This is a genomic window from Rheinheimera sp. 4Y26, from assembly GCF_025245835.1.
In the GTDB taxonomy this organism is placed as follows: Bacteria; Pseudomonadota; Gammaproteobacteria; order Enterobacterales; family Alteromonadaceae; genus Pararheinheimera.
Window position 1 is genome coordinate 170,574 of record NZ_JAOBWS010000001.1, and the last position, 57,454, is coordinate 228,027.

Genomic DNA, 57,454 nt, shown 5'->3' on the forward strand with positions numbered 1-57,454 from the left:
TACGCTGGTCGCCGCCCGCACATAACAAACCATCTTTCACCACGGCCTTCACCGCCGTCATACTAAAATAATCAGGCACATTGCTAGAGTATTCATGGTGTTGTGTTAAAGCATAACCACCGGATTTTTGAAAAGCAGCACGGCAAGCCAGATTGGCAATGGCCGAGCCGTCGGCTGGCCACCAATAACCGCCATCGTCTTTACAGACTTGTTGCCTGGCTTTTGGGTAATCGACATAACCATGGGCTAACACCAGCTGGCTAACTACCAGGCAGGCAACACTCAGGCTGCCTGTGGAGATTGTTAATAATTTCATCAGATTGTTCCTGCAAAATGCCCGGCATGAACAATCGCCGGGCGGATTTATCTAAGATGCTGGCCCTGTTATGGAGTTGGTGCAGTGCAGACAAACAACCAGCTGCTGTCTGAGCCCGGAATTGCAGTAGTCCACCATTTGGCTTGGTAAATTTTGCCCTGATAACTCATATGGTCACCGCCAGCGGCATAAGTACCACGTGGCCAGTTGGGGTAAGCTGGCACATTGGCAGGGACACCGGTACAAGAGCCGGTATCGCCGCCATCATTACCACCGCTGATAGTGCCCGCCGGTAACTGCGGCTGCTCTTGTTTTAGGGCAAAAGTCTGATTACCAACGCTCACCCGCCAGTTCGACGGGATTGGAATGGGCAGGTAATAGTTCAGCGTTAAGTCCACAGTGGCGTTAGGGGCGAGCGGGCTGTGGCTGGGTAAGGTCAACTCCACACGATGGAAGTCGTGTTGCAGACCGCCGATATTGTTGCCTGTGCTGTTGCTGCCACTTTGGATCACTTTGGTGCCATAGCCACTTTGGTCCGTGAAGTTATCGCCGGTGGCTGTTGGCACATCAAAACTAATTCTGCTGCCGCCCGGAATGGTCTGGCCGGATTTATTGCTGAGTGTCAGCTTGGGGTTAATAGGGTAATTGGCATCACCCAGTTTAAAACCACTGAGGCTGACCTGCAGGTCTAAGCTACTGGCTGGTAGGGTTTTATTGTCGCGTTTATTGCCATAAGGCGCGGCCGATTTAAAGCTGTTGTAAAAAATGCTGGTTAAGTCGTCACCGATAAAATATTCACCTTTGCTGCTGTCATAGCTGTAATCACCGGCCAGTTCCCAGAACATCACTCCACCAATATGGCGGCTGGCAATGTAATTGGCTTTTTGGCGGATACTTTCTTCATCTTCAATCGACAAAAACACTTTTTTGCTGGCATTCCAAAGCCATGGCGCCACTAAAGTGCTGCTGTAGTTGTGCTGATACACACCACTCAGTTGATCCAGCGGGTCGTTGACCGGATCCAGACCATAAGCGCTTAAATAGCTGCCCAGCTTGCCTGCCTGTAAGTTTTTGGTATGCCATAACGGGTTAGAGCCTGCCGGAACTTCTTCACCCGATTTGCCAAGGTCATGCCACAGATTGTCGATGCCAACAGCGCCGGCGCCACAACGGTTTTGTGGTGAACCACCTGTGCCTGGCGGGCAGCTATTTTGGTCGGCCTGCGCCGCCTTACCCCATAAACCATTGCTGCCGCCGGTGACATTACGCCAGCCGCGGCTGTAATAAGGCACACCAATATTAATGCGGCCGGCCTGCATGGCGCCGCGGAAATAATGATAGGCCCAGTCGGTATTGAGATAACCAATGCGCTGATACTGCGTGCTGTTGTAATAGTTCCAGGCAATCAGCTCGCTGTCCTGACCGTCGTCAAACAAAGCAGCATTTGGCCCGACATGGTCGTTCCAGGCACCGTGCAGGTCGTAACTCATAATGTTGACGTAATCCAGGTATTGCGTAACAGGGAAGGCTTCCATGCCCCGCAGCAAATAACCAGAGGAAGGGGAGGCTATGGTCAGTAAATAATGTTTACCGTCGGCAACAGAAGCTGTGTCCAGTTTTTCCCGCAGCGTTTTCATCAGCACCTGATAAGACGCCATTAAACCGGCACGTCTTGGGTTGGAAATAGCAAAATCGTCCGGATTGCCGGAGTCTTTCATGCTGGCTGGGTATTCGTAGTCGATATCGGCCCCATCAAAACCATAAGTGCGCAGGAAGGTCACCACTGAATCGGCAAAGGTATTAATACCCTGCACGTTGACGCTGTTGTCGCTGTTGGTGGTCATACTGTAAAAACCGCCACTGGCCACCCGATTACCGTTGTTATCAAAATAACCACCGGTTTCTGCCCAGCCGCCAATGGAAATCAGCGTTTTTACGTGTGGATATTGTTTTTTGTATTTATTCAGCAGGTTAAAGTGACCTTTGTAGGCATAAGCCGGGTCCATTTCTGCGCCAGCTATGTTTGGCCATTCCATACCAGTTGCGGCATTGCCCGCATCTGCTGGGTTACCAATCGACACTTTGTTGCTGGCGTCCACATGGGCAAAAGCGTAGTTAATATGGCTGATTTTTTGCCATGGAATTTGATTGACCAGATAAGCCGGCATGCCATTTTTGCCATGACGCCAGCTGGTAAAATAACCAATGATGCGTCGTGGATGATCAGACCCCATTTTTTCGCGGCCATCGGCATCATAAATAGTGCAATAAGGCACCTGCAGGCCGGCGCTTTGGTATAAACCATCAGGACGACAAGCGTTATGACCGGTTTGCTCACTTTGCGCGCTGAAGTTCACGCTGCTTTCGCTGCTGGCGCCCTGGTTATCAATGGCTTTGACTTGCAGGCTGTGGTTGCCTGCTGTGGCTGTCCAGCTGGTGCTAAAAGGCGCAGCGGTTTTTTCGCTAATTAGCACTCCATCCAGATAAAACTGCACTTTGGCAACTGTGCCGTCTGGGTCTGTCGCGCTGGCGCTGAATAATACTGTTTCACCAACCCGGTATTGGCCGCCATTGGCCGGGGCGCTGATAGCGACAACAGGTGCCTGATTTGAGCTTTGGGCATTTACTTTAAAGCTGACCACCGGGGTTTGGGAGTTGGCATTTTTATCATCATAAGCAATAACATACAGCTGTTGATTGCCAGCAACGGCTGTCCAGCTAGCCTGATAAGGTGCGCTGTTATCTGTGTGATGCAAACTGCCGTTTAAATAAAACTCCACTTTGCTGATGCTGCCGTCCACATCTGTCGCATTGGCGGCAAAAGCCACTGTTGTGCCCAGCACAAATTCAGCATTGGCGGTTGGTGCCGTGATACTGGCCGTTGGTGGCTGATTGGGCTGCACGCCGTCGCAATCGCCCAGCTTGCTCCATTCCTGATAAGGGTTGGAAAATTGCAGCGGGCTGCGGTTTTGATTCCACCAGTTGGCTTTAAAGGCTTGTTGTTCCAGCTGAACCTGTTGGCCAGCTGTGTAAGCTGTGTTGTTGTTCCAGTTGGCGATAGTGCTGCAGTTGATGGCCTGGCTGCTAAAGCTGGTTAGAGCAAAACCGCAGAGCGCAACCATATAAATCTGATTGATCGTTTTCATTGTTGTTTCTCATAAGCTGGGTGCTGCTGCCGTTGGCGATCCGGCAGCAGCTGTACACAAAGTGGTTGGTTATTGTTTTGGATGGCCTAAACCTTCATGCATGGCGTTCAGAATATGGCCGTTATCACCGTCCAGCTCCCAGGCAAAAATGCCGCCTAAGTCGTATTGCCGGATAAACTGGCCTTTGGCCTGCACTGAAGCTTTAGTGTCAAAACTCACCAGGGTTTTAGTGGCCGGATTCCAGACAAAACTGGCTTTACCGGTGTCATCCCAATACAACGCAAAGCCATTAGCACCAGTGCCGTTCACGCCACCGATCATCTGGCTTTCGATTTTTTTGTAGTCTTCAATGCCTTTTTCCCAGCTGCCGTTGATACCTTCACCACCAGTGCCGCTGAAGGGATTGTTATTGCTAACGTTACTGACGTTTTTCCAGCCGCGGCCATACATAGCCGCGCCTATGGTGATTTTGCCGGCCGGCACCTGACGGGCTAACAAATGATCAACCGCTTCTTTGGCGCTAAAACCAGGCAGCGGAGAATTTGGATTGGGGTATAACGTGGCCATATGACCCAGAGTGCCGTTCCAGGCGCCGTAGTAGTCGTAGGTCATCAGGTTGATATAGTCCATATATTGATGGGCGCTTTCCCAGTCCACCTGACTGAGTTTGGGCACGCCACCACTCATGGCGGCTGTTAATTGATAACTGCGGCCGGTTTGTTGGCTGAGTTCATTCAGCGCCAGCCGTAAATCGCGCATCAACAGCACAAAACCAGCGCCATCCTGCGCTGAACCTAAAGCCGGATTAGCACCACCGCCACCCGGGAATTCCCAATCGATATCCACACCGTCAAAAAAGTCATAGGTCTGGATAAAACTCACTATAGATTTAACAAAAGTGGCGCGGTGTGTGGCATTGGTGCCAATGTTGTACAGCGGATCGGACAGCGTCCAGCCGCCGACTGATGGCAAAATTTTTAAATGAGGATTGGTTTTTTTCAGCCGGTACATTTCGGCAAAAATACCGCGGATGGGCTGGTCCCATTTGTCGTTCGGGTAACTTTTTTCCAGCGCGGCAAACTTGTCGTGCACCACCACAGTGTAATCAGCTTTGCCCTGACACTGCGCCTGCAACGCGCTGTAACCTTCCGGATTGGCCTGTTGCAATGACGTATTAGGACCACAAACCGGAATAAAACCATAAAACAAATGGGTCAGGTTTTTTGCCGGAATATCATAAGCATGGTAATTACGGCCATAAATGCCCCATTCAACAAAATAACCGCCCACCATTTTGTTGCTGCTGTTCTGGTAAGGCACATTTTGTTGTTGCATGGCTTTGGGCCAGCCACTGAAATTTAAGTCTTTCCACGGATCAAAACTTCCAGGCGTGCCACTGCTGCCTTCTACTTTGATACTGCGGGTATCGCTGTGGCTGCAGCTGCGTTCAGTGCCTGCCACCTGGCATAAACTGACAACAAAATCATAATTGCCGGCAGTGTTGACTGCCACAGTGGTGCTGCCACTTTGGGCATTCTGGCCATTGGGGCTGAGGCTGGCGCTGTGCACAACAACACCGTTTTGACTTAGTTGCCACTGATTGCCGTTGTTGCCCCACCACATATTCCAGTTGATGGGGATATTGACGTTGCCGTTATTCAGTTTGACGGTGGTCTCTTGCCAGCTAAGGCTAGGTTTGGCTGGCATTACAACTGCCGCCAGCAGCTCTGTATGAAAACTCAGGCAGCTGATGGCAAGCCATAGGCTGGCCGCGCCATTTTTTGATAATCGAAAGTTCATGGTCTTTTTTCCTGCTGTGTTGTGATGGGCTCCACCGCCGACATCCAACAGTCCATTGTTTCAGCTTGTGTGGTTGCACTACCATGAAACAAATGACAGCGTTGTCAAAATCAAAAAGACGCAATTTTGATGATATTTTTTTGATGTTTTTTTGATGTCTGGCCAAGTGCCGGATTTTGCAGGGAAATAAATCCGGTGTTTTTGCCGTGCAGTGCAGGGTTGTATAAAGCATCAACCTCTGTGGCAAAGTGGGATGATATTCAGGGTGGGTCAGTCAGAAAACAAAGGGCAGTCTTAAACTGCCCTGAGTTATCCCGCTGATGTTGCAGCCATCAGTGGGTTTGTCACGCTGTATTCGGATCAGTCGAGAATAATATGGGGTAAAAAACGCGAGCTATCCTTGGTAATCAATGAGTTATCCTCGCGAATACCAATGCCGGCTGCACTGTCACCCACCAGCCAGGAGCCAATTAAAGTGTAACTCTGGTCAAACTTAGGCAGCGGATAAAACTCCTGCCGGATAAAACCAGCGTCGGTATAAGGGCCGTCCACCGTCAGTTTGTTACCTCGTGGGTCTATCAGCTCAATATTGGCGCCTTCGCGCGAATATAAAGGCTTGCGCACCCAACCAGAACGTAACGGGGCTTCACCCGGGCTTTCAAAAAAGCTTGGCAGCAGGTTTGGGTGATTCGGGAACTTTTGCCACAACAGTGGCAATATGCCTTTGTTGGATAACAACATTTTCCAGGCAGGTTCCAGCCACTGGGTGTCTGAGGTTAATAAATGCTGGCCAAATTCTTCCCGCAGCATAAACTCCCACGGATACAGCTTAAACATGGCTTGCACCGGAAAATCATCCGCATCCACCAGCTGGCCGTTAATTTCACCCAGCTGTTCCAGTGCTAAAAAGCGCCCGTCTATGCCTGCCTGAGTGGCAATATCCAGCAGATAATTCACCGTGCCTTTGTCTTCGATATTGTCGCCAATACAGCTGAAATAGCAGGGCTGACGCAAAGGCATGGTGGCAAAAGCCTGCTCCAGTTTGTCCTGTAGCGAATTAAACTGGTCGGCACCCTGCGGCAGCTGGCCTCGCATCATTTGATCTTCCAGCCAAACCCATTGGAAAAAGCCGGTTTCAAATAACGAGGTGGGGGTGTCGTAGTTCAGCTCCAGCAATTTAGCCGGGCCTTTGCCATGATAAGCCAAATCCAGCCGGCCATATAAATGCGGCTGCGCTGTGCGCCAGGTCTGTGCCAGCCAGTCCCAGTATGGCTCCGGTACTTCCAGCAGCCTTAACTTTTGCTCGTCGGCCAGAATATCCGGCACCAGCGACAAAGCCATCTGGTGCAGTTCTTCAGTCGGCGCTTCAATATCCTGTTCAATTTGCTGCAGGCTGAACTGGTAATAAGCGCTTTCGTCCCAATAAGCTTCACCGTCAAAAGTGTGAAAATCAAAACCGACACTTTCAGCATATTGGCGCCAACCCGGCCTTTCGTGAATCGCAACTTTTTTCATTCGCGCTTAACCACCGCTGCTGGTTGTTTGACGCTGCTGTGCCTGAGCACCAAAACCACCACGACGCACCATAGAACCCGGCTGCGGCTGCATTTTTGACGGCAACACAGACACAGGACCGGACTGGCGTGCCACTGGCTGGTTGCCGGCAGTGCGGTAAGTGCTCATATCATCACGGGATTTATACAAAGGCTGGGTTGGCACTGATTGTTTTGGTGCACCCTGCCCACTGCGGTTCAGCATCTGGCCCGCTAAAAAGCCCATCATCATCGGCATAAAAAAGCCTGAGCTGGCCTGTTGTTGCTGGGCCGGTGCTGTTGGATCTGTTGCTGCGCCTGTGCTGTTTTGTGCCAGAGTGGTGGCCGGTGCTTCACATTGGCCCACGCCAAAATCAGCTTCACATTCGGCCTGAGACTGATACTTAGGCGCGACCTGGGCATGCAGTTGCTGCGCTTTGGCAAATTCAGCCTGACATTCGGCTGGCGGATTGTAATAAGCAGCACATTCGTCAGCGTTCTGATACACGGCGGTTTCCACCGGTTCTTCAGTGCTGCAGCCTGCCAGCAACAAGGTTGCTGTTGGCACCATCAAAATCAGCGCGGCTTTTTTACTGCGTTTAAAAGATTTAGACATAATCACTCCTAAAACGTCATGCTGGCGGCGTTGATCATGCCCACAGCCACAGAGCAGCAGGCGGAGAACACACCGGCGGCCACTTCACCATTGGTGATCCGTTGTGGCAACTGACGCAAGGTAAAACGTACCACCACAAAAGTCAGGCTTTGCACTACCAGCGCAATGGCACCCCAGATAGCACAATCTGCCAGCGAAATTGAATGGGTAATGGCACTGGACAAAGGCAGGGCAAAACCAACTAAAGCACCACCAAAAGCGATGGCCGCCGCAGTATTGTTGGATTTAATCAAAGCGATTTCGTCATGGGGCGTCAGCCAGCTGTAAAAACGGGCAAATAAAGCCATTAATAAAATAGCGAGGAAAAAGAAACTTAAAAACTCAGGCAAACCGGCAATTGAAGCAAGCAGCGTATCAGACATCAGATCTTCCTTTGATTTAACGGGTGGGTCTGGCGCTATCATCCTGAATTTAGCAGTAAAAGGCAATTGTCTCGCCGTTTTGCGCTGTGTTGGCGGCAACCAGGCCAAAGCACTGCATAGTGAAAAGAGCGGACAACAGTGGCTGCTTGTACTAGGCTCAAAGAGATGAACGGACTCACGGAAATTGCTGCGGTGATAACCAGATTGAGGTGAGTTTATGTTAAATCAAATCAAAGTCCGCACCCGCTTGATCGGGTTGGCGGCCATTCCGTTACTACTGCTGATCCTGGTCAGTCTGATTGCTGTTTATAACATGGGATTGTTAGCCACAGGCGTGGACAGCTTGTATCAGGACAGAATCAAACCCCTGCAACAAATTAAAATTGTTTCTGACGCTTATGCCGTCACCATAGTGGATACGATGCACAAACACAGAGCCGGTTTGCTGAATGTGCAGGAAGCCAGCAGCCAGATCCGTCAGGCCGCTGACACGGCTCAAAACGCCTGGCAGGCCTATCGCCAAACCAGAATGACCGCTGAGGAGCAGCGTTTGGTGGATGCGGCCAATCCCTGGATTGATAAGTGGCAGTTGCAGTTACAGGAATATCTGCAGGACATTGCCGATGGCTCAGTGCTGAACCAGCCCAATGCTGATTTTCAGCAGCAGATGTATGGTGTGGCCGATCCGCTCAGCACTGCGCTGGCGAACCTGATCCAGCTGCAGCTGGATGAATCACAGCTGTTTACCGGCGAAGCAGCAGAGCGCCACAGCAGTACTTTGCAGTTATTTATTGTGCTGATGGTGCTGACCATTGCCGGTTTGTCGTTATTGGCGTTATTGGTGTACCGCTCTATCCAGCGGCCGCTGCGTGATTTACGTCAGGTGATTAACAATGTCGGGCAAGATTCCGACCTGCGGTTGCGGGTAAAAATTACCGGTAATGATGAAATAGCCGAAGCAGCCGAATCTTTTAATCAGACTATCAGCAGAGTGCAGGCCTTTTTTGTTGAGCTGGGTGGTGCAGTGCATATGCTGGCGTCGGCTTCAGAGCAAATGAGTAGTATCAGCGCTCAGGTCAGCGACACCGCTTTTGCCCAGGAACAACAGGCTAATCTGATTGCCACCGCTATTAACCAGATGTCGGCGGCCATTCAGGAAGTGGCCGCCAGTGCGCAGGCCACTTCGGTGCAGGCAGCTGATGCCGATAACAAAACCAGGCAAGGGCATAGCAAAGTATCGCAAAATGTCAGTGCTATCAGGCAGTTATCCGATGCTATTGGCAACGCCAGTGTGGTCATCAACAGTTTAAACGATGAAACCGATAAAATTAGCCAGGTGCTGCTGGTGATCCAGAATATTGCCGCCCAGACCAACTTACTGGCGCTCAATGCTGCCATTGAAGCCGCCAGAGCCGGGGAGGCAGGTCGTGGTTTTGCTGTGGTTGCAGATGAGGTTCGCACTCTGGCAACGAATACACAAAAGGCAACCGAATCTATCCGTAATATGATCGATACCTTACAGGGTGCTGCCAAAGAAGCAGTCAACGCTATGACCCAATCACAACAATATGCCGGTGACAGCGTGCAGAATGCGCAGCAAGCCGGTGATGTGCTGGAGGAAATCCGCAGTTCGGTCGGTACCATAGTGGATATGAATGTGCAGATTTCAGCGGCCACTGAACAACAAACCGTTGTGGCCGAAGATATTAATAAAAACATCACTGAATTTAGTGGCAGTATCAGTGAAGTCAGCCACAGCGCCCGTCACAGTGCCGAGGCCAGCGGGGCTTTAGCTGAGCTGGCTGCGAAATTAAGGTTACAGGCGGCGCAGTATCAGGTGTAACTGCCCCTCTGGTGTCAGGTTGCGCTTTGCACCTTTGCAGAGCGCAGCAGTTTTCCTGCTTTTTTCCACGAATCGTTCATAAATTCAGCCTTTTATCGCAGCTGTTGCCCCTTATATCCGCCGCTGCTGGACATTCAGATCGGATTCACTACACTCGGGCCTTAATCAGCATCAAGATGTTATGCAGGAAATCCCGATGAAACAAAAATCTTTATTAGCCTTAAGTATCGCTTTGGCTTTTGGTCTGGCCGGCTGTGAACAAGCCAGCAAAACTGAAGCGCCACAAGCACAGGCACAAGCCCCGGTTGCGGCGTTAAAAAGTGGTATTGAACTGGGTAATCTCGATACCCAAACCAAACCCCAACAAGACTTTTTCCGTTATGTAAACGGCAACTGGCTGGCAAAAACCGAAATCCCGGCGGATAAGTCGGTGTGGGGCAGTTTTCATGAATTGCGTAAGGGTGCTGACGAGCATGTGTTAACGCTGATTAAAGCTGCTGCAGCCAAACCGGCGGAAGCGGGCTCTGATCAGCAAAAAATCGGTGATTTGTTCCGCGCTTATCTGGACACCGCCAAAATTGACAGCCTGGGCTTAACCCCACTGCAGGACGAGCTGGCTGCCATTGATAAACTGACACAACCTGCTGAGCTGGCGGCTTTTTTAGGCCAGATGCAACAAGACAGATACGGCTCGCCAGTGGCGCTTTATGTGGGTCAGGATCAAAAAGATTCCACCAAATATATTGTCAGCGCCAGCCAGTCAGGCCTGGGTTTACCAGACCGTGACTACTACCTGAAAACCGACGAAAAATCTGAACAAATCAAAAAACAATACCAGTGGATGATTGCCAGGTTCTGGGAACTGGCCGGCTGGGCCGAGGGCGGCAAAGCGGCAGAGCAAATTTTTGCATTGGAAAGCAAACTGGCCGAAGCACAGTGGAGCCGGGTACAAAACCGGGACCGCAACGCCACTTATAACAAAATGACTCCGGCTGAACTCAGCACACTGGCACCGGGTTTTGACTGGGCCGCCTTTATTAAAGCGGCACAGCTTAATAGCGAAGATGCATTGGTGGTGCGTCAGCCAACATATTTTACGGCTTTTGCTAAATTGCAGCAGGAAGTGACGCTGGACCAGTGGAAAACTTATCTGAAGTTTCATTTGATCCGCAGCAATGCGTCGTTACTCAGTGCCAATTTTGATCAGGCCAGTTTTGATTTTTACGGCCGGGTGTTAAGTGGCTTGCAGGAGCAAAAACCGCGTGAAGAACGTGCTGTAGAAGCCATTAACAGCGCGCTGGGTTTTATGGTTGGCAAAATGTATGTGGAAAAATACTTTAAGCCAGAAGCCAAAGAGCGCATGGATCAGCTGATTAAAAACCTGCGGGTTGCTTTTGAGCAGTCGATTAACGAGCTGGACTGGATGAGCGCCGAAACTAAACTGGCGGCTCAGGAAAAACTGAAAAAATTTAATACCAAAATTGGTTATCCGGATGTATGGCGTGACTACAACTGCCTGAGCATCAGCGCCGATGATCTGATTGGCAATATGCAGCGCAGCAGCCAGTGTGAATATCAACGTATGATTGGCAAGCTGGGTAAGCCGGTTGATCGCACTGAGTGGGGCATGACACCACAAACAGTCAACGCTTATTACAGCTCAACCATGAACGAAATTGTGTTCCCTGCCGCCATTTTGCAACCACCGTTTTTTAATGTGGAAGCAGACGATGCTGTGAACTATGGCGCCATTGGTGGTGTGATTGGTCACGAAATTACCCATGGTTTTGATGATCAGGGCAGCCGCTCTGACGGTGACGGCAATCTGCGTGACTGGTGGAGCCCGGCCGATGCTGAGCAGTTCCGTCAGCGCACTCAGCTGATGGTTGAACAATACAGTGCCTTTAACCCTATTGATGATTTAAAACTGCAGGGTGCTTTAGGTTTAGGTGAAAACATTGCCGATTTAGGTGGTTTAACCGTGGCTTACCGCGCTTATCAGAACTCGCTGGGTGGCAAGCCGGCTCCGGTGATCGATGGTTTTACCGGCGAAAAACGCTTTTTTATCGGCTGGGCGCAGGTGTGGCGTACTAAGTTCCGTGACGAAGCTTTACGTCAGCAAGTGATCACAGGCCCACATTCACCGGGTATGTACCGGGTGTTAGGTGTGTTGTCGAATATGCCGGAGTTTTATCAGGCCTATGACGTAAAACCAGGTGATGGCATGTACCGTCCTGACGATCAGCGGGTGAAAATCTGGTAACAGCGATTGTCGCACTGCCTAAAAACGGAGCCTGTTGGCTCCGTTTTTATATCACTAAAAAGTGCAAAGTACGGTTGGCATCAGCAAAGGCGCAAATAAGCACAGGGGTTGAACGCGGTTGGCGCTCTGGCCGCAAGTCCGTATAATCGCCGCCAAAGTTGGCATCTACTACAAGGATTGACGGTTGAGAACTCTTACATTCCCGCAACGTCTGGCATTTGGTTTATCGGCCCTGACCCTGAGTTTACAGGCGCAGGCTGGCTGGTGGATTGAAGCGGACGATTTGGCGCTGCGTTCAGATATTCAGTTATTGGCGGATATCGGTATTATCAAACAACCTGTCACGACTTTCCCTTTGATGTGGCAGGCCGTGATCAGCGATGTGCAGGCCGCCGATCCACAACAATTAAGCCCACAACAAGCCGAAGTGCTGCGCCGGGTAGTGGCGGCTTATATGCGCGACAAACGCCCAAGCCAGGCCCGTATCAGTCTTGCCGGTGAAACCGAACAGCCGCAGTTTGTCCGTTTTGGCGACACTTTGCGTGATGAAGCCCAGCTGGGGCTGCAATACAGTTATCACAACGACAACCTCAGTGGCCGGCTGCAGGTGAGCAGAGTGCATGCGCCTGTGGACGGCCAGCGCACCCGGCTCGATGGCAGTTATGTTGCTGTCAAAGCCTGGAATTGGGTGGTCAGTGTTGGAGCTATAGAAAAATACTGGGGCCCAAGCTGGGACGCCAGCACTATTGTCAGCACCAATGCCCGGCCTGTCGCCGGTATTAGTTTTAGCCGTCACTCCAGCGCCGCTAAAGCGGATGACTGGTTACCGGCCTGGACTTTTAGCACCAGTTTTGGCCAGCTGAGCGAAAGAGCTGCTGTGCCTTCAGCTAAGTTATGGCAGGCCAGGTTAGGCACTAAACCGCTGGATTCGCTGGAACTCGGTTTTAGCTGGGTGATGCAATACGGCGGTGATGGTTATGGCAATGGTTTAAACGACTGGTTTAATGCCTTGTTTGACGGTGGCACCCTGGAAGGCACCGAAAATATGCTGGCTGGTTATGATGCCCGTTGGTCCGGCGCTGTGCTGGATAAACCTTTGGGTGTTTACTTCAGCGCCACTGCCGAAGACTTTAACAGTAAAAAACTGGCGCTGTATAAAGTGGTGTATCAGCTGGGCGCCGATGTGTTCTTGTCGTCCATCGACAGCCGCATTTATGCAGAGTTTGTGGATACCACTATAGATTGCAGTGACGATCGCGACTGGAACTGTATGTATGAACACAGTGTGCATCAGGACGGTTATCGCCGTTATGGCCGTAACTTTGGCTCACCATACGACAATGACAGCCGGGCTTTTAACTTGGGTATTTTGACCCAGCTTGATATCAATACCCACTGGCACAATAAAATTGCCGCTTTGCGGCTGAATATCGACGGCGGCCGGGTAGATTTGCCATCCCAATGGACCCAAACCCAGCTGCCGGCGCGAAATGTATTGTTGTGGCGCACTGAGCAGCAATGGCGTGAAGAGTCGGATCAGGTCAAATGGGGGCTGGAGTTCAGCCGCACCACTTACAAAGCCAGCAACAGCAGCGACTGGCAGACCGAACTTTTCCTGCAGTGGCAAAGGTTGTTCTGATAACACCAGTTGTAAAAACAAAAGGGCCACGCAAGTGGCCTTTTTTAGTTGCAGAATCAGGCTGCAGCGACAAGACAGCAACAGTGGTTGCTGATGGTTTGAGGGGCCCGCTGTTTGCCGGCAAAGCTGCTGCCCGCCGAAGCAGCGCCGGCTCCCTGCCGTTATTCCCGGCACACAAGCCGTGCTGCCGCGTTATGAACCCTGATTAAATTGCATACGTATGCAATTTAATCAGCTGTTATTCATCTGGTCGCAAAAGTTTCAGGACAGAGCCTGAGCCGCAGCGGATTGCACCAGCCTGGTGCTTTGTACTGATGACAAAGCACCGGTCGTTGTTGATGTTGCAGACTTGTAGCCAAAACCTTGCAGTTTGCCGCGCTGGCTGCGGGCTTTTTTACCGGCCAAACGGCAATTTTCTGAACTAAAGCTATGCTGAACAAGCAGATGCATTTCATTGCTTGCACCCGCCTTGGGCAAAGGCCAGACGAGGCGCACTAAAGTCGTGCGTTTGCGCCGGTATGAATACGTATTCATGTTGTGTAGTTCAGGTAATCCACATAGAAATAGCAAGGTTGTCATACTTCATACCGGTTGGTGTGGAGCGAACAACCTAAAAATCAGAAACACCACACCGGGGATGAAGGGCATGAAACACTATAAATTAAATTTACTGACGCTCGCGCTGGCGACTGCGGGCTTCAGTACAGTCAGTTATGCTGACCAACAGGCAACTACCGAAAGCAAAGCCAAAGCAGAAGAAAATATTGAGGTGATCCAGGTGTCTGGTATCCGCCGCAGTCTGCAAATGGCACAAGCATTAAAAATGGAATCAACCTCAGTGGTTGAAGCCGTTTCAGCAGAAGATATCGGCAAATTACCGGACATGAGTATTGCCGAATCTATCGCCCGCTTACCTGGCCTTGCCGCACAGCGTTTGGACGGTCGTGCCAACGTGGTGTCAGTGCGTGGTCTGGCTCCGGATTTTACCACTGCCACATTAAATGGTCGTGAGCAGGTCACTGTGGGTGACAACCGCAGTGTGGAGTTTGACCAATATCCATCTGAAATGATGAACAACGTTGTGGTGTACAAAACGCCAGACGCCGGTGTAATGGCACAGGCCATTGGCGGTACTATCGATATGCAGACAGTACGTCCGTTATCGCATGGTGAACAGGCCTTGGTCTTTAACTTACGTGGTGAACGTAACGATTTAGGTGCGCTAAACGCCGGTTCAACCGCCAACGGTTACCGTGGCAGTTTCTCTTATATTGACCAGTTTGCCGATGACACAGTAGGTGTGGCTTTTGGTTATGCCAAAATGACATCACCAAACCAGGAAGAGCGTTGGCAATCATGGGGTTATGCCGATGGTCCAAATGGCTCAAAAGTAATTGGTGGTGCCAAGCCTTATGTGCGTTCCAGTGAATTGGAGCGTGATGGCTGGTTAGGTATTGTTGAATTTAAACCAAACGACAAATCCAGTACTGTGATTGATGCTTATTATTCTGAGTTCCAGGATGAGCAACAATTACGGGGTATCGAGCTGCCATTATTGTGGGGTGGTGCGCCACTGAGCAATGCGGTGATTCAGGATGGTTTAGTGACCAGTGGTACTTACACCGGCGTAAAATCTCTGGTGCGCAACGATGTGAACCTGCGTGATGCCGATACGCTGGCGCTGGGTCTGAACCACGAATACAAAATGAACGATCAGTGGAGCCTGGAAGCTGACTTAAGTTATTCCAAAGCCAACCGTAAAGATTTTAACCTGGAAAGTTATGCAGGTACTGCCCGTGGTGATGCCAACGGTGCCAAAGATAACCTGGATTTCAGCTTTACCCCGGGTGGAATTGTTACCTTTAACCCTACGCTGGATTATTCAGATGCAAATCTGATCAAACTGGGTGCAGCCCGCAGCTGGGCAAACGGCATCACACTGCCATCTGACGCTCAGGATGGTTTTGTCAACACACCAGATATTGAAGATGAATTACAAGCTATCCGTTTAAGTGCCAAACGTATGTTTGCTGACGGTGCTGTCAGTGCTGTTGAATTTGGTGTGAACTACAGTGAACGTGATAAAGCCAAGGTGGATACAGGTAACTATCTGACGTTAAAAACTTACCCGGTTTCATCACCAGTGCCGGCCCAGTTCCTGTTAGCGCCTACTTCGCTGGACTTTATCGGCATGGGTAACATGCTGAGCTATGACTCAATGGCGCTGTACAACAGCGGTGCTTATAACGAAGTTTCTGAGTCTTTAACAGACGCAGCCCGTTACAACAACACCTGGACTGTCAGCGAAGATGTCACCACTTTCTTTGTGAAGTCTGATATCGAATCACAAGTTGGCCGTTTCCCGGTCAAGGGTAACGTTGGTTTACAGGCGGTGCACACTGACCAGATGGCCACAGGTTTTGCTACCACCAAAAACTCAAGTGGTCTGGTTGTTGCCACTCCGGTTGAAGGCGGCGACAAATACTGGGAACTGTTACCAAGCTTTAACTTAGGTTTTGATGTTGCTGAGCAACAAATGGTGCGTGTAGCTGCTGCCCGTACTCTGGCGCGTGGCCGGATGGACAAAATGAATGCCAGCACTGGTTTCTCTTACAACGCGGCCAACCAATCCAGCAACGACATTAACCGCTCACCCTGGTCTGCTCAGGGTGCAAACCCGGCGCTGCGTCCATGGATGGCCCGTCAGTATGATGTCAGTTATGAGAACTATTTTGATGACGCAGGCTACTTTGCTGCTTCGGTGTTCTACAAAGACTTAGAAAACTATGTTTTTGACCAGGACCAGCTGTTTGACTTTACCGGTTATGCCTATACAGGCCCGGCGCCAGTGTTAAATCAGGGTTATATCAAAACCCCAACCAACGGTAATGGCGGTTATATCAACGGTATCGAGCTGTCGTTGTCACTGACAGGTCAGATGTTAACGCCAGCACTGGAAGGTTTTGGTGTGTTATTGAGCGGTTCTTACACTGACAGCGAAGTGAAAGAAAAATCTGACTCTAAGCCAATGTCGTTGCCAGGTTTGTCAGAGAAAGTTGTGAACGCCACTGTGTATTATGAAAAACATGGCTGGCAGCTGCGTACCAGTGCCCGTTACCGTTCAGAGTTCTTAGGTGAAGTCAGCGGTACCAGTCTGACCCGTGTGTATGACATGGTGTTAGGCGAAACAGTTGTGGACGCACAAATTGGCTATGATTTCAGCCAGTCTGGTTTTGCTGACCTGCACGGTTTGTCAGTATTGTTCCAGGTCAGCAACCTGACCAACGAACCATTTGTGACTTATCGTGATGGCGATACCCGCAAGATCCGCGATTATCAGAACTATGGCCGTAACTTTATGTTTGGTATCAGCTATAAACTGTAATAGCGCGTGACTTTGTAAGCTTGTCAGAAAACCCCTGCTGCACATCTGTAACAGGGGTTTTTTTATCGCGTTGAAGCGGAGACTTTGTATGCAACAAGTGGTGATTGCCGGTGGCGGATCTGCCGGTTGGATGGCGGCGGCAATGCTGGCCAAGGTACTGGGACACAGTGTGAAGATCACGCTGGTTGAGTCTGACGAGATTGGTATTGTTGGGGTGGGGGAAGCAACTATCCCGCCTATTTTGTTTTTTAACAAAGCCTTGGGAATTGACGAGGCTGAGTTTATCCGCGCAACTCAGGGCACTTTTAAACTGGGCATTCAGTTTGAAAACTGGGCACGCCAGGGCGACAGTTATATGCATGCTTTTGGTGAAATTGGTAGCCCTATTGGCTTGTCGGCTTTTCATCATTTGTGGCTGCGGGCTAAAGCTGCAGGCCATAACAGTGATTTTTGGGATTTTTCACCCACTTTTCAGGCAGCCAAAGCCGGTAAATTTTCTTCCACAGTGCAGTTAGCTGGTACCCCATTTAATCAGTTTTCTTATGCTTATCATTTTGACGCCAGTCTTTATGCCAAATTACTCAGACAAAAAGCTGAGCAAAACGGTGTGCGGCGCATCGAAGGCAAAATTAGCCTGGTAGAACAGGCGGTGAATGGGGATATTGCTGCACTGGTGATGGAAAATGGCGAGCGTATTACCGGTGATTTGTTTATTGATTGCACCGGCTTTCGGGCTTTGCTGATAGAACAAACTCTTAACGCCGGTTATGAAAACTGGAGTCACTGGTTGCCGTGCGACAGAGCCATGGCGGTGCCAAGTGCCAACATCAGCGCGCCTGTGCCTTATACCAGAGCCATTGCCCATCAGGCAGGCTGGCAGTGGCGTATTCCGCTGCAACACCGTACCGGTAATGGCCTGGTGTATTGCAGTGCGTTTTTACCGGACGAACAGGCAAAAAGCCAGCTGCTGGCTAACCTTGAAGGCGAAGCTTTGGCAGAGCCCAGACCCATTCGTTTTACTACAGGGCGGCGCAAACAGCAGTGGTCGCATAATTGCATTTCGCTTGGGCTTGCCAGTGGTTTTTTAGAACCGCTGGAATCCACCAGCCTGCATTTGATCCAAAGTGGCATTATCCGGCTGGCTAAGCTTTTTCCGGCTGGTGGCGATATGGCGCTGCTGCGCAACGAATACAACCGCCAGTCGCAGCTGGAATTTGAGCAAATCCGCGACTTTATTATTTTGCATTATCACCAGACCGAACGCAGTGACAGCGAGTTCTGGAACTATTGCCGCACTATGACGGTGCCGGACAGCTTAAGCCGTAAAATCGAACTGTTTCGCCACAGTGGGGTGCTGCAGCGGGAGCAAGATGATTTGTTTACTGAGCTGGCCTGGCAACAGGTATTGTTGGGGCAAAGAGTGTTACCCCAGCATTATCAGCCGCTGGCCGACAAGTTGAGCCAGGCTCAATTGAGTGAGTTATTGGAAAATCTGCGGCTGATAGTGCAGGGCATTGTCAAACCTATGCCAACACATGCCGAAACGCTTGCTCGAATTGTGCAAAGGAGTTAATGGATGAACTGGCAACAGGCGATAGTTTTTGCCATCAGCTGTAGCTGGTTCTGCAGCAGCGCTGCTGCTTCTGCAGTTCCAGCCGACTTACAGCGCCCTTCACCCGACTGGCGTGATCAGGTGATTTATTTTGTGTTAACCGACCGGTTTGCCGATGGCAATCCGGCCAATAATGATCAGGGGGCCGGTGAATTTAATCCGGCAAGCTCTGCCCATTACAGTGGCGGCGATTTGGCTGGCATCCAACAAAAACTGGATTATATTCAGAATCTTGGCGCAACATCACTCTGGTTAACCCCGCCTGTGGCCAATCAGTGGTGGAGCCAGAAAGTACAATACGGCGGTTATCACGGCTATTGGGCCACCGACTTTATGGCGGTGGATGCCCATTACGGCACTTTGGCCGACTATCAGCAGTTATCAAAGGCTTTACACCAAAAAGGCATGTATCTGATCCAGGATATAGTGGTGAACCATACCGGCAATTTTTTTGGTTACGACGGCCCTTATGATGCTAACAACACCGCAAAAAACTTTGTGTTGTATGAACAAGGCAGGCAAGCCGCACCCAGCCAGGCGCCTTTTCATCTGGTGAACAGGCTGGACCAGGCAGCGGCCAAGGCCAATATTTATCACTGGACGCCGCCTATTCAGGACCCCACTGTGCCAGGGCAGGAATTTCGTTATCAGCTGGCGAATCTGGCCGATTTAAATACCAGCAATCCACAGGTGCGCAAGGCGCTAAAACAAAGTTACCGCTTTTGGCTGGAGCAGGTGGGTGTGGATGCTTTTCGCATCGACACCGCCAAATATGTGGAACACGACTTCTGGTTTGATTTTTTGCATGCACCCGATGGCATCAAGGCCAAAGCGCGTGAACTGGGCAAGCAACAATTTTTCACTTTTGGCGAAGTGTTTGAAGCGTCCAAACCCTTTCACAACGACGGTGAGCAAAAGCTGAAAGCTTTTTTAGGCAGCAAGCAAAAACCTGAACTTGATTCAGTCATTGCCTTTCCGCTGTATTTTGATATCAATGCTGTACTGGCTGAAGGCAGACCACCGGCTTTATTGGGATACCGGCTCGGTGAACATACTCAGTTTGCCACACCGCATTTATTACCCACATTTTTAAATAATCATGACACCAAAAGGTTTTTAGCGGCCGGCAGTGTGGATGCTTTTATTCAGGCGTATGCGCTGCTTTTTACCATTCCTGGTATTCCGGTGATTTATCAGGGCGATGAACAGCTGTTAGAGCAGAGTCGCCAGGCGATGTTTGCCGGTGGTTTTGGCTCGGCACAGGATCAGTTCCTGCCCGACAGCCCGATGTACCGCACTATTCAGAGTCTGGCCAAACTGCGTTTTGAGCATAAAACGCTCAGCCGCGGCAACTGGCAGTTATTGCAGGCCGACAGCGCAGCGCCTGGCGTGCTGGCCTATCAGATGACATTGCCTCTGGCTGAAAAACAGCAACTCACTGCGTCCGGCAGCGCATCCTCAACACCGCCAATAACAGAGCAAATTGTGGTGCTGATGAATACCGCAGACCGGCCAGTGCTGCTGGCAAATCTGCCACTTACTGCAAAGCAGCAAATTAAAACAACAGCGGCAAAACCAACCCGCTGGCAGCTGTTATGGCAGTATCAGTACAATGACGGTTTTGTTGACACTGACACCAGTGGCCGGCTGAGCTTGTTGTTACCAGCCCGCGCCGTGCTGGTGCTGACGCCTGAACAGCAGGCCGACACTGTAGCCGCTGCCGCCTCAGTAAAAGCTGCAGCGCCTTCGCTGCTATTTCAGTTACAACCTTTGCCTTGCCGGCAAAGTTGCACTCAGGACTTTCGTTTAACAGGCAAAGTCAGCCAGCCCGGTGTTTTACTGCAGCTGGTAAAAAACGGCGGAGTATTGCCGCAAATTCAGCACAGCGACGCTCAAGGCAACTTCAGTTTTATGGTGCAGGTGCAGGATTTAGGGCAACAACAAAATCAGTTGGCGGTGTATGCGCCAGAACTGCATCAGGTGAGTGACAGCTTGCAGTATCAAAGCAGTGTCACCACAGCAAAGTGGCAGGCGAACAAACAGGATGCGCTGCATGACGATAAAGGGCCTACCGGCAAATATCAGCAGCCGCAGCAAGAACATTCGCAAAATCAGATGGATATTCAGGCTGTAAGCGCCAAAGCCTCAGGTGCCAATCTGAAGTTGACGCTGAAGATGACACAGATCAGTCAGTTCTGGGCGCCGGCCAATGGTTTTGACAATGTGCATTTTTCGATTTTTTTCTCTCTGCCACAGAGTAAATTAGCCGGTGCGCGGGCGCTGCCTGGCCTGCAAACCAGTATGCCACATGGCAAAAACTGGCAGCTTGGCCACTTTATGTTTGGTTGGGGCAACTCGGTGTTTAATGCCAACAAGGCAACAGAGTATAAAACCGGTGACAAACTGGGCGCTGCGCCAAAGCTGGAGGTTGATGCCAAAGCCGGTGTCATTATTGTGTCTTATCAGGGGCAGGCGCTTGGTATTGATAGCTGGGATGGAGCCGGCATTTATATCTCAACCTGGGATAAAACCGGTGAAGGTATGTTGCGTTCGATTCAGCCTGAGCCTTCGCCCTGGAATTTTGCCGGCGCAAGCGCTGATGCGCCTAAAGTGCTGGATGATATCTGGCTGGAATTAACGCCGGTCAGTGCAGACTAAGCCGGATTGTCGGCGAAAAGATGCGGTTTTTAGCGGCAGGATCCGGCTGATCAGCGCGGATCCTGTCATCACATTAAGGCTGGTCATGCTGGATTTTTATGCGCTAAACGCCTGAAGTTTTTAAAAATTCACCGCACACTGTTGAATTTCACTGTCTCGCTGCTTTTTTTTCGGGCAAATCAAAATAAAATCCTGTATATTGTCGCCCTATTTTCAAACCCTAGCTTATCGAGATGACTATGTCAGCAGATTTATCGTTATACAGAAACATTGGTATCTTCGCCCACGTTGATGCCGGCAAAACCACTACTACCGAACGTATCCTGAAACTGACCGGTAAAATCCATAAGATAGGTGAAGTTCACGAAGGTGAATCAACCACTGACTTCATGGTTCAGGAAGCTGAGCGCGGTATTACAATCCAGTCAGCAGCTGTAACCTGTTTCTGGAAAGGTCACCGTTTTAACGTGATCGATACCCCAGGTCACGTTGACTTCACCGTTGAAGTTTACCGTTCTCTGAAAGTATTAGATGGTGGTATCGGTGTATTCTGTGGTTCTGGTGGTGTTGAACCTCAGTCAGAAACCAACTGGCGTTATGCCAACGACGCGAAAGTATCTCGTCTGATCTTCGTAAACAAACTGGACCGTATCGGTGCTGATTTTATCCGTGTAACTGAACAGGTTAAAAACGTTCTGGGCGCCAAGCCATTAATCATGACGTTGCCAATTGGCCGCGAAGATACCTTCGTTGGTGTGGTTGACCTGCTGACTGAAAAAGCCTACGTATGGGATGACTCTGGCCTGCCAGAAAACTACAAAGTAGTAGATATTCCAGCTGATATGGCTGATGACGTTGCTATGTACCGCGAACAGCTGATCGAAACTGCTGTTGAGCAAGACGATGACCTGTTAATGGCGTACATGGAAGGTGAAATGCCTTCAATCGACGACGTAAAACGTTGTATCCGTAAAGGCTGCCGTGAACTGGCGTTCTTCCCAACTTACTGTGGTTCAGCCTTCAAAAACAAAGGTATGCAATTACTGTTAGATGCAGTTGTTGATTACCTGCCATCTCCAACTGAAGTAAACCCACAGCCGCTGACTGACGAAGAAGGTAACGAGACTGGCGAATTCGCTATCGTTTCTGCTGATGAGCCGTTCCGCGCTTTAGCATTCAAAATCATGGATGACCGTTTCGGCGCCCTGACCTTTATCCGTATTTACTCTGGTGTTCTGAACAAGGGTGACACCATCCTGAACTCATTCACAGGTAAAACTGAACGTATCGGCCGTATGGTTGAGATGAACGCGAATGACCGTACCGACCTGACGACTGCTCAGGCTGGTGACATCATCGCGCTGGTTGGCCTGAAGAACAACACCCAGACGGGCCACACTCTGTGTGATCCAAAAGCACCATGTACTTTAGAACCAATGGTATTCCCAGAGCCAGTAATCTCTATCTCTGTTACACCAAAAGATAAAGGTTCAATGGAAAAAATGGGTATCGCTATCGGTAAGATGGTTGCTGAAGATCCAACATTCCGCGTTGAAACTGATGTTGATTCAGGTGAAACCATCCTCAAAGGTATGGGTGAACTGCACTTAGATATCAAAGTAGACATCCTGAAACGTACTTATGGTGTTGAATTAGTTGTAGGCCAGCCGCAGGTTGCTTACCGCGAAACTATTACCCGTGAAGTTGAAGACAGCTACACGCACAAGAAACAATCTGGTGGTTCAGGTCAGTACGGTAAAATCGACTACCGCATCCGTCCAGGCGAGCAAAACTCAGGCTTCACGTTCAAATCAACAGTTGTTGGTGGTAGCGTTCCAAAAGAGTTTATGCCAGCAATCGAAAAAGGCTTTGCCTCTATGATGTCAACCGGTACTCTGGCTGGCTTCCCGGTATTAGACGTAGAAGTTGAAGTATTCGACGGTGGTTTCCACGCAGTTGACTCTTCAGCCATCGCGTTCGAAATCGCTGCTAAAGGTGCTTTCCGTCAAACCATGCCTAAAGCCGGTGCTCAGATGCTGGAACCAATCATGAAAGTTGACGTATTCACCCCAGAAGACCACGTAGGTGACGTGATCGGTGACTTAAACCGTCGTCGTGGCATGATCTCTGGTCAGGAAGCTGGTGTAACTGGCGTTCGTATCAAAGGTGATGTTCCACTGTCTGAGATGTTCGGTTATATCTCTACCCTGCGTACTATGACTTCTGGTCGTGGTCAGTTCTCTATGGAATTCTCGCACTACTCACCATGTCCACAAAACGTGGCTGATGCAGTAATCGCCAAAGAGAAAGAAAAGAAAGCTGCCGCTGCTAAAAACTAATTAGCCGTTAGCTTTAAAAAGCCCCGCTGGTGAAAACCGTGGGGCTTTTTTTATGTACATGGAAGTACGGTATGCCGCTATTGCAGGGCTGGCGCCGGCTTTACACTTTGAGCAATAAACGAAAGCCGCGGGCGGCATAATAAGACTCAGCACCGTTGTGATACACAAATACTCTGTTGTAGCGCCTGTCGCCAAAAATAGCGCCACCTAAAGCACGGATCTCTGCCGGGGTGCTGAGCCAGCTGGAGGTTTTTTGGTCAAATTGACCGAGTTGCTGCAAAGCACGGTACTGCTGTTCTGTCAGTAGTTCAGCACCAAAGGCTGATGCCATGGCAACAGCGGCACCTGCTGGTTTGTTTTCTTTGCGTTTATCAAGCGCGGCCTGGTCATAACATAAGCTGCGCCGGCCTGCGGGGCTTTCGGCGGCACAATCACAAAACAAAAAAGTACTTTGCTCTGGATCCTGCCCTATCACATCGGGTTCACCACCACTTTGTTCCATCAACCACAAAGTCTGTAATTTGGCAGGCTGTGCTAATAAGCGCTCTGATACCTGCAACCAGTCGATGCCGGCATGACGCTGCATATGCTGCGCAAAACGCTGTTGTAACTTTAATAAAAATTCTTCTGCGGTAGCCTTATCCATAGCTGATATTTCCTGTTGTTTATTCAGGGCAAGCATAACCACCATTCCACGAACCATGCAACGCACTTTTGCGGGGCAAAGTTGTGGCCAAAGAGTTTTGTGGTAAGAGCTTTGTTGTGCAACAAGGCCTGGCTGTATTTTTCAGCTTAAAATAACCAGCTAATGGCTTTAAAAGGTCAGACCAGAAAAACTGAACTTCTGCTGAATTTTCACAGTCACACAAGCAGCGATTTCACCGGAATAGCCAGCGACAGTCGTATCGCCGCGGGGGGAATGGCATAATTTCTGGCCGAGGGGTGTGCCGGTTAGCTGTGTCAATTCTGGTGGTTGGTTGTGATGGTGAAACCGCGCTAACCCTATTGCAAACAAGAGGTGAAAAGCCCATGCCACACAATGCGCGACCCCGTATTCTGCAATTTCTGCAATTAGCCCGTTGTTCTTACCGTGTTGAAGGTCAGCAGATCATCACGCAAAACGCCGTGATCACGCTGGCAGAACAACACATCAGTATCGCCCGCCAGGGCAAACCGCTGCGCACTATGCCTTACCAGCGGCTTAATCTGGACAGATTGTTGTCTTTAATTACGGCGCAAGCCGAGCGTAAACATCTGGCCTGAATACTTGCCGCCATCTGGTATGGCGGCATTTTTATGCAACACAATTTCTTTTGTTAAAAATTGCACTGCGCCTTTAAGGCGGCGATATCGGTGGGTGTCAGAGCGGCCTGCTGACTGGTTAAACTGTGATACATAATAGAATCGTCAGCGTCTGTGTGACCCACGCCAAAAGCGTGGCCAAATTCATGTGCCAGCGTTGCCACTAAATCCTGATTTGATGCAAAAGCAAAGATCGTCATGGTTCTTTTGCCGGCTTTGATATTCATTAAACCCACTTCAAAAGGCGCCTGTTGTGTTGGCGTTTCTGCTGCTGTCAGCAGCTCGTTGCGTTGTTTAATAGTTTCATTTAAATAATCCTGATCACGCATCAGTTGCTGTTTTTGCTGATCAAGCCAGGCGGCTTCCTGTTGCAATTGTTGTTGGCGACGCATCAGCTGTTCCCGCTCAGAACCGGCATTAGGGCCATCGGCCCGGTATGCCGCTACGTCTTGCTGCAGCCGGGCATTTTGCTGGTTAAAGCTGTCAATTTGCTGCTGCAGCTCGGCAAACTTTTTCGGCAGCTGCTCGATGCCGGGTGAAATGGCCTGATCGTATCTGTCTAAATTACGTTTTAACAAATGTTGTTTCAGCAGTTGTTGCTGGCGCTCGTCATAACGAAAATCAATGCTGAATCCTTGTGTATCCTGCTGCAGCAAGGTACGGCCAAAAGCCTGGTTCCACATTTGGGCCGCCTGGTCTATGGCGGCCGTTGCCTCGGCTTCACTGAGGTTAAAAGCCGGATCCAGATAACCCAGTTTCCAGCCCAGTGGTGTGCTGCACAGGCCACTGCTGAGCACAGGCAAAGCCAGTGCAGGCTGTTCCTTTTGCCAAAAACTGTAACCCAGATAAATTAAAATGCCGGCAAACACCAGCTGTAATAAACGTTGCATAAAAAACTCCTTGTTTGGCTGCGATTAAACGGCAGCAACCTGCTTTTGGCAAGCTTTGTGCTGTTTTTGTGCAATCTGCTGCCAGTGAAGGGCCAAAGCGACAATGACGCTGGGCAAGCGCTGCAGCGCTGGCTACAATCGGCGCCAGTTTTGTAACGGAGTTCAACATGGAATTACAAGTGCAATATCAAGACAGCAGCCTGCAAGCCAAGGTGCTGCAGCTGGTGGAAAAAAACTGGTTTACCCGGTTGATTTTAACGCTGATCCTGCTGAATGCTGTGCTGCTTGGCATGGAAACTTCCACGGCATTAATGGCGCAGTATGGCCCTTTGCTGCATAGCCTGGACCGGCTGCTGCTCAGCGTTTTTGTACTGGAACTGCTACTGCGGATTTTTGCCTACCGGCTGTCGTTTTTTAAAGACGCCTGGAATTTATTTGATTTTGCCGTAATAGCCATAGCGCTGGTACCAGCGTCCGGGCCGCTTGCCGTGTTGCGCTCCTTAAGGGTGCTCCGGGTTTTGCGGGTGTTGTCGATGGTGCCTTCGATGAAAAGAGTGGTGTCGGCACTGCTTGGTTCTTTGCCTGGCCTGGCTTCTATTGCCATGGTGTTATTGCTGATTTATTACGTTTTTGCCGTGATTGCCACCAAGTTGTTTGGCGCGGCATTTCCGGAATGGTTTGGCAGTATAGGCCGGTCTTTATATACACTGTTTCAGGTGATGACTCTGGAAAGTTGGTCTATGGGCATAGCGCGGCCTGTAATGGAAACTTTCCCGCTGGCCTGGCTGTTTTTTGTGCCCTTTATTCTGATCGCCACCTTCACCATGCTGAATTTGTTTATTGCCATTATCGTCAATACCATGCAAACCTTCAGCGAAGAAGAGCATGCCGCTGAACGGGCCGAAGATAAACAGGCCGAAGCGCTGGAGCAACGACTGTTGCATGAAGAGCTGCGTGAAATCCGCCAGGAACTGAAATTATTGCGTGCTGAACTCAGTAAGGAGCAGGCACAGAAGTGAGCTTAAACCTTCGTTTTAGCAGCTTAAATTTGCAAAACTTTGCCGCGCCGCCGCTGGCAAGCTACGAGTTTGACAATATTTACAGTCAGGCGCAGTGGCAGCAAAAAACCAACTGGTTGCGCCGGACTATCAGCGCGGCAGCTCCCGATGTACTGCTGTTGCAGGAAGTCTTTAGTGTCAGTGAATTAAAGCAGTTGTTACTGGAGCTGGGGTATTCCCATTTTGCCGCTGCGGCTGAACCGCTGCTGGTGGATGGGCATTTTTATCTGCAGCCGGTGGTGGCTATAGCGTCGCGTTATCCGCTAAAACAACACCGCTTGCCGGAGCCTGATACGGCTTTATTAAAAGCACTGGGTCTTCATCATTTTCAGTTTAGCCGGACGCCACTGGCGGCTACTGTGTATTTACCCGGTATTGGTGCCTGTGATTTTTATGGCGTGCATCTGAAATCCCGCCGGGCTTTAACCGCTGTACTGGAGCAAGGCGGCAGCGATATGCTGGCGCGTTTTGCTGCTTGTGCCCAGCGCGGTTATGAAGCCGCTCTGCTGATGGAACTGGTGCAGCGGCAACAGCTGCTGCGGGGCCATCCTGTGGTGCTGGCCGGTGATTTTAATGACAAGCTGCAGTCTGATTTTTTACAGCCCCTCACATTGCCGGGGGCGGTATTGCAGCTGAAAGACAGCTGGGACTTGTGGCCGGATGCACCGCAGGCAAGGCCTGCAACCCACTATTATGGTGCTAAAGGTTCGGTACTGGATTACCTGTTGCTTTCGGCCGACTTTGACGCTTTGCAGGCGCACAGCCTGGCCAGGGTGTCTGAAGTGAATATTACAGACCAGCATTTGCTGCGCCCGGACTATCAACTGGACGCTTACAGCAGCGACCACGCTATGGTCACTGTCACTATTCAACTGCGGCATTAAAGCGCCGCAGCCCTTGATACAAACTCTGGTTTATGCGGATGGCTGATTGCTGTTGTCGCTGGCGGCACTTTCTTCTGCTGTTGGCTCAGCACTGGTGGCCTCAGCGGCCTGCTTGGCTTGTTTCAGCCGGATCGAGTTTTTCACCTGAATATTTTTTTTCTGTTTGGCTCTTTTACTGATTTTCTTTTTTAACGCTTTGATCGAACTCATATTGCCGCTCTGCCATTCACAAACTGGTGCTTAGTGTAACCCAGAAGCCTTATTCGGCCAAACTCCGAAACAAAGCGTCGCTGTGGCTTTTCAATGCCGGAGTTATTACACTGTCGGCCGTTTTGAAAGAGGCACCCTGATGCGAATCATACTGGCACCAATGGAAGGGGTGGTTGACCACCTGATGCGTGAAATGCTGACCGAAATTGGCGGTTTTGATTTATGCATCACCGAGTTTGTGCGGGTGGTGGATCAGCTGCTGCCCAAAAGAGTCTTTACCCGGCTTTGTCCTGAATTATTGCAGGACGGCAAAACCCGCTCCGGCACGCCGGTGCGGGTGCAATTGTTAGGGCAGGAGCCAGAATGGCTGGCCGAGAATGCCGCGCGTGCAGTAGAACTCGGCTCGCCCGGTGTGGACTTAAATTTTGGTTGTCCGGCGAAAACGGTGAATAAAAGCAAAGGTGGCGCTGTGCTGCTACGCGAAACCGAGCAGCTCTATGCCATTGTCAAAGCAGTGCGTGCAGCTGTGCCAAAAAACTTTCCGGTGACCGCCAAAATGCGGCTGGGCTATGACGACACCAGCCTGACCCTCGACAACGCCCGTGCTTTGTATGAAGCCGGCGCTTCTGAATTAACAGTACATGCCCGCACTAAAAGTGATGGTTACCGGCCACCGGCCTATTGGCCCTGGATTGCACAAATCCGCACTGTGGTGGATATTCCGGTGATTGCCAATGGCGAGATTTGGCAGCCGGCCGATGCCGCACTTTGTCGCGAACAATCGAACTGCAGCGACATTATGCTGGGCCGCGGTGCTTTAGCGCAGCCCAATCTGGCCGCCCGTATCGCTACAGGTGGCGACGCGATGCCCTGGCCTGTGGTATTGCGGCTGTTAATGCGTTATTCCGAGTTTGAAATTGCCGGTGATAAAGGCCTGTATTATGGCAACCGCATTAAACAGTGGTTTAGTTATTTAAAACTGCAATACCCCGAAGCGGCCGGGTTATTTGCCCAGCTGCGGTTGCTGCGCAAAAGTGCCGACATCGTCACATTATTAAACACTGAACTTCAGGCGCTGGACTGATCGACTGTCGCTGCTGCGGGCGCCTTAACGATAAAAAGCCGCGCCAGACTGATGGCCAGCACTCCGGATAACATCAAGAGTGCAAAGGGCAGGGTATTTTGTTGTGGCCACAAGGCTAATAAAGGCCCTGCTACAGCACCGGCGCCAAATCTTAAGGTGCCAATAACCGCTGTTGCTGTGCCGCTGTGGTTGGGAAAAGCCATTAAAATCAGCGCGTCGGCATTGGTGGCAATCAGGCCCAGACTTGCCATCAAAGGCGCTATCATCAGCACAGTAAAAGTCAGAGATAAATCCAGGCTACTCACCAGTACCAGGCCAGCGGCAAAACATAAAGCGCTGAGCCAGCCGGCTTTTAGCATGTTTTGGCTGCCAACACGACTCACCAACCTGCTGTTGATAAAGTTGGCGCTCATCAGCATCAGCACATTCAGGCCAAACAACAGGCTGAACATTTGTTCGCTGACGGCAAAATGCTCGATATAAACAAAAGGCACTGCGGTTAAAAAACAAAAAAAGCTGAAGGATGAAAACATCGAAATGGCAATCAGTGGTCGTGCTGTTTTGTTGGAAAACACCACCTGATAAGAGCCAAAAAAGTTTAGTTTTTGCCGTTCGGCTTTTTGGTTGATCTCAGGTAAATACCGCAGCGAAAATACCAGGATCAGCAGCGCATAGGCTGCCAGCACAATAAAAATCCAGGGCCAGCTACCCCAAAACAGCACCAGACTGCCAATAGCAGGTGCCAGTAAAGGGGCCAGCATCATCATCATCGACACATAAGACATGCCTTTGGCTGTGTGCTCCTGATACAGCGCGCGGATAATGCCAGGCACCACCACAGTCGCTGCGCTGCCAGAAAGCGCCTGCAGCGCACGCCAGCCTAAAAATGCGTTAATACTGCTGCTTTGACTGAGCAGAACACTGGCCACAATAAAACCGGTTAAACCCCAGAGTGCCAGTGGCCGGCGGCCAATAGCATCGGCCAGCGGGCCAAATAACAACATGCCGAGGCTGTAAAACGCCAGAAAAATACTAAGAGACTGCTGCACCAGCACTGAGTTGGTGTGCAGGCCGTCGGCCAGCTGCGGCATGGCCGGCAGGTACATATCAATGGCCAGCGGTGTGGTGGCAATAATGGCGGCAAATAACAGGATCAGAGCAAAAGAAGGGCTGGCGCGTGACATGCTGAAGTTCCGGCTTAAACAATGCCGCTATTGTAATGCCTTCACAGTTCGGAAAAAGCGCATAAAATTGGCTTTTATACGCTACAACCTGTCGATTTACTGCAATGATGGCCGGAGTTTCACCGCTTATTTGGCTTGTGATGCGCTGACCTGTCGCACTGGCCTGGCCGGATTGCCCTGCACCAGCATGCCGGCGGCCACGTCTTTGGTCACTATGCTGCCGGCGGCAATCACGGCTTCGTCGCCTATGGTCACCCCAGGCAGCACAATAGCTCCACCGCCAATCCATACTCTGTGCCCTATCACAATAGGTTTGGCCAGCTCCATACCTGTGGCTCTTTGTTGTGCATCAAGCGGGTGAGTGACGGTATACAGCTGCACACCAGGGCCAAACATCACATCGTCACCAATCTGCACTGGTGCTGCATCCAGAATGACACAATGATGGTTGGCGTAAAACCGCGCGCCCAGACTGATATTAAAACCATAATCACAATAAAAATCCGGTTCGATATAACAGGACTGCACTCTGCCAAAGAGTTGCCTGGCCAGCTGCTGATGTATTTTAAAAGGCTCTGGCCCCTGCTGATTTAACGCACGACAGCCCTGTTTGGCCAGGCTTCTGGCTTTGGCAAGTTCAGCATCACGCGGATTAAACCATTGCTGATTGAGCATTTTTTCTTTTTCAGTCATCAGGATCCTGTTGTTGCGGCAAATATCAGTTGTCCAACAGTTCAGTGCGGTTCCACAGATTCTGGTGGCGGGGGTCGGCAAAAAATTCATCCGGATGCCAATAACGCGGTAATAACCGCCGCAACCGGCCTGGCGCAAAATCTGACGACAGCTTTTTTAAAATTTCCTGTAAGCGTTGCTGTGGTACCACTTCCAGCTGCTCCCGTGCCGGTTTGAAATACAGGTTAGAGGCCACGCTGATATGGCAGTTGGGCAGGTTGTTCCGATAATGCAGGTTACGGGTGACGATGCGGCACAACGGTGCTTCCGGCTGAGGCGGGTATAACGAATTCACAATAGCAAACTCGTACCTTTCCTGCGGTTGACCGCTGGCATCTCGGGGTAAAAACACAATACCGTAGCCCTGCGGAAAAATGCCGGTAATGCTCAGCAGCGACTGCACCATACGTTCATCATACTGCCCGGCCGCTGCGCCGGCTTTTAGGATCAGCGCCACTTTAGGCAATGCCTGGTAATCAAATCTGTTGCGCCCTGGTAGCACGGCAGAAGCGTACACCTGAGGAATTTTCAGCAGATTACCTACGCCTGTGCCCGGGTTGCCGGCATTTCTCAGCAAAGTTGCGGCAAAAGCCAGTTTATCCTGCTCATTTTTATCAAAGTTGTCGCGTTCGGCTCTGGAGTTACCCCGGTATTTGGGCGCACCTATGCCCTGCAATAAAAACTGCAGGCTGGCCTGTAAACTAATGTCGAGAAAACGGCTGCGCTCTTCGCTGTCTAATTCGCGGCTGCGTGGTAGTTTAGCTTCGGGCCCGGTCAGAATATGCAATGCGTCGGGGTGAGAATGGCCGACATCCTGTAATAACAACGCCATCAGCAACGGGATTTGTACATCATCGCGGAACGGACAATAGTCGCCCATGCCAGCACCCTGATTGCGTGCTTTGACTTTTTGCAGAATGTAATTGCTGCTGATCATACCTTGTTTCAGCAAATCGTCTAACAACCTTAAACTCAGTGTGGCTTTGTAAAAAGGTTTGTATTTTTGCTGCACAGTGGCAATTTGTTCACCTTCGCTTGGTGCCAGTAATTGCAGGGTGCCGAGCATTTTGGACGAACGTAAAATAGTCTCAGCTCTGCTGCTGCCTTCGGTCATTTGCAAAAACTGCTGACATAACAAATACAGCTGGCTGTAGTTGTTCAGACGTTTCTGCTCTTGTTTATCCTGTTCAGCGCGCAGAGCCTGCTGACATTGCTGCGCTTGCTGCACCAGCCGGGCTTCGGTTTTGGCACTGGCACCGCTTAATTGGCGCTGCGCCTGATCACAGGCTTGTTGCAGCATCGCCAGCGCATTTTTGTTTTGCTGTTGTTGCTGGAAAAACTGACTGGCCTGACCATACACCGAATGTTGAAACCTGCTGACAGACAACAAACTGCTGATGAGTTTTTTCAGCTGACGCACATAAGACTTGTCGGCATGGGGATCTACAGTCAGCTGCATCTGAGCTATTTCCTCTGCAAATCATCTGGTTAAAAAACAATGCCAACACCTTAGCGCAACAGCGGCTTTTCGCAAAGTGCTGTTTTGTCGCCAAAGACAGGACAATTCAGCAACAAAGTTGCATGCGCTCTGGTGGTGGCTTAGTATTTGAAGATTACCGAGCCTTAAGCTAAGTCGTTCATGTGACTGTTGATCTATGATCTTACATTCATCATTGTTGTAATCCGGGCCAGTTGGGAGCCTACATGAAAAAAAATAAAATCATTACCACAGAAGAGATCCTGTTAACGCTGTGTTCTTCTGTGACTCAGGTGCTGGCGGCTGCCGGCAATGCGCAGGTGGCTTATTCGCCGATGGTGCAGAAAATTCATAAAACCTGTCTGCGGCCAGATCTGGGTTGTTTTGTGTTATTTGACGGTGGTTTTTCCGGCCTGGTGATTATTAACTTCACCTCCGAAGCGGCAATGGAAATTTACCGTAAATACATGATGAGTATGGGTATGCCGGAGTCTGAGCTGGCGCAGTTCCACACTTCTGATGAAGTGGGCAACGTGATGGGTGAGCTGATGAACCAAATCGTCGGCGACTTTACCAACAGAGTGCGGGTGGATTTACAAACCTCTATTAACCAAAGCCAGCCAAAAATGATGGCCATCAATAAGCAGGTGCAGATTTTAATTAACACCCAGCTTGATCAGCCACAGGCAAGGCGGGTGACCTTCAGTACGCCGTCACATAATATTTTTTATATGGAACTGGCGATGGATAAAACCGAGTTTATCCAGCTGCATGACTTTGAAAAAGCCGAACACGAAAATGTTGACGACATTCTGGCCAATGCCAATCAGCAAACGCAGCCGGAACAGGCTGATGCCGATAATCTGGTCGATGACGACTTTTTATCCAATCTGGGTTTATAACAAGCCGTTATTTGTTGGGCTGCGGTTGTTTGAGTGGCAACCGCAGTTCAAACAAAGCGCCGCCGAGTTTTGAATCGCCAATGCTGATCTGGCCCTGATGCCAGCTGACAATACGGCTGACAATAGCCAGCCCTAAACCAAAACCACCATGACCTTTACTACGGCTTTCATCAAGTCGCACAAATGGCTGCAGAATCTTATCTCTTTGTTCCGGCGCTATCCCTGGGCCGTCATCTTCCACCCGGATGAGCAGCTGATTTTGCTGCTGGCTGAGTGTGAGCAGCACCTGCTGTTTAGCGTATCTTTTGGCATTCACCAGCAAATTCTGCAACGCCCGCTCCAGATAATGGGCATCACAACATAACCACAAGGTGTCCGGCTTTTGCAGCTTGATGGCCGCGCCCGGTAAAGGCGTTAGTTTTTCCACCAGATTATCGGCCAGCTCCGCCAGATTCACCTGCTCTTTGGTGAGTTGTACTGTCTGCGATTCCAGCCTGGCGTAATCGAGCATCTCGTCGACCAGCTGATCCAGCTCTTTGACATCCTGCAGCATGGCCTGTTTGTCGGCGGCAGCAATATTCTGCATTTCCAACGCAAAACTCAGCCGGGCCAAAGGCGTGCGCAGTTCATGAGACACCGCATGGGTCATTTCACGTTGCAGTGCCACCAGCCGGCGGATTTGCTCTGCCATTTGCTGGGCGCTGTTGGCAATTGGGGCTAACAACGAATGGGCTGGTAGCTTTTGTTCCGGCAGCTGCATGCCCTGGCCAAACTGTTTGAGCTGGCGCTGCAGTTGCTGAATATCACGCGCCAGCGGCCATAACCACAAGGCCACTGCAATGGCCAACAAAGCAAAAAATAATAAAGTAAAAAAATACCCCTGATGGCTGCTGGCTTCAATTTCAACCGGACCAAATTGCAGCAGCTGCTGTTCGTCATGGCTGTGGCGGTAAAAATACACTGTATTGCCGCTAAACAGCGGCACCAGTTGGCCGCGGCCGAGCGCCTGTTGTTCAGGTTCAGACCAGGCGATAGAGTTGATGGCGAGGATTTGCAGTGGTAACTCTAACTGGCCGGCAATTTGCTCGGCGCTGGCGTCGGGTTGATTCAGCTGTGAAGCCAGACTCTGACCCAGCACACTGACCCAGCCCGGCTGTTGTTGTGGCTGGCTTTGTTGCCACAGCCTGTCGACACTCCAGCCGATACCCAGCAACACCAGCAACATAAACAGATAAAAATGTAAAAACAGCCGCCGCATCTCAGTTCCAGGCGTCGGCAACAAACAGGTAGCCTTTACCCCAGACAGTTTTTATCCGAAATGGCGTGTCGGCGTTGTCGCCCAGTTTGCGGCGGATATGCGACACCCGCACATCGACAGTGCGGTCCAAACCATCGTATTCGCGGCCGATGATCTGTTTATGAATGGCTTCACGGCGCACGGTCTGGCCAGCATTTTTTGCCAGCATCCACAATAAATCAAACTCGTAACTGGTCAGCTCGACCAGCTGGCCGGCAAAATAAGCTTCGCGCGCTGATTGGCTCAGTTTCAGCTGGCCAAATTCCAGTTCGGTACTTTCCTGACTGCCGCCAGGCTGGCTGCGACGTAATAACGCATGAATACGCGCCAGCAACACCCTGGGTTCGACCGGTTTGATGACATAGTCGTCGGCGCCAAGTTCCAGACCAAGCACTTGGTCAATATCACTTTCTTTGGCGGTTAACATCAAAATAGGCTGTTTAAACCAGGGGCGGATAGTACGGCAGATAGCAAAGCCATCCATACCGGGCAACATCAGATCCAGTACTATCAAATGCGGTGCAAAGTCGCGGCAAGCCGCTTCAACCGCCAAACCATTGCTTTCCAGTCGCACCTCAAAACCCTGCTGCACTAAAAAACTCTGCACCAGTTGAGCCAGGCGTTGATCATCTTCCACCAACAAAATTTTGTTCATCAGAATACACTCCAGGGGGCTACCAGTCTGCGTCGCCGTTCCGGCTGGCGGCTTAACACTGTTAATTGCTGTTGCAGCAATACTTGTTGTTGCATATTGCGTAATTCAAGATTGGCGGGCCCGGTTAATGGCAGTTGTTGCTGCAACTGGCCCTGCTGACTGGCGGACCAGCACTGAAGCTTACGCTCATTCAGATAAGCGCAGGCCGACAGAGGCTCGGCACTTTGCCAGTCAAGCTGCAATGGCAGTTGACAGCTATTCTGCTGTTGATCAAGCAAACAGACTGTCGGTGCTACCTGCCAGCACAATCTTTGCGCACAGGGCGACGCCGCCTGCGCAGCAAAGCTGCACAGGCTTAATAAGATCACAACAACAGTGGTACGTCCTTGCATCAGAAAAATCGGTAAGTTACTCCTACAAACCAGCTCCGGATATTGTCTTCATTGACCAGCGGGCTATTGGTCATCGCATCATCCAGAAAACGATGCCGGTAAAACGCCAAAGCCGACCATTCCGAAGTGAGTGGATAACTCCAGGACAGTTTCAGCTCGGGTTGCCAGCTTGAACCGGTTTGATAATAACTGGAAAAATACTGTTCTTCAGCAACACCATAATAGGTATTGATCAAATCTGCGTTTTTCCACAACAAACTGCTGCTCAGTTGCCAGTGGCCAAAGCTGCTTTGCCAGCCGGTACTCAGGCTGATACTGGCATGCTGGCCATGATATTGCCCTGAAATATCATGCCACCAGTTGGCTCTGAGCTGTAAATTGGGTAAAAACCAGTCCAGCTGCACGCCGCCATCAACGGCTGTCGGGCGTTTGGTCAGGTTATCAATAGAAAGTTCGGGGGCGGCTGCCATTTTTTGCACAGGCCCGGCCAGACCCATTTCGCTGACCAGCGACTGGCTGAATAGATTGCCGGCGTCGGCACGGCGGAAATAACCCCGTTCTTCATTCAGCCGGCTGACCAGACTCAGTTGCCATGTCGAATTCAGCTGCCAGTTATAACCCAGGGTGCCATTGTCAAAAAACCAGTGTTGGCCGTAATAACTCAGGTCGGGGATCAGCCAAAGCGGAAAATTATGACCGCCATTGAGTGGGTTGGATCTGTGACCTGCCCCTGCTGCCAGCGCAAAACGCCATTGCCCCGGCTCAGTGCATTGGCCGGCCGTGGCATTGGTTTCTTGTTGGCATTCGTTGCCCCAGGCCCATAAAGGTAAAGTACAGGCGAGAACTAACAGCAGACGCATAGACTACAGCTCATCTTAGGAATACTCAGGCACTTTAGCATTTGCGCATGCTGAGCTTAAGTGCCAATAACAATGTTTCACAAAATGCAGGCAGATTTGTCACAGAGCTGTCGCGCTGTTTTTTTTACACTGCAACTCTGTTTTGAATAACCGGAGAACAACATTGTCTGACATTGAGCCACAACCTTGGTTGGTGATCCGCAATCAGCTGCTGGCTTTTGCCTTGTTAACCCTGCTGGGTTCTTGTGTGCATCTGCCTGGTCAGCAGCCGTCAGAGCGACAGAAAGTTGTGTTAAAGCACGATGTTTCAACCGCTGCTGCAACAGATTCCGTGGTAAATCCGGCTAATTCCGGTCGCGATTACAACTCCAGATAACAAACGAAGCTCGTATCAGCCTTGCCTTTGGGGCTTGGGTTATGGCACCTTAGCACTCCTTATGAACAGGAGTTTGCGCCTGTTCTGCTCGCAGTTCGGCAAAGTCTGAGGTAAGTGCGGTGTCAGTCTCCATCATCAGCAGCATTCATCCCCTGTCAGCAGTGGGTTTTGACGGGGCACAGCCATGAAAGGTAAAGCCACATCATTTGATATTGCTTATCAGGCCGGAGTCTCTCAATCGACGGTTTCCCGTGCTTTACGTGATAGCCCGGCGGTGAATCAGGAAACCAAAGATCGTATTTTTGCCATTGCCAAACAGCTCAATTACAAAGTGGATAAAAACGCCAGCAACCTGCGTAAACAACGCAGTGGTACTTTAGCGTTATTGTTGTTTGAAGATCCTACAGTAGACGATTCACAAATTAATCCGTTTTTTTTGTCGATGCTCGGTAGCATTACCCGCGCCTGCACGAAAAGAGGCCACGATTTATTGGTGTCTTTTCAGCAGCTGTGTGACGACTGGCATGCTGAGTACGAAGACAGTAAAAAAGCCGACGGCATTATTTTGTTGGGGTACGGCGACTTTATTGATTACGAAGAAAAGCTCAACCAGCTGCTGGCGCAAAAAACCCATTTTGTCTGCTGGGGTGCCAAGGTGCAGGGCCATCCGGAATTTACCATCCGCAGTAATAATCAGCAGGGTGGCCGGTTGGCTGGTGAACATTTGCTCAAGCTTGGCCGCAGCTCTTTTGCGTTTATTGGCAATGCTTCTGAACATAGCCCGGAATTTTTTGAGCGTTATCAGGGTTTTATTCAGGCGTTATCAACGCAGGATATTAAACCGGAAGCAGTACCACAGTTTGATGCTATCTCCACTGAACAAGCCGGTTTTGACGCCACCTTAAAGCTGCTGGCGGCAGGCCATCAACCAGACGCCATTTTTGCCGCCAGTGATTTGATTGCCATTGGTGTGATGCGCGCTTTGCAGCAACAAGGTATGCAGGTGCCGGCTGATGTGGCTGTGGTGGGGTTTGACGATATTCCGGTGGCGTCTTTTGCTTCGCCGGCACTGACCACTATTCAGCAAAACACTACGTTGGCCGGTGAAATGCTGGTGGTGAATCTGCTCAAGCTGATTGCGCAGGAAAATATCGAACAAACCGAAATTGAACCTAAAATCATAGTGCGCCGCTCTTGTGGAGCCGCACCAACTGACTCAATCTGACCTGCCTTTTTATGAAAAAACATTCTGCCCCGCAGCGCGCCAAGGCCGCTGCGGCCAAATTGCATCCGGCTAATCCGCATCAGCAGGGTTATGATATGACGGCGCTGCGTGCCACTTTGCCGGCGTTAACGCCTTTTTTGCAAACCACACCGGCCGGTAAGCTCAGCATCAATTTTGCTGATCCCAAAGCGGTGAAAACCTTAAATCAGGCCTTGCTGGCGCATCATTATGGCCTGACACACTGGGATTTACCTGAAGGTTATTTATGCCCGCCTGTACCGGGGCGGCTGGATTATCTGCTGTACCTGGCTGATTTATTACAACAAAACAATCAGGGTAAAAAACCGAAATTCAGTAAATTAACACTGCTGGATATAGGTTGTGGTGCCAATTTAATTTATCCGCTGCTGGCGGTAAAAACTTTCGGCTGTCAGGTGTTGGCTTCTGATATCAATAGCACCGCACTGGCCCATGCGCAGCAGCTGATCGACGCCCACCAGCTGGGCAATAACATTAAACTGCGCCAGCAAACGTCAGATCAGCATATTTTTGATCATCTGCTTAAACCGGGTGAATATCTGGACGTCACCTTATGTAACCCGCCTTTTCATCAGAGTGCGGCAGATGCCAGTGCCGGCAGTGAACGCAAAAGACAGAATCTGGGGCTGGGTGACGATGCTGCGGCGCTTAACTTTGCCGGTCAGGCGCATGAACTCTGGTGTGAAGGCGGCGAGCTGGCGTTTATCCGCCGGATGATAGAGCAAAGCAAAGCTGTTGCTTCCCAGGTGTTCTGGTTTAGCTGTCTGGTGTCCAAACAACAGCATGTGGCGCCGTTACAAAATGCCTTACAACAAGCCGGTGTTACAGCCCAACATCTGGTGGAAATGGCTCAGGGCAATAAACAAAGCCGTTTTATTGCCTGGACCTTTTTAACTGAAGCACAGCAACAGCTGTGGCGGCAACATCGCTGGCGCTGAATTTCCTGCCTGTAACGGACAATTAAAGCCTGACGACTAAAACCTCACAACTAAAACCTGACAACTGAAGTCTGATCGCTGAAGGCACAAGCCAGATCGACTGCCCAGCCCACAAAGAAAAAACCCCCGATGTTTGCATCGCTGCAAGACACCGGGGGCGGGAGAGCCGGTTTTGTCGAATAACCGTTATGGTTTGCTGTAACGCTGCTCAACCGGCGGGTATCTGTCCCATACCTGTTGATCGTTAAGCGAACGTAACAGTTTGATATATTCAGCATGGCTCCAGGCCAGTGGGGTAGCACCATTGGTACCTTCACCGGCGCTGTATTGATACACCGAATTATTGCCAACGTTATCAAACACTTGCTCTGGCAACATCATGCCTTCATTGGCAAATTGTTCCATTGCCTGCACATAGTTGTGACGCAGTGGCTGCAGATTTTCAGCGCTCAGTGGCTGTTGTTGCTGTTGTAGTACAGCCAGTTCATAGTGACCACGTTCACCGGAGAAAATTGGCCAGACCCGGCCCCGTTGTCCGGCGGTATTGCTGTCGTTAGGACCTTTGGCATAACCCATGCCGGTGTTGGTGTCTTCACCATAACCATCCAGACCATAACGGCGCCAGCCCGGTAAGGTACCTTCGATGCCGGCAAAGCTGAACTCATATTTGACGCGCAGGGCATCCGGCAGATTCTGATCGTCCAGCTCACCTAAGGTGGCCAGCACGGCCGGGTGATTGGCACTACGTACGCCATAACGCACCAGTTCCAGGAAACCACCGTCGACCACATCACTTTCGTTGATATTGCTGATGCCATTGCGATCAGCCAGTTTGCTCTGATCGTTTGGATCATCATTGCTGTTAATACGCAGATAATACTGACCATCACTCGGTGCTTTGTTCAAAGTGCCTTTAGTGGTGAAAGTTTTGGCTTCCAGGCCGGCGCTGTATTCATCGGCTTTGGTTAAATACAGTTCGGCAGATGCAGCATCACCACTTGCTTTGGCAATATCAGCCGCCACTACCAAACCGCTGATCACAGCGGCAATAGTCGAAGGTGAATAACCGCCTTGTTCTTCCCAGCGTTCCTGTTGGGTGGACGGCGGTGTTAAGTGAATGTCATTCCAATCCAGTTTGACATTGCCGCCTTTGGCCAGAAAATCGGCGGCAGGTTTGAGCATGCGCTGATACCAGTCTTTAAGCTCAGTTTCCGACAGCAAACCTTGTTGCCATAAACGCCAGCCCAGCATAATTGGCATAGCGGTTTGATCCAGCTGAATACCGACCCATTCCAGGGTGCCGTCAACATGGGTTTTTTGTAAAAACCAGCCCGGCGCGCCGACATAAGCCGGCGTTTTATCGCTGACCTGTACCTTGGTTAAATATTCAAAAGCTACTTTTGGGCTTTGTTCATCACCCAAAGCCAGCATCGCCATCGCTACCTGATAAAAGTCGCGTGGCCATACCGCTTTATAACCGGTTTGGCTTTGTTCGGCCGACTTTACATCACCCCAGGGATTCGACAAAGAGGCGATTAAAGCACCGGCATGGGTTTTATCTTCCTGTGCTTTGAGTACCATTGCACTGGTAAACAGCAGTTTGCCGTTGTCCATTGCCGTACCCGCCAGGGTGTTGAGCTGCGGCAGGCTTTGCAGATAATCTTCCCAGCCGATGGCATCACCCAGGCCGTTATATTCGGCTAACACCTGGTCTAAACCACGTTTAAAAGTTGCTTCAGCGGCTTGCTGGCTTTGCTCAGTACTGTCGCCAAAACCCAGTACCAAATCAAACTGACCGCTTTCGCCTTTGTTTACCGCAGGTAATTGTGCCAGAGCAGCCACATTACCTGCTTTGTCGCCGGTACTTTGGTAAATGTTGTTAAAGCTCTGGCTGGTTTTCAGTTCAGTGAGACCGTCGGACACGCCAACAAAACCTGTGCTGGCCTGGATAAAGGCCGGTTGGCTGATCAATGTCAAGGCTGAGCTGCCTTCAACCGCATGGATCTGGTTGTTTTTAATATAGGCTTTATCATTGCTGCCGGTGTTGCCAAGGGCAGGATCCAGATACACAAACAGCTGCAGATTATCGGCAAAAGCACGGAAATAACTGCGCACGACCAGACTTTGGCCCGATGGGTCAGTAAAAATATGTTTTTCAATTTCGTATTGGCCGTTTTTTGCTTTATTCACCACTTTATAAGCCAAAGACAAAGGCCGGCCGGCGGCATCTTTGTATAAATAATCAATGCTGGACACTGTGGCGGTTTTTTCTTCATCCACAAAACCAGCCCCTTTAACCACAAACTGCATTTCCCGTAACTGCGCCTGATGAATCAGGCCTGCCATGGTTTCAGTTACAACCCCTTGTGCCAGTGAAAACCATACTTTGGACACAGTGCCTGTGGCTGCCTCATTGCTGTAGGCACCTTTGTGATACTGCTCGTAAGAGCTGCCAATGCCCTGTTTACCGGCATAAGCCCAGGTTGAGGCTGCGCCGGGTGCGCCAGGCGCTGTGCTGTTGGTGGCGGCTGAGTCAGCAGCAGGTTGGCAGGCACTGAGCAGCAGTGCTGCGCTTAGGGCGGCAAAAGGAAATATGGGTTTTATCAGCGATTTCATCAGAAAATTCCGTGTGTTGTGCGCAAATGCGTCAGTTTTACATTGAGTGCTGCTGGCGTTTTACTTTGATAGTCAGCACATACAAGGCGGCAATCACCAGACTGGCGGCACCCAAAGCGAGGGCATAAATGGCCTGGCCGTCAAAAAACAGCTTTAACAAAGTGCCGAGCACTGAAGCGGCCAGCAGCTGGGGCAGCACAATAAAAAAGTTAAACATGCCCATATAAACGCCCATTTTCTGGCTTGGCAAAGCATCGGCCAACAGTGCATAAGGCAAAGACAAAATTGAAGCCCAGGCCACGCCGACGCCAATCATTGACAACCACAACAACGCCGGGTCTTTGATCCATAAAAACGACACTAAACCCAGAGCACCACAGAGCAAATTGATGCAATGGCTGATTTGTAATGAGGTACGTTTAACCACCCAGGGAATGATAATGGCGGCAACAGCGGCAAAACCGTTATAAATGGCAAATAACAAACCGACCCAGTCAGCGCCGTCGTTATAGGCGGCTGAGGTTGGGTCATTACTTCCGTAATGTACTGAAGTGACAGCAGCTGTGGTGTAAATCCACATGGAAAACAGCGCAAACCAGGAAAAAAACTGCACCACGGCCAGATGACGCATGGTGTTTGGCATGGTAAATAAGTCGTCGACAATCTGCACTAACATGCCGTTGCCTTGTTGGTTTTTCTGCGCGCTGACCAGCCACTGCAATAAACCAAAAGCCAGCAAACAGCCGCCCAGCACATACAGCTGTTTATCCAGACTATAAAACCAGACCAAAGCCACAGCTGCAGCGCCTATCAGGCTGAATACTGCGCCACTTCGCCAATAACGGGCCTTATTTTCGCTGGCAGGGGTAACTTCCTCTTCGGCTTCACCAAAGGCCTGCAGCTGCGCCGGGCTGTATTCGGTGGAGCGCATCACTGTCCAGAGCACGGCAGCAAACAGCACCACACCACCGGCGTAAAACGAATATTTCACTGAGTCAGGAATTTCACCGGCCGGCGCTGTATTGGCCACATCAAACCAGTTGCTGAGCATATAAGGCAGAGCAGAAGCTACCACGGCGCCAATACCAATAAAAAAGCTCTGCATCGAAAAACCAAGCGGGCGCTGCTGCTGGTTCAGATTGTCGCCAACAAAAGCACGGAAAGGTTCCATCGTGATGTTAATGGAGGCATCTAAAATCCACAGCATGCCGGCCGCCATCCACAAAGTGGGTGAATTGGGCATAAAAAACAGCGCCAGGGTGGTGAGCACTGCACCATAAAAAAAGTACGGACGACGCCGGCCCAGTTTATTCCAGGTGCGATCGCTGAAATAACCCACTACAGGTTGTACCAATAAACCGGTCAGCGGACCGGCGATCCATAAAATAGGAATTTCATCAATGCTGGCGCCCAAAGTCTGGAAAATCCGGCTGACGTTGCCATTTTGCAGGGCAAAACCAAACTGAATGCCCAAAAAGCCAAAACACATGTTCCAGATTTGCCAAAAACTGAGATTGGGCTTGTGTTGTTGCATTATGATTCCCCGTCAAAGTGCTTTGAGTCCGTTTTTCGGACTGCTGTTTTTTTGTTGTAGCTAGCATAGCAGACAGATTTTGCGTGCAGCGTGCACAAAGCAGCGGAAAGGTCCAAACAACAATAAGGCGGGTTTTACCCGCCTTTGTTGCCAGCTTTTTCTGCAAAAACATGTTGTTATGAAGTCGACTGGCGCCTGGTTTGCGCTCTTGTCTTCAGTTGCAAAACTACGATGCCTGCTTTGATAACGTGAATTGACTGTGACAACAAGATGAATACGTATTCAGACAGCGGCTATTGCCCAATACTGGTGCAGCTTTGCACCCTGTTGTGCCGCTATCGCGCGCCGCTGCGCAACGAGAGTGCAACGGCTGATGGCTCTTTTGCACTCTCGCGGAATATCAGCAGGAGGGACTAACGGTGATAGTGGTTTTCAACGCCGTTTTGCAATAAATAATCACCTAAATCCGGCATTTGCATTTCATCCAGCTCCAGAATATCCAGCACAGCTTCACCATACTGCTGCCATTCCTGCTCCAGGGTTACATCAAACAGGCTGGCTTCTTCGCCGGTCAGGTGCTCGGCCAGTTTTAAAATGGCAAACAGTCGTTTTTCATATAAATCAGTGGATAACAACACTGCATCCGGATTGTGATGGTTGGCAATTACATTAATAATTTCCGGCGCCAGACCCCAGGCCTGCGCTATCAGATAACCCAGAGTTTCATGGTTGGTATGGAAATATCTTTGTTCAATCTCGGTGTAGAGCATCTGATTGCTCAAACCGACTTTCAGCACCTTGGCGTAGTCGGGAAACTGCGCCTGGATCAGGCTGATACCGGCATTGTGAAATAAACCCAGGCTATAACAGTCATCGGCACAATCACTGCCCAGGCGCAGCTGCTGCGCTATCAGCATGGCGGCGCTGCCCACATTCATCGCGCTGTTCCATAGTTTGAGCGTAAAGGGGTCGCTGCGGCCGTCGCTTAAGGTAAAACGCAGCACCACACTGGTGACCAGTTTAATCACCCGGTTTAAACCCAGAAATTTACAGGCATGTTCAATAGAGCTGATTTTGCGGCGCAGGCCAAAATAAGCCGAGTTCACCACTTTGAGCGTAAAACCGGCAATGCCGATGTCCATATTAATCAGCGCGGCTATGGTGTTGATATCCGGATCTTCCAGTTCAATTTCCTGTTTGATCCTGAGCAATACGTCGGGTTGGGGCGGAATGGTAAAACCGGCCAAAGCATTTTCAACCAACGACATATCAATAGGCTTTACCATACAGCAGCTCCAGAGGAAAAATAAAAAAACAGTATATCCGCTCGTGTGAAGAACTGCAGTGGGGCTTTTGACAGAAAAACAAAAATTGGCAGGAAAACGGCAGCGCCAAAACGCTGCCGTTGCTTATTAACCTTTTAATTGTTTTATAAAGGTTTTTAATTCGTTACGCAGAGTTTTCTGCGCCGGTTCTTTTGCCAGTAACGGCGCTATGGTTTGTTCTGCTGCGGCTTTGTTCTGGCTTTTTAACTGAATTTGCGCCAGCCGCAATAATGCCCAGGAATAAGACGGATGGTCGCTGTCGCGGAAAAACTCAATAAAACGACTCAGCGCCTGCGCGCCTTTGTCAGGCTCAATACCTTCCACTGCAGCCAGGCGGCCCACCTGATACAAACTTTCATATTGTTTGCCGGGTTCGGTAAATAAAGCAGCAGCTTGCTGATGATAACTGCTGGCTTGCAGATGTTGTTTATCCATGCTCAGCAAAGTGGCATAACTTTGCAATAACTCGGCTTGTTGGGGTTGCTGCTCAATAGCGGTTTTTAACAGCTGCAGCGCTTTTTTCACATCATCCTGCTGCAACACTTTGGCTTTGGCCAGAGTGCCCTGTACCGCATCTTTTTTGGCAATAGCTTCTGCCACTTTATTGGCTTCATCGATATCACCACCGGCGATGCCGGGCGCTGCCGCATAAAAACTGACCAGTGCCTGCTGATATTTTATTTCATCCGGTTGAAGCGCAATGGCTTGTTGTAACAAGGCCAAACCGGCTTTGGCGCGACCCGGTGCCGAGAACAAACTGCCGGCCTGGGCCAGATTAAATTTATTGGCGGCCGACAGGTAAAACAATTCAGCGTCGGCCGGATATTGTTTGCGCTGCGCTTCCAGCAGGGGCTCTAAAGCTTCATCTTCGCCCAGTGACAGCATGCTTTTGTAATGCAGCAGTTGCAGTTGCGGCTGGCTGGCAAAGTCGGGCACGGCAGACAGCTGTTGTTGTAGCTTGCGGTATTGCTGACGCTCGAGCAGTGGCTGATAGGGGCTGAGATCAGTCTCAGCAGCGACAGCGCCACTGAGCAGGGCAGACATCAGCAGACTCAGCAGTAAAGTGGTTTTCATCAGAAGCTTCCTTGTTTTGCAAATCAGGTTATTCGACGTTAACACAAAGTAAATTGTTATTGTCGGTACAATTTACTTTGTGTTGTCACGAGGGTGGCGATTTTTTCTGCAACGTTCTGAACAATATTTCACCTGCGGCCAGTCGCGTTGCCATTTTTTGCGCCAGGCAAAAGCTTTACCACAACATAAGCAGATTTTTTCCGGCAAATGCAGTTTGTGATGGGCCATCTGAATTGTGTCTGAATAATAAGAGATACAGCAGCTTACGGAAAAAGGGCGGGGTTGGATTGCGCCCGGCAGCAAAAGGCCGGGCCAGCAAGGCTTAGGAGTCGAGGTAAGGGCGGCCGGCCATCATTTGTTGTGCCAGCTGCAATTCGGCATCGCTGTCGGATAACTGCAACTCGCCAAACTGCACATCAAACTGAATTAAGTCGTCCTGCGGCATGTTTTGCGCAATCAGTTTATCCGGCACCTGACCGACCTGGCGGTAAGCATTAATGGCCACCTGAGCGGCTTGTTCCATCAACATAAAAAAGTAACCCAGCGGGAAAGTGCGGAACACTTCGTGATCCAGCTGCGCCCAGCCTAACAGGTCGCCACTGATGCTGCCGTCGGCATGATCGGTAAATAACAACGAAACCGCAGGAAAAGGTGGGTTTTCACCTGAGCGGTATTCTTCAACATCCTGTTCGGTAAATAACAACACATAACCAAATGCCGGGCAGCCTTCGGCGTCCATATCATCAAAGGCAGCGTCGTAAACTAAAAACAGGCGTTGATCGGACATCAGGATGGATCCACTAACTAAAGGGCGCACATTCTACCTAAGGCAAGGCCAGAGCTAAAGAATAAATTCGCCGGCTCTGGCGGTTTTTTCGACATGCTGCGGCCTTAACTACCGGCCTTTAGCTTGACCAGGCGCTGGGTACTTTTGGGATCTCCAGTACCATCAGCAAGAGTTGCAGCAGTAACGCCTCGTTTTCATTGGTGTTTTTATCGGCAAGTACAGCAGCTTCCAGCATCTCGGCCAGTTGTTTTTTTAACATTGGCGCAGTGTGAATTAAATCCGGCAGCAGCTCTGACAATTGTGCCGGGCTGACGTCGGGCTGAGCTGTGTGAGCGTCTAACGCTACAGCGGCCAAACCAGCCTGCCAGGCCGATGTTGGCTCAGCACTTTGTTCAGCGCACAGGCTCAGCAATTGTAATGCCGGTTGTTGTACCTGATGAAAACGGCTGGCTCTGTCTTTTTTGTGCAGCAGCGAGCTGTCAAAGTGCACACCAATCCACAGCTGCAGATAAGCCAGCACACAGGACTCCAGCAAGTCTTGCCGGCCATCCGCTTTCACCATAGCCTCACAGAGTTCACTGAGTTCCCGAAACTGCCAGGCGGTCAGTTGTTTCAGGCTGGGGGCTATTAACTGCAGCAGCTGCAGTTTTTGCAAAGGTTGCAGCAGCTGTACCTGGTCGTACAAAGTGTCCACATCCTGCAATAAACCGTCCTGCCCCAGTTCTTTGATCAGATGCCAGTGTTTGGCCAGTTGCTCTGGCTGCACCAGACAGGCACATAACAAGGCCGGGGCTGAAGGCGCGTGTTGACTGCTGTGTAATAACAAGGCGGGTAAGGCGCTTAACAGCGCTGCTGCCTGCGGCTGTGATGGCCTGGCAGGCTGTGCAGTGGAGCTTGTCGTTGTGCTGCTGGCCGTTGTACTGGTGTCATTGCCTTTGCGACGTTTTTGCAGTTGTTCGGCATTTGGAAACTGGCCAAGCCAGCTGGGCTCAATTTTTTTAATCCGTTCTGCCAAAGGCGGGTGAGTGGCAAATAAGCTGGTCCAGCGGCTGACGGCTTCACCAAAAAATAAATGGCTCATTTCATCGGCATTGGGGTTTTGTACCCTGCTGCCAATACTGACTGCGCCTATGGCTTTGAGTGCGCCTGCTATGCCTTGTGGGTTACGGGTAAACTGCACCGCACTGGCATCAGCCAGAAATTCACGTTGCCGGCTGACGGCGGCTTTAATCAGGTTACCAAAAAAAGACCCCAGATAACCCAGCACCATTAACCCCAAAGCCAGACCAAGCAATCCACCACCATTATTTTTGCTGCTGCGCCCTGAGCTCAATACGGAAGAACTGCGGCCACTGCTACGCAGCAGGTAATAACCGGCGTGGCCAATAAATAAGATGCCATGCAACAGTGCAATCAGCCGGATATTCATCCGCATATCACCGTTCAGAATATGGCTGAACTCGTGAGCGACCACCCCTTGTAATTCGTCGCGGCTGAGTAAATCCAGGCAGCCCTGGGTGATGCCAATGACAGCGTCAGCCGGTGAATAACCGGCGGCAAAAGCATTAATAGATTTTTCCGGCAATAAATACACCGGCGGCACTGGTACTCCGGCAGCAATGGCCATTTCAGACACCACATTAAGCAGCACTTTTTGTTGTTCATTGGCATTGGCTTTAATCAACAATTCGCCGCCAAGCGCCTGTGCTACTACTCTGCCGCCTTTACTGAGTTCGGCCTGTTTCGACAAAATAACAATACTGATCACCAAAATCAGCACCAGACTGGTGATGCTGATGGCTTTCCACGGCAGGGCCGACCAAAACTGCGGATGTTGTGGGTTCAGCAACAAAGCGCTTTGTTCAGGTTGCATCACGCCCAAAGTGATACAAAGCAACAGATTCGTTAGCACTAACAGTGACAGCACCGCCAGACCGAATAAAAACACCAGCAGTTTTGTGTTGCGTCTGGCCTGGTCCTGCGCCTGAAAAAAATCGACTGCCATCGAAACTAGAAGCTCACTTTAGGTGCGGCCTGAATGGCCACAGTGTCGGCAAATTCCAGCAGTTTGGCGTCCTGCTGATGACCAAATACACCTGCTAATAACACGGGCGGGAAACTTTGTTTGTAGCTGTTATAGGCGGTGACTGCGTCGTTAAAGGCCTGACGGGCAAACGACACTTTGTTTTCAGTGGAGGTGAGCTCTTCCGAAAGTTGCAGCATATTTTCGTTGGCTTTTAAGTCCGGGTAAGCTTCCATCACCATATTAAATTTGCTCATGGCGCCTTGCAGTGTGGCTTCGGCGCTGGCCAGATGGCTGATGGCACCGGCATCTGACGGATTGTTAGCAGCAACTTTTAATTCAGCAAAAGCTGCGTTACGCGCCTGGATCACCGCTTCCAGCGTTTCCCTTTCATGCGACATATATCCTTTGGCAGTTTCCACCAGATTGGGGATCAGGTCATAACGGCGTTTGAGCTGCACTTCAATCTGGGCAAAGGCATTTTGAAAACGGTTTTTTAGTTTGACCAGCTGGTTAAAGATGCTGATGACGTATAACAACAATAAGCCAATGATCAATAACGTAATAAGGCTGCTCATAAAGTCTCCCTGCACTGAGTGCGAATAGTTGCGGCGAACAAAAAAATTACTCTAGCACCGTTAACATTAAATTAATAGCAAAGTGGCAGCAAGGCGCAAAACCGCAAAACAACAGGGCTTTGGCTGCTATTTTTTTGTGGTTGGGCTACTATGGCGCTCAGTACTGCCGGCCTGTAGTGGCCCGAACCATCCGAAGTTTTTGAGGTTGTTATGTCTGATTTTAAACATATTTCTATTGCTGAAACCTTTGCCAGATTACAACAAAAGCAAGTGGTAATTGCCGATATCCGCGATGAACAAAGTTTTAATGCCGGTCATATTGAAGGTGCCTATCACCTGACCAATACCAGTCTGCATCAGTTTACCCAGCTGCACGACTACCATACCCCTGTTGTGGTGGTGTGTTACCACGGCAATTCCAGCCAGGGTGCGGCGCAATATCTGGCGCAGCAGGGTTTTGAAGAGGTGTACAGCATGGACGGTGGTTTTGAAGGCTGGCGCCATAATTACCCTTTTAGTCGTGGCGAGGAATAACAGTTGATGTTAAAACTGGCTGAGCTGAACTCTGCCAGCGCCGCGCAAACCTTTGCCGATTATTGTGTGGGCAAAGGCTGGCATGTCAGTGTGGTGGTGCAAAATCCACAGCGAGCGGAAATTTTCAGTGCGCCCGACTGTATTACGCAGGTGCAGCAGGAGCTGGAGCTGTTTTTACAAAACCCGGAACTGGACAAGTACAGTCAGGCAGCCTGGAGCCGGAATCAGCCTGCGCTAGCCAGCCAAAGCCTTGGCCTTGGCGACATCTGGCGGCGGATGCGGCTGATGTCGGGCCTGGTCACCCAAGCTATCGCTTTGTGTTGTGTGCTGGTGTTTGTGGCCCAGCAAATCTGGCCTTTGCCTTTGTATCAGACACTGACGTTTTTTCATAACAGCAGCGAGCTGCAACAGTGGTTCAGCTGGCGCTGGCTGACACCTGCGCTGCTGCATTTTTCGGCAGCCCATCTGATATTTAACCTGCTCGCCTGGTGGTTATTTGCAGGCCGGATAGAACGGCAGCTCGGCGGTTTTGTGCTGCTTTGGCTCAGTCTGGTGGCGGCAGTGCTCAGTAATACCGCGCAGTTTTTGTTTAAAGACGCCAACTTTGGTGGTTTGTCCGGTGTGGTTTACGCTGTGATCGGTTTTGTCTGGGTGTACGGCTGGCGTTTTAAGCAGCAGCCGCTGCGTCTGGGGCGTGCCGATATTGGCATGGCACTGCTGTTTTTACTGCTCGGTTTTGCCGACATGCTGTGGGTCAATACCGCCAACTGGGCGCATCTGTTTGGCCTTGGCAGTGGCATGTTGCTGGCGTTGGCGCAATCCGGGCCCGTAGCGCCTAAGCACAAGGCTGTTTAACTTTGGTGAAAGACAGGCTAAAACCAAACCATAAAAAAACGCCGGCATGCCGGCGTTTTTTTATGGTGGGAAGTACGACAGTTATTGATACAGGTACTTGGTAAAAAGCACATCCTGCACTGCTTCAACCCCTGTTTCTTTTTTTAGTAACTCATTGAGGTTGCGTAAAATTTTTAATCTGATTTCTTCGCGGCCGGTCAGCGACTTAATCATGTCTTCCGGCTCTTTGCCAAAAGTGGCCACTATGGCATTCAGGATCAGCGGTTCGTGGTGCTCAATAATCGGCAGATATTTTTCATCTTTAATCATCAGCTCCATGGTCACCCGCACATAACCCAGGCTTTTTTGCCCTGTGGTGACGTAATTGGTCACAATATCCGGATCAAAACCGTAATAAACCACTTTGGGTTTGGCTGGTGCCGCCTCTTGGGCCAGTGTCACCGAACTTACCAATAACAACAGCAGCGCAAATATGTTTTTCATCTAAACCACACTGAGATTTGTTGAACTCCTGAGGCTGACAAGTGTACCTGAGGCCGTCAGAGCTGGCTATCAGGAAACAACAATTGCCCCTGCCAATTCGCCACAAGCCGTAACCTGACTGATGCGGCTTGTTAACTATGTTCACGGCGCCGTCACTTTGCCAGAGCGCTTTAATATTTTTACGGTGAAGCCCAGTTGCACTGATCACCGGCTTTGCTGAAAAAGCCGGTTGAAGTTGTTATGATGCCGCCAGTTTTTGTTGTTGATCACCGGTTTATGCTGTTAAGTCCCGCACATTTGTTTGAATCTTTGCTCTGGCGTACGCTGGAATCGGCGCCTTGTCCGCCATTGTGGTTGCCCTGGTTGTCGGGACAGGGCTCGTTAACCCGCCAGTTAAAAGCCTATAAACCGGGTTTTTTGCTGCAGCTGTTGCAACAACAACATCAACCATTACCAGCGGCTTTGGCAAAACGCTGGGGTTGCAGCCATGGTTTGTGTCGTGAAGTGCTGATGTCGCTGGATGGTCAGCCTGCGGTTTTTGCCCAAAGCTGGTTACCCGACAACACCATAGCGGCGCTGCAACCGCTGGCGCAGTTGGGCGAACAACCGCTGGGGGAATATATTTTTACCCAGCCTGATTTAAGCCGGGGTGGTATTGAGGTGCTTTGTTTGTCACAAGGGCTGCAATTGCCGGCAGTACCTGGCGCGGCGCATACCGAACTCTGGGGACGGCGCTCGTATTTTTCGTTGCAACAACATGAATTTCTGGTGCAGGAAATATTTTTAACCGGATGGCTGGACTGATGAAATTAGCATTAACACTGCAAAACTGGCGCCCCTACAGCAGACTGATGCGGCTGGAAAAACCCATTGGCACTTTTTTATTGTTATGGCCGACTTATTGGGCTTTGTGGCTGGCCAGTGACGGCATGCCGGATGGGTCGATGTTGCTGGTGTTTACCCTGGGTGTGGTGCTGATGCGGGCCGCCGGTTGTGTCATTAACGACTATGCCGATCGCCACTTTGACGGCGCTGTGGAGCGCACCAAACAGCGTCCTCTGGCCACAGGGGAAGTGAGCGCCACTGAAGCCTTGCAGCTGTTTGTATTGTTATTAGTGTTGTCGGCTTCATTATTATTGTTTCTGGATTGGCGCAGTGCCGCTTTGTCGCTGGTGGCTGTGCTGCTGGCCGCCAGTTATCCCTTTATGAAAAGAATCACCCATTTACCACAGGTGGTGCTGGGCGCCGCCTTTAGCTGGGGCATGGTGATGAGTTTTATGGCAATTCAGGGGCAGTTGCCGCTGCTGGTCTGGCTGATTTATGCCGCCAATTTGTTGTGGACTGTGGCGTACGACACTTTTTACGCCATGGTCGATCAACAGGACGATGAAAAAATCGGCGTAAAATCGACCGCCCGGTTATTTGGCCGTTATAACCTGTGGATCATCGCCATACTGCAGCTTGGGGCGCTGGCGCTGTTAGAGTGGGCCGGTGCTATTGCCGGCTTGGGCTGGCCTTTTGGTGTGGCGCTGGTGGTGGCCTTGCTGCTGTTTATGCAGCAGCACCGGATGGCAAGACGTGGCCGCGACGGCTGTTTCCGCGCTTTTTTACACAATCATTATGTGGGCATGGTGATTTTTGCCGGCATCCTGGCCGGTCAAATCTGGCAGTAAATTCAGTTTTTTTCTTAAGGTTTTTCCTCTTCAGGCTGCGGCAGCTTTGCTGCGGCCTAGCCATGTGTTTTTGGCTGTTTGGCCCATAGCTAATCCAGTCAGTTTGTTGCTGCGTATACAATTCAGGTTCAGATTATCGCGAAGCGTAGTATGCGGTTATTACAAGCGCTGGGTTATGCCGGCTTAATTCCTTTTCTGTTATTAACCTTGCTGGTGTGGTGGCCGCTGCTGCCGGGCTTCGACCCGCTGGCAATGTTTCAGCGCTACAGCGCCATTATTCTGGCTTTTATGGCCGGTGTGCTCTGGCCGGTCTGGTCACAACAAGCGCCTTTTAAACCACTGGCTTTTTTTGCCGTCGCCTTGCCGATCCTGAGTTTTAGCGCCGGAGTGCTACCCGACAGTGCCTTGCTGGCGGTGGAGCTGCTGTTGTTTTTACTGTTAAGGCTGGGCGAGCGCTGGTTTGGGCTTGATATGCAATATCATCCGCTGTATTTGCAGCTGCGCAACAGGCTGACTTTGGTGGTGGTGTGTTGTCATTTACTGCTGATTTGGCATTTGCTGCAGCAATAACACAGTTGCGCTGAAATATTTTGCCAAAAGTGCCTGTCTTATCTTGCAGCAACAGCGACATAGCAACAGCAGGAGTGCAGATGAACAAGACAAAATTAAAATCAGGCTTGAAGGCAGTATTTCACTGCGGTGCCCTGTGCCTGACTTTGGCTGGTCTGCTGCTGAGCAGCCCAGCGGTCAGGGCAGAGCAAAACAAAGCTTCGCTGGAACAACTGGTGCTGGGTGCCGGCTGTTTTTGGGGAGTGGAAAAACGTTTTGAAGCTTTGCCAGGTGTGGTGGATGCGGTAGCCGGTTATGCCGATGGCCGTGGGGTGCGCCCAACTTATCAGGCCATCACTTCGCCGGAGCAGCGGATGAACCCGGATAATTTTGCCGAAGTGGTGCAGGTCACGTACAACCCTGCGCTTATCAGTAGCAGCACTTTGCTGCAGTTTTATTTTGAGCAGCACGACCCCACCCAAAAAAACCGGCAGGGCAATGATATTGGCACCCAATATCGCTCGATAGTGCTTTACAGCACACCAGAGCAACAACAAACCGCTTTGGCATTAACAGCACAATATCAGCAACTGCTGACAGCGGCAGGTTATGGTGAAATTCAAACCCAAATTAAAGCGTTAACACGTTTTTACCCGGCCGAAGATTATCATCAGGATTATCTGGCCAAAAATCCGGCTGGTTATTGCCCCGATCATGCCACAGGTGTGCGTTTTGCCGCTCAGTCTGAAGCCACACCCGATGCTAATCCCGACAACAGTGTAATGCTCAAAGGCCAGCATATTCTGGTGATAGACGCGCCGGATTGCCCTTATTGCGCCATTTTTAAACGTGAAGTGGCTGATCATTATCAGGGTTCTATTCCGATGCATTTTCGCCGGGCGCAGCAGTTGCAGGGGCTTAGCCTAAAAACGCCTACTTTTGCCACCCCAACCATTTTGTTTCTAGACAATGGTGTGGAACAGTTTGGCCGTCAGGGCGCCATGAGTGCCGCTGAGTTTTATCAGGCGCTGGGGTATTTTAAATTAGGTGATTCTGAGGCCTTTAAGGTGGCCTTTGATAAAGGCACCGACAACAGGTTTTGCCAGCAATATGAAATTTTTAAAAACACGCCGGATGGTGTTTTTACCGACAAACTCAGTGGCCAGCCCTTATTTGATACCCGTGACCGTTTTGACTCAGGCACCGGCTGGTTGTCGTTTCGCCGCGCGGTAAAAGGTGCTGTGATAGAAAAAACCGACAACAGTTATGGCATGCAGCGCACTGAAATCCGGGCGAAAAAGTCCGGCATTCATTTGGGACATTTGTTTTATGACGGCCCCAATGGCAGTGCCCGTTATTGTATTAATGCCACAGTGCTGGACTTTGTGCCGCGTGGCATCTGACAACAACGCGGGGGGTTAGCGGCTATCGCTTTTTGGTAACAGTTGAAGCTCAGGGCACAACAACCACTGTTGTTGTGTTGCCTGCCAGCGCATCTGCTGGCCCGGCTTGTGTGGCATGACGGCAATCGGAGAAAACTGCACCAATGCAGGCACCATAACAAGCTGATAAGCCTGAGTTAAATCCAGCCATTCGGTATGGGTTTCGCCCGGTGCTAACAACAATAAATCTTCTTCGGAAGGTTCCCCTCTTTTGGCTTTGGCGCCCTGATACAGCAGCTTTTGGCCATTTTGGCTCACCTGTAAAAATTCACTAAACCAGGCATCCAGCGGGCTGTGCCAACGCAGGATCAGCCAGGGGCTTGTGTCGTTATTCTGAATCTGTACCTGTAGCTGCCAGGCTTCAGTGCCGGCACTGGTGCTGCAATGCAACGGCAGCTGCTGGCTGTTCTGGCCGCCCTCTACTGCGTTTGGCATCACAACTCCCAGCAAAATATAAAGCAGAATGAATTTTGGCATTTGAAAAAAACGGGTGATGGTTTTGTCTTCACCATAACCCGTTCTTTGCCGCTATACCAGCCTGACCATCAGGCAAGGCCGGGGTTGCACTTGACGTTGCTGTTAGTTTTGCGCCGGGGTGTTTTCGGCGAAATATTCATGGCTGTCAGCATTTTGCACTGCTTGTGCCGGGTTGCTGATCGCCAGTGATTTGGCTGCGCTGTGACCATAAGCCAGATCGTCAGTGCCCGCCACCACGTTAAAGTGGCTCATCTCGTGCACTATGGTGCCGCCTTTAGAGTCGGTACCGCTGGTTGGTGCAGTCCAGAAGGCGTTACATAAATACACTTTGTACGGCTGGGTTGGGTACACATAAGCAAAATAAGATTTTTTGCAGCTGCAGTCGAACGTCAGTGGCTGGGTGTTCAGTGCACTGTCGATATTGCTGAAGTTGCCGCGTACTGTGCTCCAACGGCCAGCGTCGTAGTTACCAAACCAGGTTTTGTAACGTACCGAACTGCTTGGGCTTGAGTAGCTAGTCAGATAGCTTTTAGCATCAGCCGACATAGTTTTGGCCGCAGCTAAACCTGCCAGAATAGAAGTTTGTTGAGTGTTGCTGCAACGGCCGGTAAAAGTTACGCCGTTTACTGTAGTGCCGCCGCCGTCACCTGGCTTGGCCGTGGTGGTGATGCCCCCTTGTTTGGCTTCCAGATAAAAGCTGACAGGTGCAGAGCTGATGCCGGTGATACCCAGGCGGGCCAGTTTTTTGTCCTGGCCAGGGTTGTTGGTAAATAAGGTATAAGATTCAGCATGGTAGCTAATCTCATACTGGCCGGTTTTGCTTAAATCGTACAGTGAAGACAATTCCACTTCGTAACTGACACTTTGGCCACTTTTCAGCTGGATATAGTCTTTTTGTTGTGCGGCCGGTCTTTTGTAATGGGCGCCCAGATAGTCGGTTTCTACACCGTTGACCGACACTTTAAATAAAGCTTCTTCCACCCCTTCAGCCGGGGTGTACCATTTTAACACCCGCACCGGCACCGCTTCTTCGTTGGTCAGCGTGACCTGAACTTTAATGTCTTCGGCAGAGGTGAAGTTGGTTTTGCTTAATGCCAGACTGGCGCGAATGCCATCAGCCAGCGCCTGAGTGCTGAACAGTCCGGCCACCAACAGAGTACCAAGCAAATAATGAGCGTGTTTCATCATGTTCCCTTTTTATTAACTATTTTATTGTAATGTTGCATTTTTAATGCTTAACCATTAAAGGCTAATAAACGAAATTCTTCAATAAGGTTTTTACAGTTGTAATTTTCTGTAAAGGTGGCCTGGCGTAAAGCGGCTAAAAGGGGGTAAAGCTGTAGCAGATGAAATAATTCTTTTATATTCAATCATTTAATCATGGCTATGGCTGCGTCGGTTGCCATGGTTGTTGTGTTGAGACTGCAGCGGCGACTTTTTGGCCAACGGCGTATTTTTGTAAAAATGAAATTTATTTTATTTGGGCAATCAGAAACTTAACCTCAGTACCTTGCGAATGTTAGCTGTTGGTTAAAAAAAGAACTGTTCAGACCAGCTGGCAGTGTTTAAAATACGCGCCCTTTATCACCTGATGCTGTTAAAAACGGAGCACACATGAATTTTTTAACCACCGCAGTTTTGGTTGTTGGTTTATCACTCTGGTCTGTTGCGGCTCAGGCCACGTTGATCATTAACGGTGGTTTTGAAGCCAACACTGTGGCCAAAAACAACTGGAAGTATTTTAGTGCCACTCAGGTCGCTGGCTGGGAAGGCAGCAATATCGAAATCTGGCACGGCTTAAACGGCATTAAGGCAGCTGAAGGCAACCAGCATGCGGAATTAAATGCTGACGGCAGCAACAAAGGTGCCTGGGAGATTTATCAGAATTTTGCCACTGAAATGGGCAAAACTTATGATTTTTCATTTATGTACCGTGCCCGCGCCAACAATAAAGAAGCCTTTTTGTTCAGCATTGGTGATATCAAAACCACAGTGAACAACCACTCTTTAGGTCAGTGGCTGAAATTTAGCGGCAGTTTTACCGCCAACAGTCTGCTGAGCACCATTCGTTTTACCTCATTAAATAGCGGCACTATGGGCAACTTCCTGGACGATGTGCAGGTGAGCGCAGCGCCAGTGCAGCCGCAGGGTGTTCAGGTTGATGAAGCCTCCACGATTTCTGTATTGGCGTTAGGTTTGGTATTGCTGGCACTGCGTCGCCGCCGCGCTGCATAAGCAGCGGATTTGCAACTAAGCCCGGATTAAAGATAAAACCCAGTTAAAATAAGTTACCCCAATAAAAAACCGCCTGTTGGCGGTTTTTTATTGGCTCTTGCGCGGTCAGTGCCATTGTTGACAGCCCGGCAGCGCTGGCGGCTGATAAACCTTAGTGCATATGCCTGTGGCCATGTTTAGCACTGTTGCTGGC

Annotated in this window: 51 protein-coding genes (2 of these 51 only partly in view); 22 read left to right on the top strand and 29 right to left on the bottom strand. The window is 50.4% G+C overall.

Annotation, left to right across the window (positions count from 1 at the left end; all coding sequences use genetic code 11):
- From N3Z11_RS00675 to N3Z11_RS00700, 6 genes are all read right to left on the bottom strand, one after another.
- Window positions 1-316, bottom strand: partial view of a lytic polysaccharide monooxygenase gene (locus N3Z11_RS00675; protein ID WP_260655210.1) — the start only. It extends 884 nt beyond the left edge of the window; only the first 316 of its 1,200 coding nucleotides appear in the window; the start codon lies at window positions 314-316; its stop codon lies off the left edge, out of view.
- Between the two features lie 68 nt (window positions 317-384).
- On the bottom strand, window positions 385-3,462 hold the full coding sequence (locus N3Z11_RS00680; RefSeq protein ID WP_260655211.1) for a chitinase C-terminal domain-containing protein: 3,078 nt from the start codon (window positions 3,460-3,462) through the stop codon (window positions 385-387).
- A 69-nt stretch (window positions 3,463-3,531) separates the two neighbouring features.
- On the bottom strand, window positions 3,532-5,262 hold the full coding sequence (locus N3Z11_RS00685; RefSeq protein WP_260655212.1) for a glycosyl hydrolase family 18 protein: 1,731 nt from the start codon (window positions 5,260-5,262) through the stop codon (window positions 3,532-3,534).
- A gap of 360 nt (window positions 5,263-5,622) precedes the next feature.
- Complete coding sequence (locus N3Z11_RS00690; protein WP_260655213.1) at window positions 5,623-6,777, bottom strand: glutathionylspermidine synthase family protein; 1,155 nt, start codon at window positions 6,775-6,777, stop codon at window positions 5,623-5,625.
- Window positions 6,778-6,783: 6 nt separating this feature from the next.
- Entirely contained in the window at window positions 6,784-7,410 is a 627-nt protein-coding gene (locus tag N3Z11_RS00695) for a DUF1190 domain-containing protein (RefSeq protein WP_260655214.1), read from the bottom strand.
- Between the two features lie 8 nt (window positions 7,411-7,418).
- On the bottom strand, window positions 7,419-7,832 hold the full coding sequence (locus N3Z11_RS00700; RefSeq protein ID WP_260655215.1) for a DUF350 domain-containing protein: 414 nt from the start codon (window positions 7,830-7,832) through the stop codon (window positions 7,419-7,421).
- Window positions 7,833-8,049: 217 nt separating this feature from the next.
- On the opposite strand from N3Z11_RS00700, the gene N3Z11_RS00705 reads away from it, so the two are divergent.
- The 3 genes from N3Z11_RS00705 (at window position 8,050) to N3Z11_RS00715 (ending at window position 13,577) form a co-directional block, all read left to right on the top strand.
- Window positions 8,050-9,675 (top strand): methyl-accepting chemotaxis protein, encoded by a 1,626-nt coding sequence (locus N3Z11_RS00705; protein ID WP_260655216.1) that lies wholly within the window; start codon window positions 8,050-8,052, stop codon window positions 9,673-9,675.
- 196 nt (window positions 9,676-9,871) lie between these two features.
- The gene (locus tag N3Z11_RS00710) at window positions 9,872-11,938 is read left to right on the top strand and encodes a M13 family metallopeptidase (protein ID WP_260655217.1); all 2,067 of its coding nucleotides are present in this window, start codon (window positions 9,872-9,874) and stop codon (window positions 11,936-11,938) included.
- A gap of 184 nt (window positions 11,939-12,122) precedes the next feature.
- Entirely contained in the window at window positions 12,123-13,577 is a 1,455-nt protein-coding gene (locus N3Z11_RS00715) for a capsule assembly Wzi family protein (RefSeq protein ID WP_260655218.1), read from the top strand.
- Between the two features lie 261 nt (window positions 13,578-13,838).
- Here N3Z11_RS00715 and N3Z11_RS00720 read toward each other — a convergent pair whose 3' ends face one another.
- Entirely contained in the window at window positions 13,839-14,156 is a 318-nt protein-coding gene (locus N3Z11_RS00720; protein WP_260655219.1) for a hypothetical protein, read from the bottom strand.
- 67 nt (window positions 14,157-14,223) lie between these two features.
- Between N3Z11_RS00720 and N3Z11_RS00725 the strand changes: the two genes are divergently transcribed.
- The 4 genes from N3Z11_RS00725 to fusA all read left to right on the top strand — a co-directional run bounded on the left by N3Z11_RS00725 (window position 14,224) and on the right by fusA (window position 23,571).
- Window positions 14,224-16,962 (top strand): TonB-dependent receptor, encoded by a 2,739-nt coding sequence (locus N3Z11_RS00725; protein WP_260655220.1) that lies wholly within the window; start codon window positions 14,224-14,226, stop codon window positions 16,960-16,962.
- Window positions 16,963-17,050: 88 nt separating this feature from the next.
- Window positions 17,051-18,535, top strand: a complete 1,485-nt coding sequence (locus N3Z11_RS00730; RefSeq protein ID WP_260655221.1) for a tryptophan halogenase family protein — start codon at window positions 17,051-17,053, stop codon at window positions 18,533-18,535.
- Window positions 18,536-18,538: 3 nt separating this feature from the next.
- The gene (locus tag N3Z11_RS00735; protein WP_260655222.1) at window positions 18,539-21,232 is read left to right on the top strand and encodes an alpha-amylase family glycosyl hydrolase; all 2,694 of its coding nucleotides are present in this window, start codon (window positions 18,539-18,541) and stop codon (window positions 21,230-21,232) included.
- A gap of 233 nt (window positions 21,233-21,465) precedes the next feature.
- Window positions 21,466-23,571: an elongation factor G gene (gene fusA, locus N3Z11_RS00740; RefSeq protein WP_409566846.1), complete on the top strand. Its 2,106-nt coding sequence runs from the start codon at window positions 21,466-21,468 to the stop codon at window positions 23,569-23,571.
- Between the two features lie 100 nt (window positions 23,572-23,671).
- Here fusA and N3Z11_RS00745 read toward each other — a convergent pair whose 3' ends face one another.
- Window positions 23,672-24,217 carry a DUF4256 domain-containing protein gene (locus N3Z11_RS00745; protein WP_260655224.1) on the bottom strand — a complete coding sequence of 182 codons (546 nt, stop codon included), beginning with the start codon at window positions 24,215-24,217 and terminating at the stop codon, window positions 23,672-23,674.
- Between the two features lie 383 nt (window positions 24,218-24,600).
- Here N3Z11_RS00745 and N3Z11_RS00750 point away from each other — a divergent pair, with 383 nt between their 5' ends.
- A complete protein-coding gene (locus N3Z11_RS00750; RefSeq protein ID WP_260655225.1) occupies window positions 24,601-24,834 on the top strand; it encodes a hypothetical protein in 234 nt (77 codons plus the stop codon).
- 53 nt (window positions 24,835-24,887) lie between these two features.
- Here N3Z11_RS00750 and N3Z11_RS00755 read toward each other — a convergent pair whose 3' ends face one another.
- Window positions 24,888-25,763, bottom strand: a complete 876-nt coding sequence (locus N3Z11_RS00755; protein WP_260655226.1) for a M10 family metallopeptidase domain-containing protein — start codon at window positions 25,761-25,763, stop codon at window positions 24,888-24,890.
- 167 nt (window positions 25,764-25,930) lie between these two features.
- On the opposite strand from N3Z11_RS00755, the gene N3Z11_RS00760 reads away from it, so the two are divergent.
- Together N3Z11_RS00760 and N3Z11_RS00765 are read left to right on the top strand one after the other, a co-directional pair.
- Window positions 25,931-26,782 (top strand): ion transporter, encoded by an 852-nt coding sequence (locus N3Z11_RS00760; RefSeq protein ID WP_260655227.1) that lies wholly within the window; start codon window positions 25,931-25,933, stop codon window positions 26,780-26,782.
- Window positions 26,779-27,705, top strand: a complete 927-nt coding sequence (locus N3Z11_RS00765) for an endonuclease/exonuclease/phosphatase family protein (RefSeq protein WP_260655228.1) — start codon at window positions 26,779-26,781, stop codon at window positions 27,703-27,705. The genes N3Z11_RS00760 and N3Z11_RS00765 overlap by 4 nt, the downstream gene beginning before the upstream one ends.
- 30 nt (window positions 27,706-27,735) lie before the next feature.
- Here the strand turns inward: N3Z11_RS00765 and N3Z11_RS00770 are convergent, their stop codons facing one another.
- On the bottom strand, window positions 27,736-27,915 hold the full coding sequence (locus N3Z11_RS00770) for a hypothetical protein (protein WP_260655229.1): 180 nt from the start codon (window positions 27,913-27,915) through the stop codon (window positions 27,736-27,738).
- A 139-nt stretch (window positions 27,916-28,054) separates the two neighbouring features.
- On the opposite strand from N3Z11_RS00770, the gene dusC reads away from it, so the two are divergent.
- On the top strand, window positions 28,055-28,999 hold the full coding sequence (gene dusC / locus N3Z11_RS00775) for a tRNA dihydrouridine(16) synthase DusC (RefSeq protein WP_260655230.1): 945 nt from the start codon (window positions 28,055-28,057) through the stop codon (window positions 28,997-28,999).
- Here the strand turns inward: dusC and N3Z11_RS00780 are convergent.
- The 3 genes from N3Z11_RS00780 to N3Z11_RS00790 form a co-directional block, all read right to left on the bottom strand.
- Entirely contained in the window at window positions 28,984-30,183 is a 1,200-nt protein-coding gene (locus tag N3Z11_RS00780; RefSeq protein ID WP_260655231.1) for a Bcr/CflA family efflux MFS transporter, read from the bottom strand. The two genes, dusC and N3Z11_RS00780, sit on opposite strands and share 16 nt — an antisense overlap.
- Window positions 30,184-30,309: 126 nt before the next feature.
- Window positions 30,310-30,876: a sugar O-acetyltransferase gene (locus tag N3Z11_RS00785; RefSeq protein WP_260655232.1), complete on the bottom strand. Its 567-nt coding sequence runs from the start codon at window positions 30,874-30,876 to the stop codon at window positions 30,310-30,312.
- Window positions 30,877-30,901: 25 nt separating this feature from the next.
- Window positions 30,902-32,374 (bottom strand): hypothetical protein, encoded by a 1,473-nt coding sequence (locus tag N3Z11_RS00790; RefSeq protein WP_260655233.1) that lies wholly within the window; start codon window positions 32,372-32,374, stop codon window positions 30,902-30,904.
- A gap of 245 nt (window positions 32,375-32,619) precedes the next feature.
- Here N3Z11_RS00790 and N3Z11_RS00795 point away from each other — a divergent pair, with 245 nt between their 5' ends.
- Window positions 32,620-33,294, top strand: a complete 675-nt coding sequence (locus tag N3Z11_RS00795) for a DUF3334 family protein (protein WP_260655234.1) — start codon at window positions 32,620-32,622, stop codon at window positions 33,292-33,294.
- 7 nt (window positions 33,295-33,301) lie between these two features.
- On the opposite strand, the gene N3Z11_RS00800 is transcribed toward N3Z11_RS00795, so the two are convergent.
- From N3Z11_RS00800 to N3Z11_RS00815, 4 genes are read right to left on the bottom strand one after another with little or no spacing between them, the layout of a single operon-like run.
- Entirely contained in the window at window positions 33,302-34,552 is a 1,251-nt protein-coding gene (locus N3Z11_RS00800; RefSeq protein WP_260655235.1) for an ATP-binding protein, read from the bottom strand.
- Between the two features lies 1 nt (window position 34,553).
- Window positions 34,554-35,246 (bottom strand): response regulator transcription factor, encoded by a 693-nt coding sequence (locus tag N3Z11_RS00805; protein ID WP_313771319.1) that lies wholly within the window; start codon window positions 35,244-35,246, stop codon window positions 34,554-34,556.
- Window positions 35,246-35,638, bottom strand: a complete 393-nt coding sequence (locus tag N3Z11_RS00810) for a DUF3019 domain-containing protein (RefSeq protein ID WP_260655236.1) — start codon at window positions 35,636-35,638, stop codon at window positions 35,246-35,248. The genes N3Z11_RS00805 and N3Z11_RS00810 overlap by 1 nt, the downstream gene beginning before the upstream one ends.
- Window positions 35,638-36,498: a MipA/OmpV family protein gene (locus N3Z11_RS00815; protein WP_260655237.1), complete on the bottom strand. Its 861-nt coding sequence runs from the start codon at window positions 36,496-36,498 to the stop codon at window positions 35,638-35,640. The genes N3Z11_RS00810 and N3Z11_RS00815 overlap by 1 nt, the downstream gene beginning before the upstream one ends.
- A 163-nt stretch (window positions 36,499-36,661) precedes the next feature.
- On the opposite strand from N3Z11_RS00815, the gene N3Z11_RS00820 reads away from it, so the two are divergent.
- The 3 genes from N3Z11_RS00820 to rlmF all read left to right on the top strand — a co-directional run bounded on the left by N3Z11_RS00820 (window position 36,662) and on the right by rlmF (window position 39,076).
- A complete protein-coding gene (locus N3Z11_RS00820) occupies window positions 36,662-36,874 on the top strand; it encodes a hypothetical protein (RefSeq protein ID WP_260655238.1) in 213 nt (70 codons plus the stop codon).
- 184 nt (window positions 36,875-37,058) lie between these two features.
- Window positions 37,059-38,099 carry a LacI family DNA-binding transcriptional regulator gene (locus N3Z11_RS00825; RefSeq protein ID WP_260655239.1) on the top strand — a complete coding sequence of 347 codons (1,041 nt, stop codon included), beginning with the start codon at window positions 37,059-37,061 and terminating at the stop codon, window positions 38,097-38,099.
- An 11-nt stretch (window positions 38,100-38,110) separates the two neighbouring features.
- Window positions 38,111-39,076, top strand: coding sequence for a 23S rRNA (adenine(1618)-N(6))-methyltransferase RlmF (gene rlmF, locus N3Z11_RS00830; RefSeq protein WP_260655240.1), 966 nt, complete (start codon window positions 38,111-38,113; stop codon window positions 39,074-39,076).
- 186 nt (window positions 39,077-39,262) lie between these two features.
- Here rlmF and N3Z11_RS00835 read toward each other — a convergent pair whose 3' ends face one another.
- From N3Z11_RS00835 to N3Z11_RS00870, 8 genes are all read right to left on the bottom strand, one after another.
- On the bottom strand, window positions 39,263-41,692 hold the full coding sequence (locus N3Z11_RS00835) for a glucan 1,4-alpha-glucosidase (protein WP_260655241.1): 2,430 nt from the start codon (window positions 41,690-41,692) through the stop codon (window positions 39,263-39,265).
- Window positions 41,693-41,729: 37 nt separating this feature from the next.
- A complete protein-coding gene (locus N3Z11_RS00840; protein WP_260655242.1) occupies window positions 41,730-43,226 on the bottom strand; it encodes an MFS transporter in 1,497 nt (498 codons plus the stop codon).
- Window positions 43,227-43,639: 413 nt separating this feature from the next.
- A complete protein-coding gene (locus tag N3Z11_RS00845) occupies window positions 43,640-44,512 on the bottom strand; it encodes an HDOD domain-containing protein (RefSeq protein ID WP_260655243.1) in 873 nt (290 codons plus the stop codon).
- Window positions 44,513-44,638: 126 nt separating this feature from the next.
- Entirely contained in the window at window positions 44,639-45,625 is a 987-nt protein-coding gene (locus N3Z11_RS00850) for a hypothetical protein (RefSeq protein WP_260655244.1), read from the bottom strand.
- A gap of 72 nt (window positions 45,626-45,697) precedes the next feature.
- Window positions 45,698-45,853 carry a DUF2256 domain-containing protein gene (locus tag N3Z11_RS00855; RefSeq protein WP_260655245.1) on the bottom strand — a complete coding sequence of 52 codons (156 nt, stop codon included), beginning with the start codon at window positions 45,851-45,853 and terminating at the stop codon, window positions 45,698-45,700.
- A 94-nt stretch (window positions 45,854-45,947) separates the two neighbouring features.
- Window positions 45,948-46,412 (bottom strand): hypothetical protein, encoded by a 465-nt coding sequence (locus tag N3Z11_RS00860; RefSeq protein WP_260655246.1) that lies wholly within the window; start codon window positions 46,410-46,412, stop codon window positions 45,948-45,950.
- A 118-nt stretch (window positions 46,413-46,530) separates the two neighbouring features.
- Window positions 46,531-48,417, bottom strand: coding sequence for a M48 family metallopeptidase (locus tag N3Z11_RS00865; RefSeq protein WP_260655247.1), 1,887 nt, complete (start codon window positions 48,415-48,417; stop codon window positions 46,531-46,533).
- Between the two features lie 5 nt (window positions 48,418-48,422).
- Complete coding sequence (locus N3Z11_RS00870) at window positions 48,423-49,013, bottom strand: LemA family protein (RefSeq protein ID WP_260655248.1); 591 nt, start codon at window positions 49,011-49,013, stop codon at window positions 48,423-48,425.
- 210 nt (window positions 49,014-49,223) lie between these two features.
- On the opposite strand from N3Z11_RS00870, the gene glpE reads away from it, so the two are divergent.
- On the top strand, window positions 49,224-49,547 hold the full coding sequence (gene glpE / locus N3Z11_RS00875; RefSeq protein ID WP_260655249.1) for a thiosulfate sulfurtransferase GlpE: 324 nt from the start codon (window positions 49,224-49,226) through the stop codon (window positions 49,545-49,547).
- Window positions 49,548-49,553: 6 nt separating this feature from the next.
- Complete coding sequence (gene glpG, locus N3Z11_RS00880) at window positions 49,554-50,402, top strand: rhomboid family intramembrane serine protease GlpG (RefSeq protein WP_260655250.1); 849 nt, start codon at window positions 49,554-49,556, stop codon at window positions 50,400-50,402.
- A gap of 81 nt (window positions 50,403-50,483) precedes the next feature.
- Here glpG and N3Z11_RS00885 read toward each other — a convergent pair whose 3' ends face one another.
- Window positions 50,484-50,885 carry a flagellar basal body-associated protein FliL gene (locus tag N3Z11_RS00885; protein WP_260655251.1) on the bottom strand — a complete coding sequence of 134 codons (402 nt, stop codon included), beginning with the start codon at window positions 50,883-50,885 and terminating at the stop codon, window positions 50,484-50,486.
- A 276-nt stretch (window positions 50,886-51,161) separates the two neighbouring features.
- Here N3Z11_RS00885 and N3Z11_RS00890 point away from each other — a divergent pair, with 276 nt between their 5' ends.
- From N3Z11_RS00890 to msrA, 4 genes are all read left to right on the top strand, one after another.
- Window positions 51,162-51,689, top strand: a complete 528-nt coding sequence (locus tag N3Z11_RS00890; RefSeq protein WP_260655252.1) for a chorismate--pyruvate lyase family protein — start codon at window positions 51,162-51,164, stop codon at window positions 51,687-51,689.
- The gene (ubiA, locus tag N3Z11_RS00895) at window positions 51,689-52,558 is read left to right on the top strand and encodes a 4-hydroxybenzoate octaprenyltransferase (RefSeq protein WP_260655253.1); all 870 of its coding nucleotides are present in this window, start codon (window positions 51,689-51,691) and stop codon (window positions 52,556-52,558) included. The genes N3Z11_RS00890 and ubiA overlap by 1 nt, the downstream gene beginning before the upstream one ends.
- Before the next feature lie 150 nt (window positions 52,559-52,708).
- Window positions 52,709-53,128, top strand: a complete 420-nt coding sequence (locus tag N3Z11_RS00900) for a DUF3429 domain-containing protein (RefSeq protein WP_260655254.1) — start codon at window positions 52,709-52,711, stop codon at window positions 53,126-53,128.
- 80 nt (window positions 53,129-53,208) lie between these two features.
- A complete protein-coding gene (msrA, locus tag N3Z11_RS00905; RefSeq protein WP_260655255.1) occupies window positions 53,209-54,510 on the top strand; it encodes a peptide-methionine (S)-S-oxide reductase MsrA in 1,302 nt (433 codons plus the stop codon).
- Window positions 54,511-54,525: 15 nt separating this feature from the next.
- Here the strand turns inward: msrA and N3Z11_RS00910 are convergent, their stop codons facing one another.
- Both N3Z11_RS00910 and N3Z11_RS00915 read right to left on the bottom strand, forming a co-directional pair.
- Window positions 54,526-54,984 carry a hypothetical protein gene (locus N3Z11_RS00910; RefSeq protein ID WP_260655256.1) on the bottom strand — a complete coding sequence of 153 codons (459 nt, stop codon included), beginning with the start codon at window positions 54,982-54,984 and terminating at the stop codon, window positions 54,526-54,528.
- A 144-nt stretch (window positions 54,985-55,128) separates the two neighbouring features.
- Window positions 55,129-56,211 carry a M35 family metallo-endopeptidase gene (locus N3Z11_RS00915; RefSeq protein WP_260655257.1) on the bottom strand — a complete coding sequence of 361 codons (1,083 nt, stop codon included), beginning with the start codon at window positions 56,209-56,211 and terminating at the stop codon, window positions 55,129-55,131.
- Between the two features lie 429 nt (window positions 56,212-56,640).
- On the opposite strand from N3Z11_RS00915, the gene N3Z11_RS00920 reads away from it, so the two are divergent.
- The gene (locus N3Z11_RS00920) at window positions 56,641-57,261 is read left to right on the top strand and encodes a hypothetical protein (protein WP_260655258.1); all 621 of its coding nucleotides are present in this window, start codon (window positions 56,641-56,643) and stop codon (window positions 57,259-57,261) included.
- Between the two features lie 151 nt (window positions 57,262-57,412).
- On the opposite strand, the gene N3Z11_RS00925 is transcribed toward N3Z11_RS00920, so the two are convergent.
- Window positions 57,413-57,454, bottom strand: the end of a protein-coding gene (locus N3Z11_RS00925) for an amidohydrolase family protein (RefSeq protein WP_260655259.1). 2,052 nt of this gene lie beyond the right edge of the window; 42 of the gene's 2,094 nt are visible here — the last part of the coding sequence; the start codon falls outside the window, past its right edge; the stop codon is at window positions 57,413-57,415.

What these genes read in the sequence shown, in the direction of transcription:
- N3Z11_RS00680 (WP_260655211.1), bottom strand. Translation starts at nt 3,462, where the DNA reads ATGAAAACGATCAATCAGATTTATATGGTTGCGCTCTGCGGTTTTGCT.
- N3Z11_RS00685 (WP_260655212.1), bottom strand. Translation starts at nt 5,262, where the DNA reads ATGAACTTTCGATTATCAAAAAATGGCGCGGCCAGCCTATGGCTTGCC.
- N3Z11_RS00690 (WP_260655213.1), bottom strand. Translation starts at nt 6,777, where the DNA reads ATGAAAAAAGTTGCGATTCACGAAAGGCCGGGTTGGCGCCAATATGCT.
- N3Z11_RS00695 (WP_260655214.1), bottom strand. Translation starts at nt 7,410, where the DNA reads ATGTCTAAATCTTTTAAACGCAGTAAAAAAGCCGCGCTGATTTTGATG.
- N3Z11_RS00700 (WP_260655215.1), bottom strand. Translation starts at nt 7,832, where the DNA reads ATGTCTGATACGCTGCTTGCTTCAATTGCCGGTTTGCCTGAGTTTTTA.
- N3Z11_RS00705 (WP_260655216.1), top strand. Translation starts at nt 8,050, where the DNA reads ATGTTAAATCAAATCAAAGTCCGCACCCGCTTGATCGGGTTGGCGGCC.
- N3Z11_RS00710 (WP_260655217.1), top strand. Translation starts at nt 9,872, where the DNA reads ATGAAACAAAAATCTTTATTAGCCTTAAGTATCGCTTTGGCTTTTGGT.
- N3Z11_RS00720 (WP_260655219.1), bottom strand. Translation starts at nt 14,156, where the DNA reads ATGACAACCTTGCTATTTCTATGTGGATTACCTGAACTACACAACATG.
- N3Z11_RS00725 (WP_260655220.1), top strand. Translation starts at nt 14,224, where the DNA reads ATGAAACACTATAAATTAAATTTACTGACGCTCGCGCTGGCGACTGCG.
- N3Z11_RS00730 (WP_260655221.1), top strand. Translation starts at nt 17,051, where the DNA reads ATGCAACAAGTGGTGATTGCCGGTGGCGGATCTGCCGGTTGGATGGCG.
- N3Z11_RS00735 (WP_260655222.1), top strand. Translation starts at nt 18,539, where the DNA reads ATGAACTGGCAACAGGCGATAGTTTTTGCCATCAGCTGTAGCTGGTTC.
- fusA (WP_409566846.1), top strand. Translation starts at nt 21,466, where the DNA reads ATGACTATGTCAGCAGATTTATCGTTATACAGAAACATTGGTATCTTC.
- N3Z11_RS00745 (WP_260655224.1), bottom strand. Translation starts at nt 24,217, where the DNA reads ATGGATAAGGCTACCGCAGAAGAATTTTTATTAAAGTTACAACAGCGT.
- N3Z11_RS00750 (WP_260655225.1), top strand. Translation starts at nt 24,601, where the DNA reads ATGCCACACAATGCGCGACCCCGTATTCTGCAATTTCTGCAATTAGCC.
- N3Z11_RS00755 (WP_260655226.1), bottom strand. Translation starts at nt 25,763, where the DNA reads ATGCAACGTTTATTACAGCTGGTGTTTGCCGGCATTTTAATTTATCTG.
- N3Z11_RS00760 (WP_260655227.1), top strand. Translation starts at nt 25,931, where the DNA reads ATGGAATTACAAGTGCAATATCAAGACAGCAGCCTGCAAGCCAAGGTG.
- N3Z11_RS00770 (WP_260655229.1), bottom strand. Translation starts at nt 27,915, where the DNA reads ATGAGTTCGATCAAAGCGTTAAAAAAGAAAATCAGTAAAAGAGCCAAA.
- dusC (WP_260655230.1), top strand. Translation starts at nt 28,055, where the DNA reads ATGCGAATCATACTGGCACCAATGGAAGGGGTGGTTGACCACCTGATG.
- N3Z11_RS00780 (WP_260655231.1), bottom strand. Translation starts at nt 30,183, where the DNA reads ATGTCACGCGCCAGCCCTTCTTTTGCTCTGATCCTGTTATTTGCCGCC.
- N3Z11_RS00785 (WP_260655232.1), bottom strand. Translation starts at nt 30,876, where the DNA reads ATGACTGAAAAAGAAAAAATGCTCAATCAGCAATGGTTTAATCCGCGT.
- N3Z11_RS00790 (WP_260655233.1), bottom strand. Translation starts at nt 32,374, where the DNA reads ATGCAGCTGACTGTAGATCCCCATGCCGACAAGTCTTATGTGCGTCAG.
- N3Z11_RS00795 (WP_260655234.1), top strand. Translation starts at nt 32,620, where the DNA reads ATGAAAAAAAATAAAATCATTACCACAGAAGAGATCCTGTTAACGCTG.
- N3Z11_RS00800 (WP_260655235.1), bottom strand. Translation starts at nt 34,552, where the DNA reads ATGCGGCGGCTGTTTTTACATTTTTATCTGTTTATGTTGCTGGTGTTG.
- N3Z11_RS00805 (WP_313771319.1), bottom strand. Translation starts at nt 35,246, where the DNA reads ATGAACAAAATTTTGTTGGTGGAAGATGATCAACGCCTGGCTCAACTG.
- N3Z11_RS00810 (WP_260655236.1), bottom strand. Translation starts at nt 35,638, where the DNA reads ATGCAAGGACGTACCACTGTTGTTGTGATCTTATTAAGCCTGTGCAGC.
- N3Z11_RS00815 (WP_260655237.1), bottom strand. Translation starts at nt 36,498, where the DNA reads ATGCGTCTGCTGTTAGTTCTCGCCTGTACTTTACCTTTATGGGCCTGG.
- N3Z11_RS00825 (WP_260655239.1), top strand. Translation starts at nt 37,059, where the DNA reads ATGAAAGGTAAAGCCACATCATTTGATATTGCTTATCAGGCCGGAGTC.
- rlmF (WP_260655240.1), top strand. Translation starts at nt 38,111, where the DNA reads ATGAAAAAACATTCTGCCCCGCAGCGCGCCAAGGCCGCTGCGGCCAAA.
- N3Z11_RS00835 (WP_260655241.1), bottom strand. Translation starts at nt 41,692, where the DNA reads ATGAAATCGCTGATAAAACCCATATTTCCTTTTGCCGCCCTAAGCGCA.
- N3Z11_RS00840 (WP_260655242.1), bottom strand. Translation starts at nt 43,226, where the DNA reads ATGCAACAACACAAGCCCAATCTCAGTTTTTGGCAAATCTGGAACATG.
- N3Z11_RS00845 (WP_260655243.1), bottom strand. Translation starts at nt 44,512, where the DNA reads ATGGTAAAGCCTATTGATATGTCGTTGGTTGAAAATGCTTTGGCCGGT.
- N3Z11_RS00850 (WP_260655244.1), bottom strand. Translation starts at nt 45,625, where the DNA reads ATGAAAACCACTTTACTGCTGAGTCTGCTGATGTCTGCCCTGCTCAGT.
- N3Z11_RS00855 (WP_260655245.1), bottom strand. Translation starts at nt 45,853, where the DNA reads ATGGCCCATCACAAACTGCATTTGCCGGAAAAAATCTGCTTATGTTGT.
- N3Z11_RS00860 (WP_260655246.1), bottom strand. Translation starts at nt 46,412, where the DNA reads ATGTCCGATCAACGCCTGTTTTTAGTTTACGACGCTGCCTTTGATGAT.
- N3Z11_RS00865 (WP_260655247.1), bottom strand. Translation starts at nt 48,417, where the DNA reads ATGGCAGTCGATTTTTTTCAGGCGCAGGACCAGGCCAGACGCAACACA.
- N3Z11_RS00870 (WP_260655248.1), bottom strand. Translation starts at nt 49,013, where the DNA reads ATGAGCAGCCTTATTACGTTATTGATCATTGGCTTATTGTTGTTATAC.
- glpE (WP_260655249.1), top strand. Translation starts at nt 49,224, where the DNA reads ATGTCTGATTTTAAACATATTTCTATTGCTGAAACCTTTGCCAGATTA.
- glpG (WP_260655250.1), top strand. Translation starts at nt 49,554, where the DNA reads ATGTTAAAACTGGCTGAGCTGAACTCTGCCAGCGCCGCGCAAACCTTT.
- N3Z11_RS00885 (WP_260655251.1), bottom strand. Translation starts at nt 50,885, where the DNA reads ATGAAAAACATATTTGCGCTGCTGTTGTTATTGGTAAGTTCGGTGACA.
- N3Z11_RS00890 (WP_260655252.1), top strand. Translation starts at nt 51,162, where the DNA reads ATGCTGTTAAGTCCCGCACATTTGTTTGAATCTTTGCTCTGGCGTACG.
- ubiA (WP_260655253.1), top strand. Translation starts at nt 51,689, where the DNA reads ATGAAATTAGCATTAACACTGCAAAACTGGCGCCCCTACAGCAGACTG.
- N3Z11_RS00900 (WP_260655254.1), top strand. Translation starts at nt 52,709, where the DNA reads ATGCGGTTATTACAAGCGCTGGGTTATGCCGGCTTAATTCCTTTTCTG.
- msrA (WP_260655255.1), top strand. Translation starts at nt 53,209, where the DNA reads ATGAACAAGACAAAATTAAAATCAGGCTTGAAGGCAGTATTTCACTGC.
- N3Z11_RS00910 (WP_260655256.1), bottom strand. Translation starts at nt 54,984, where the DNA reads ATGCCAAACGCAGTAGAGGGCGGCCAGAACAGCCAGCAGCTGCCGTTG.
- N3Z11_RS00915 (WP_260655257.1), bottom strand. Translation starts at nt 56,211, where the DNA reads ATGAAACACGCTCATTATTTGCTTGGTACTCTGTTGGTGGCCGGACTG.
- N3Z11_RS00920 (WP_260655258.1), top strand. Translation starts at nt 56,641, where the DNA reads ATGAATTTTTTAACCACCGCAGTTTTGGTTGTTGGTTTATCACTCTGG.